50 protein-coding genes and 1 pseudogene (1 of these 51 running past the window's edge) are annotated in these 55,684 nt (G+C 72.5%); 21 read left to right on the top strand and 30 right to left on the bottom strand.

From position 1 onward, the window contains the following. Positions 1-77 precede the first annotated feature (77 nt). Both ACWD35_RS31015 and ACWD35_RS31010 read left to right on the top strand, forming a co-directional pair. Positions 78-851, top strand: a complete 774-nt coding sequence (locus tag ACWD35_RS31015; protein ID WP_451354687.1) for an MBL fold metallo-hydrolase — start codon at positions 78-80, stop codon at positions 849-851. Then, on the top strand, positions 848-1,492 hold the full coding sequence (locus ACWD35_RS31010; protein WP_451354649.1) for a DedA family protein: 645 nt from the start codon (positions 848-850) through the stop codon (positions 1,490-1,492). Before ACWD35_RS31015 ends, ACWD35_RS31010 begins: the two co-directional genes overlap by 4 nt. Positions 1,493-1,522: 30 nt before the next feature. Here the strand turns inward: ACWD35_RS31010 and ACWD35_RS31005 are convergent. The 4 genes and pseudogenes from ACWD35_RS31005 to ACWD35_RS30990 all read right to left on the bottom strand — a co-directional run bounded on the left by ACWD35_RS31005 (position 1,523) and on the right by ACWD35_RS30990 (position 5,262). Beyond that, positions 1,523-2,613 (bottom strand): annotated as a pseudogene (locus tag ACWD35_RS31005) (MBL fold metallo-hydrolase). Continuing rightward, positions 2,610-3,866 (bottom strand): aminotransferase class I/II-fold pyridoxal phosphate-dependent enzyme, encoded by a 1,257-nt coding sequence (locus ACWD35_RS31000; RefSeq protein ID WP_451354648.1) that lies wholly within the window; start codon positions 3,864-3,866, stop codon positions 2,610-2,612. Before ACWD35_RS31000 ends, ACWD35_RS31005 begins: the two are co-directional and overlap by 4 nt. Positions 3,867-4,027: 161 nt before the next feature. Continuing rightward, positions 4,028-4,639: a hypothetical protein gene (locus ACWD35_RS30995; protein WP_451354647.1), complete on the bottom strand. Its 612-nt coding sequence runs from the start codon at positions 4,637-4,639 to the stop codon at positions 4,028-4,030. A gap of 173 nt (positions 4,640-4,812) precedes the next feature. Further along, positions 4,813-5,262 (bottom strand): carboxymuconolactone decarboxylase family protein, encoded by a 450-nt coding sequence (locus tag ACWD35_RS30990; protein WP_451354646.1) that lies wholly within the window; start codon positions 5,260-5,262, stop codon positions 4,813-4,815. A gap of 83 nt (positions 5,263-5,345) precedes the next feature. Here ACWD35_RS30990 and ACWD35_RS30985 point away from each other — a divergent pair, with 83 nt between their 5' ends. Further along, positions 5,346-6,230, top strand: coding sequence for a sigma-70 family RNA polymerase sigma factor (locus ACWD35_RS30985; protein ID WP_451354645.1), 885 nt, complete (start codon positions 5,346-5,348; stop codon positions 6,228-6,230). An 8-nt stretch (positions 6,231-6,238) separates the two neighbouring features. Here ACWD35_RS30985 and ACWD35_RS30980 read toward each other — a convergent pair whose 3' ends face one another. The 3 genes from ACWD35_RS30980 to ACWD35_RS30970 all read right to left on the bottom strand — a co-directional run bounded on the left by ACWD35_RS30980 (position 6,239) and on the right by ACWD35_RS30970 (position 9,076). Further along, on the bottom strand, positions 6,239-6,496 hold the full coding sequence (locus tag ACWD35_RS30980) for a DUF6158 family protein (protein WP_451354644.1): 258 nt from the start codon (positions 6,494-6,496) through the stop codon (positions 6,239-6,241). A 207-nt stretch (positions 6,497-6,703) separates the two neighbouring features. Beyond that, positions 6,704-8,323, bottom strand: coding sequence for an ABC-F family ATP-binding cassette domain-containing protein (locus tag ACWD35_RS30975; protein ID WP_451354643.1), 1,620 nt, complete (start codon positions 8,321-8,323; stop codon positions 6,704-6,706). A 90-nt stretch (positions 8,324-8,413) separates the two neighbouring features. Then, a complete protein-coding gene (locus tag ACWD35_RS30970; RefSeq protein ID WP_451354642.1) occupies positions 8,414-9,076 on the bottom strand; it encodes a histidine phosphatase family protein in 663 nt (220 codons plus the stop codon). A 200-nt stretch (positions 9,077-9,276) separates the two neighbouring features. On the opposite strand from ACWD35_RS30970, the gene ACWD35_RS30965 reads away from it, so the two are divergent. Beyond that, the gene (locus tag ACWD35_RS30965; RefSeq protein WP_451354641.1) at positions 9,277-10,098 is read left to right on the top strand and encodes a class I SAM-dependent methyltransferase; all 822 of its coding nucleotides are present in this window, start codon (positions 9,277-9,279) and stop codon (positions 10,096-10,098) included. Here the strand turns inward: ACWD35_RS30965 and ACWD35_RS30960 are convergent, their stop codons facing one another. Both ACWD35_RS30960 and ACWD35_RS30955 read right to left on the bottom strand, forming a co-directional pair. Next, positions 10,099-10,797: a GvpL/GvpF family gas vesicle protein gene (locus ACWD35_RS30960; protein WP_451354640.1), complete on the bottom strand. Its 699-nt coding sequence runs from the start codon at positions 10,795-10,797 to the stop codon at positions 10,099-10,101. Positions 10,798-10,884: 87 nt separating this feature from the next. Further along, positions 10,885-12,753, bottom strand: coding sequence for a transketolase (locus ACWD35_RS30955; protein WP_451354639.1), 1,869 nt, complete (start codon positions 12,751-12,753; stop codon positions 10,885-10,887). A 229-nt stretch (positions 12,754-12,982) separates the two neighbouring features. Between ACWD35_RS30955 and ACWD35_RS30950 the strand changes: the two genes are divergently transcribed. Next, complete coding sequence (locus ACWD35_RS30950) at positions 12,983-13,330, top strand: VOC family protein (RefSeq protein WP_451354638.1); 348 nt, start codon at positions 12,983-12,985, stop codon at positions 13,328-13,330. A 50-nt stretch (positions 13,331-13,380) separates the two neighbouring features. On the opposite strand, the gene ACWD35_RS30945 is transcribed toward ACWD35_RS30950, so the two are convergent. From ACWD35_RS30945 to ACWD35_RS30895, 11 genes are all read right to left on the bottom strand, one after another. Beyond that, complete coding sequence (locus ACWD35_RS30945) at positions 13,381-15,429, bottom strand: DUF5107 domain-containing protein (protein ID WP_451354637.1); 2,049 nt, start codon at positions 15,427-15,429, stop codon at positions 13,381-13,383. Between the two features lie 133 nt (positions 15,430-15,562). Then, positions 15,563-16,108 carry a GNAT family N-acetyltransferase gene (locus ACWD35_RS30940; RefSeq protein ID WP_451354636.1) on the bottom strand — a complete coding sequence of 182 codons (546 nt, stop codon included), beginning with the start codon at positions 16,106-16,108 and terminating at the stop codon, positions 15,563-15,565. Between the two features lie 27 nt (positions 16,109-16,135). After that, a complete protein-coding gene (locus tag ACWD35_RS30935; protein ID WP_451354635.1) occupies positions 16,136-16,381 on the bottom strand; it encodes a LapA family protein in 246 nt (81 codons plus the stop codon). Between the two features lie 198 nt (positions 16,382-16,579). Further along, positions 16,580-17,503: a S66 peptidase family protein gene (locus ACWD35_RS30930; RefSeq protein WP_451354634.1), complete on the bottom strand. Its 924-nt coding sequence runs from the start codon at positions 17,501-17,503 to the stop codon at positions 16,580-16,582. Next, positions 17,500-19,524, bottom strand: a complete 2,025-nt coding sequence (locus ACWD35_RS30925; protein ID WP_451354633.1) for a prolyl oligopeptidase family serine peptidase — start codon at positions 19,522-19,524, stop codon at positions 17,500-17,502. Before ACWD35_RS30925 ends, ACWD35_RS30930 begins: the two co-directional genes overlap by 4 nt. 14 nt (positions 19,525-19,538) lie before the next feature. Continuing rightward, positions 19,539-20,843 (bottom strand): M20/M25/M40 family metallo-hydrolase, encoded by a 1,305-nt coding sequence (locus ACWD35_RS30920; protein WP_451354632.1) that lies wholly within the window; start codon positions 20,841-20,843, stop codon positions 19,539-19,541. Then, entirely contained in the window at positions 20,836-21,669 is an 834-nt protein-coding gene (locus ACWD35_RS30915) for a M55 family metallopeptidase (RefSeq protein ID WP_451354631.1), read from the bottom strand. The genes ACWD35_RS30920 and ACWD35_RS30915 overlap by 8 nt, the downstream gene beginning before the upstream one ends. A gap of 68 nt (positions 21,670-21,737) precedes the next feature. Next, positions 21,738-22,460 (bottom strand): class I SAM-dependent methyltransferase, encoded by a 723-nt coding sequence (locus tag ACWD35_RS30910; protein ID WP_451354630.1) that lies wholly within the window; start codon positions 22,458-22,460, stop codon positions 21,738-21,740. 83 nt (positions 22,461-22,543) lie between these two features. Beyond that, entirely contained in the window at positions 22,544-25,009 is a 2,466-nt protein-coding gene (locus ACWD35_RS30905) for a SpoIIE family protein phosphatase (RefSeq protein WP_451354629.1), read from the bottom strand. A gap of 162 nt (positions 25,010-25,171) precedes the next feature. Continuing rightward, positions 25,172-27,586 (bottom strand): MFS transporter, encoded by a 2,415-nt coding sequence (locus ACWD35_RS30900; protein ID WP_451354628.1) that lies wholly within the window; start codon positions 27,584-27,586, stop codon positions 25,172-25,174. 154 nt (positions 27,587-27,740) lie between these two features. Next, positions 27,741-28,184: an SRPBCC family protein gene (locus ACWD35_RS30895; protein ID WP_451354627.1), complete on the bottom strand. Its 444-nt coding sequence runs from the start codon at positions 28,182-28,184 to the stop codon at positions 27,741-27,743. Between the two features lie 403 nt (positions 28,185-28,587). On the opposite strand from ACWD35_RS30895, the gene ACWD35_RS30890 reads away from it, so the two are divergent. From ACWD35_RS30890 to ACWD35_RS30880, 3 genes are all read left to right on the top strand, one after another. Next, a complete protein-coding gene (locus ACWD35_RS30890) occupies positions 28,588-30,150 on the top strand; it encodes an alpha/beta hydrolase (RefSeq protein WP_451354626.1) in 1,563 nt (520 codons plus the stop codon). A gap of 115 nt (positions 30,151-30,265) precedes the next feature. Beyond that, positions 30,266-30,664, top strand: coding sequence for a RidA family protein (locus tag ACWD35_RS30885; protein ID WP_451354625.1), 399 nt, complete (start codon positions 30,266-30,268; stop codon positions 30,662-30,664). Beyond that, positions 30,661-31,218, top strand: a complete 558-nt coding sequence (locus tag ACWD35_RS30880) for an N-acetyltransferase family protein (protein ID WP_451354624.1) — start codon at positions 30,661-30,663, stop codon at positions 31,216-31,218. Before ACWD35_RS30885 ends, ACWD35_RS30880 begins: the two co-directional genes overlap by 4 nt. An 11-nt stretch (positions 31,219-31,229) precedes the next feature. On the opposite strand, the gene ACWD35_RS30875 is transcribed toward ACWD35_RS30880, so the two are convergent. Further along, complete coding sequence (locus ACWD35_RS30875) at positions 31,230-31,811, bottom strand: adenylosuccinate lyase (protein WP_451354623.1); 582 nt, start codon at positions 31,809-31,811, stop codon at positions 31,230-31,232. Between the two features lie 408 nt (positions 31,812-32,219). Between ACWD35_RS30875 and ACWD35_RS30870 the strand changes: the two genes are divergently transcribed. The 9 genes from ACWD35_RS30870 (at position 32,220) to pssA (ending at position 43,198) form a co-directional block, all read left to right on the top strand. Further along, positions 32,220-34,025 (top strand): 3-hydroxyacyl-CoA dehydrogenase family protein, encoded by a 1,806-nt coding sequence (locus ACWD35_RS30870; RefSeq protein WP_451354622.1) that lies wholly within the window; start codon positions 32,220-32,222, stop codon positions 34,023-34,025. A gap of 160 nt (positions 34,026-34,185) precedes the next feature. Next, positions 34,186-35,007: a TetR family transcriptional regulator gene (locus ACWD35_RS30865; protein ID WP_451354621.1), complete on the top strand. Its 822-nt coding sequence runs from the start codon at positions 34,186-34,188 to the stop codon at positions 35,005-35,007. Between the two features lie 443 nt (positions 35,008-35,450). After that, complete coding sequence (gene ccrA, locus ACWD35_RS30860; RefSeq protein ID WP_451354686.1) at positions 35,451-36,788, top strand: crotonyl-CoA carboxylase/reductase; 1,338 nt, start codon at positions 35,451-35,453, stop codon at positions 36,786-36,788. 18 nt (positions 36,789-36,806) lie between these two features. Next, positions 36,807-38,834 carry a protein meaA gene (locus tag ACWD35_RS30855; protein ID WP_451354620.1) on the top strand — a complete coding sequence of 676 codons (2,028 nt, stop codon included), beginning with the start codon at positions 36,807-36,809 and terminating at the stop codon, positions 38,832-38,834. Continuing rightward, on the top strand, positions 38,831-39,793 hold the full coding sequence (locus tag ACWD35_RS30850; protein ID WP_451354619.1) for an HpcH/HpaI aldolase/citrate lyase family protein: 963 nt from the start codon (positions 38,831-38,833) through the stop codon (positions 39,791-39,793). Before ACWD35_RS30855 ends, ACWD35_RS30850 begins: the two co-directional genes overlap by 4 nt. A 15-nt stretch (positions 39,794-39,808) precedes the next feature. After that, positions 39,809-40,321, top strand: coding sequence for a MaoC family dehydratase (locus ACWD35_RS30845; RefSeq protein WP_019757884.1), 513 nt, complete (start codon positions 39,809-39,811; stop codon positions 40,319-40,321). Positions 40,322-40,324: 3 nt separating this feature from the next. Continuing rightward, positions 40,325-41,530, top strand: a complete 1,206-nt coding sequence (locus tag ACWD35_RS30840) for an acyl-CoA dehydrogenase family protein (RefSeq protein ID WP_451354618.1) — start codon at positions 40,325-40,327, stop codon at positions 41,528-41,530. Positions 41,531-41,700: 170 nt separating this feature from the next. Further along, on the top strand, positions 41,701-42,357 hold the full coding sequence (locus ACWD35_RS30835) for a phosphatidylserine decarboxylase (RefSeq protein ID WP_451354617.1): 657 nt from the start codon (positions 41,701-41,703) through the stop codon (positions 42,355-42,357). Then, the gene (pssA, locus tag ACWD35_RS30830; protein ID WP_451354616.1) at positions 42,344-43,198 is read left to right on the top strand and encodes a CDP-diacylglycerol--serine O-phosphatidyltransferase; all 855 of its coding nucleotides are present in this window, start codon (positions 42,344-42,346) and stop codon (positions 43,196-43,198) included. The genes ACWD35_RS30835 and pssA overlap by 14 nt, the downstream gene beginning before the upstream one ends. A gap of 174 nt (positions 43,199-43,372) precedes the next feature. Here pssA and ACWD35_RS30825 read toward each other — a convergent pair whose 3' ends face one another. Beyond that, positions 43,373-44,509 (bottom strand): glycerate kinase, encoded by a 1,137-nt coding sequence (locus ACWD35_RS30825; protein ID WP_451354615.1) that lies wholly within the window; start codon positions 44,507-44,509, stop codon positions 43,373-43,375. Positions 44,510-44,673: 164 nt separating this feature from the next. On the opposite strand from ACWD35_RS30825, the gene ACWD35_RS30820 reads away from it, so the two are divergent. Together ACWD35_RS30820 and ACWD35_RS30815 are read left to right on the top strand one after the other, a co-directional pair. Beyond that, a complete protein-coding gene (locus ACWD35_RS30820) occupies positions 44,674-45,777 on the top strand; it encodes an ADP-ribosylglycohydrolase family protein (RefSeq protein WP_451354614.1) in 1,104 nt (367 codons plus the stop codon). Positions 45,778-45,805: 28 nt separating this feature from the next. Next, on the top strand, positions 45,806-46,300 hold the full coding sequence (locus ACWD35_RS30815; protein WP_451354613.1) for an NUDIX domain-containing protein: 495 nt from the start codon (positions 45,806-45,808) through the stop codon (positions 46,298-46,300). A gap of 20 nt (positions 46,301-46,320) precedes the next feature. On the opposite strand, the gene gap is transcribed toward ACWD35_RS30815, so the two are convergent. Beyond that, entirely contained in the window at positions 46,321-47,325 is a 1,005-nt protein-coding gene (gene gap, locus ACWD35_RS30810; RefSeq protein ID WP_451354612.1) for a type I glyceraldehyde-3-phosphate dehydrogenase, read from the bottom strand. A 99-nt stretch (positions 47,326-47,424) separates the two neighbouring features. Between gap and ACWD35_RS30805 the strand changes: the two genes are divergently transcribed. Next, positions 47,425-47,886 carry a MarR family winged helix-turn-helix transcriptional regulator gene (locus tag ACWD35_RS30805; RefSeq protein ID WP_451354611.1) on the top strand — a complete coding sequence of 154 codons (462 nt, stop codon included), beginning with the start codon at positions 47,425-47,427 and terminating at the stop codon, positions 47,884-47,886. Between the two features lie 22 nt (positions 47,887-47,908). Here the strand turns inward: ACWD35_RS30805 and ACWD35_RS30800 are convergent, their stop codons facing one another. Together ACWD35_RS30800 and ACWD35_RS30795 are read right to left on the bottom strand one after the other, a co-directional pair. Then, complete coding sequence (locus ACWD35_RS30800) at positions 47,909-48,109, bottom strand: DUF2191 domain-containing protein (protein ID WP_451354610.1); 201 nt, start codon at positions 48,107-48,109, stop codon at positions 47,909-47,911. Positions 48,110-48,169: 60 nt separating this feature from the next. Next, positions 48,170-49,144, bottom strand: coding sequence for a phage baseplate protein (locus ACWD35_RS30795; protein WP_451354609.1), 975 nt, complete (start codon positions 49,142-49,144; stop codon positions 48,170-48,172). Positions 49,145-49,308: 164 nt separating this feature from the next. Between ACWD35_RS30795 and ACWD35_RS30790 the strand changes: the two genes are divergently transcribed. Beyond that, the gene (locus tag ACWD35_RS30790) at positions 49,309-50,043 is read left to right on the top strand and encodes an SIR2 family NAD-dependent protein deacylase (protein WP_451354608.1); all 735 of its coding nucleotides are present in this window, start codon (positions 49,309-49,311) and stop codon (positions 50,041-50,043) included. A 7-nt stretch (positions 50,044-50,050) separates the two neighbouring features. Here ACWD35_RS30790 and ACWD35_RS30785 read toward each other — a convergent pair whose 3' ends face one another. From ACWD35_RS30785 to ACWD35_RS30765, 5 genes are all read right to left on the bottom strand, one after another. Beyond that, the gene (locus tag ACWD35_RS30785; protein ID WP_451354607.1) at positions 50,051-50,569 is read right to left on the bottom strand and encodes a methylated-DNA--[protein]-cysteine S-methyltransferase; all 519 of its coding nucleotides are present in this window, start codon (positions 50,567-50,569) and stop codon (positions 50,051-50,053) included. Positions 50,570-50,580: 11 nt separating this feature from the next. Further along, positions 50,581-52,065, bottom strand: a complete 1,485-nt coding sequence (locus ACWD35_RS30780) for an AlkA N-terminal domain-containing protein (RefSeq protein WP_451354606.1) — start codon at positions 52,063-52,065, stop codon at positions 50,581-50,583. Positions 52,066-52,152: 87 nt separating this feature from the next. Beyond that, complete coding sequence (locus ACWD35_RS30775) at positions 52,153-53,700, bottom strand: hypothetical protein (RefSeq protein WP_451354605.1); 1,548 nt, start codon at positions 53,698-53,700, stop codon at positions 52,153-52,155. 43 nt (positions 53,701-53,743) lie between these two features. Beyond that, positions 53,744-55,336 (bottom strand): protein kinase domain-containing protein, encoded by a 1,593-nt coding sequence (locus ACWD35_RS30770; RefSeq protein ID WP_451354604.1) that lies wholly within the window; start codon positions 55,334-55,336, stop codon positions 53,744-53,746. Then, positions 55,333-55,684 carry the 3' portion of an FHA domain-containing protein gene (locus tag ACWD35_RS30765; protein WP_451354603.1) on the bottom strand. Its footprint extends 1,409 nt past the window's final position, so the window shows 352 of its 1,761 coding nt (coding positions 1,410-1,761); its start codon lies off the right edge, out of view — the gene reads right to left on this strand; its stop codon occupies positions 55,333-55,335. The genes ACWD35_RS30770 and ACWD35_RS30765 overlap by 4 nt, the downstream gene beginning before the upstream one ends.

The following is a 55,684-nucleotide window of genomic DNA, read 5'->3' as shown; positions in this document are numbered from 1 at the left end:
CCCTCACCTCTGGGTTTCGCCGCCGACCCTACTCCTGCCCGTAGGCTTCGGGGAGTCGCGTGAAGGAGGCGAAGAGAGTGCCGGTGGAGATCACCTGGTGGGGTCACGCCACCTGCACGGTGGAGGATGCGGACACACGGGTGCTGACCGATCCTCTGTTCGCCCGCCGGCTCGCGCATCTGCGCCGCCGCCGGGGCGCCGTGCCGCCCGCCGAGGCGCACCGTGCGGACGTGGTGCTCGTCTCCCATCTGCACGCCGACCACCTGCATCTGCCGTCGCTGGCCGCGCTCGCGCCGGGCGCGCACCTGCTCGTGCCCCGGGGCGCGCCCCGGGCGGTGCCGGGTCTGCGCAGGCTGCGGGGGCTGCGGATCAGCGAGGTGGTGCCGGGGGACGAGGTGCGGGTCGGGGGCGTGCTGGTGCGGGCGGTGTCCGCGCGGCACGACGGGCGGCGGCTGCCGGTCGGCCCGCACCGCTCCCCCGCGCTCGGCTACGTCGTCGAGGGCGAGGCACGGACCTACTTCGCCGGGGACACGGGCCTGTTCGACACCATGGCCGAGGAGGTCGGGCCGGTGGACGTGGCGCTGCTGCCGGTGGGCGGCTGGGGGCCGTATCTCGGTGCGGGGCACCTGGACGCGGGGCGGGCGGCGCGGGCGCTGGCTCTGCTGGCGCCGCGCGCGGCGGTGCCGGTGCACTACGGGACGTACTGGCCGATCGGCATGGACGCGGTGCGCCCGCACGAATTCCATGCGCCGGGCGACGAGTTCGTGCGCCTGGCGGCCGTCGCGGCGCCCCAGGTGGAGGTGCACCGGCTCGGGCACGGGGAGCGGGTGCGGCTGGGGGTCGTACGGTGATACGGCTGTCCTCGGCCGCGACGCTGGCCGCGGCGTCCACGTCGACGGTGCCGCCGGAGTCGACGCAGCAGGCGCTCGGGTATCCGTCGCTGTTCCTGCTGGTGCTGATCGGTGCGCTGGTGCCGGTGGTGCCGACGGGGGCGCTGGTGAGTTCGGCGGCGGTGGTGGCGTTCCATCAGACGGCGCCGTTCGCACTGGTGCTGGTGTTTGTGACGGCGTCGCTGGCGGCGTTCCTCGGGGACGCGGCGCTGTACTGGCTGGGGCGGCGCGGGATGCGGTCGCGCGGCGGCTCGCGGTGGCTGGAGGCGATACGTTCCCGGGCGCCGCAGGACCGGCTGGAGCGGGCGCAGGGGAAGCTGGCCGAGCACGGGGTGGCGGTGCTGGTGGTGTCGCGGCTGGTGCCGGCGGGCCGCATCCCGGTGATGCTCGCCTGCCTGCTGGCCGACTGGCCGCTCGACCGGTTCAGCCGGGGGAACCTGCCGGCGTGTCTGGCGTGGGCGGTGACGTACCAGTTGATCGGGATCCTCGGCGGTTCGCTGTTCCCGAAGCCGTGGGAGGGTGTGGTGGTGGCGGTCGCGCTGACGGTGGTGATCGGTGTGGCGCCGGGCGTGGTGCGACGCGTGCGCGGGGAAGCGGGTTAGCGCCGCACCGCTCCCCCTTTCACGCCGGCCTCACTCCAGCACTCTCGATCCGCCCACCGGCAGGTCCCACAGGTCCTCCCGTTCCAGGCCCGCCTTCTCCCAGGCGGCTCGTGCGCGGGTGAGGGGTTCGAGGACGGGTTCCGCCGAGAGGACGAAGGTGCCCCAGTGCATCGGTGCCATGCGACGGGCGCCGAGGTCGAGGGTGGCCTGGACCGCCTCCTCGGGGTCGCAGTGGACGTCGCCGAGCCACCAGCGCGGGTCGTAGGCACCTATGGGCATCATGGCGAGGTCGATGCCGGGGTAGCGGCGGCCGATGCGGTCGAACCAGTGGCCGTAGCCGGTGTCGCCGGCGAAGTAGAGGCGCAGGCCGTCGGATGCGGTGAGGACCCAGCCGCCCCACAGGCTGTGGCAGGTGTCGGTGAGGGTGCGCTTGGACCAGTGGTGGGCGGGCACGAAGTCGAAGCGGACGCCCGCGAGTTCGGCGCCCTCCCACCAGTCCAGCTCGGTGACGCGGGTGAACCGGCGGCGCCGGAACCAGCGGGCGAGTCCGGCTGGCGCGAACACCGGTGTGTCGCACGGGAGTCGGCGCACGGTGGGGGCGTCCAGGTGGTCGTAGTGGTTGTGGCTGATGACGACCGCGTCGACGGGCGGCAGGGTGTCCCGGGGGATGCCGATGGGGGTGATGCGGGCGGGGGTGCCGAGGATGCGGTGGGACCAGACGGGGTCGGTGAGGACGGTCAGTCCGCCGATCGGCACCACCCAACTGGCGTGACCCGCCCAGGAGACGGCGAGGGTGCGGGCGCCGGCGCGGGGCAACGGGGCCGGTGCGCCGGTCAGTCGGGGGATGTCGGTGAGGCCGTCGGCGCCGGGGCGTATGGCGCCTTCGCGGGCGAAGCGGGCGAGGGCCTTCAGACCCGGAGCGGGGCGGTGAGCCGGTCGTGGAACGTGCGCGGCCACACACGGGGTTCGCCCAGCGGGCGGGGCTCGGCCGGCGGCGGGAACGGGGGCGCGAGAGGGCTGGGGGTCGGGGTCGCGATGGGGGTCGGGGGCGCGGGGGCGTCGGCTTCCGTGGTCGTCCTGGGCGTGGCGGGCGGACCGGACTGCTGCGTCTGCTGCGTCATCGAGGGGGCTCCCGTCGCCGAGCGCCGTCGCGGAGATCGTCGAAGACCGACCTCAAAGAGGTCAACGCGCGTTGCAGGTGTGGCAGTTCCAACGGTGCGGGCGACGTGAGGCATTCCGTGCGTTCCGCGTCCGTGCCGCCGAGCAGGGGCCCCGTGGCGAGCCGTACGCGCAGCGCCTGGAGGTCGTCGCCGAAGCGGTGGCCGCCGGGCGCGGGCATGCCCAGCCGGGGGCTGAGGTAGTCCTCCAGTTCCTGTGCGTCGCCGACGCCGTGCTCGCCGAGTGCCTCGCGCAGCGGGCCGAGGTCGGCGTACAGGTGGCGGCCGGCCTGCGGCGGCCGGGCGAGCGCCCCGGCGGCGACGACCACGCCGTGCGCGGCGGCGGCCACGCGCGCGTGCAGGCGTACGGCGGCCTCGCGGCGGTCGGTGACGGGCGGGGGTTCGTCGAGCGCGTATCCGGCGGTGACGGCGAGCGGTCCGGCGATCCGCGCGCCGAGCGCGGTGAGCACGTCGAGCACGCGCGCGTGGAGCTGCCGGCCCAGCTCGCCGGCGGGGAAGCGCGCGATGGCCGCGGGCCAGCCGGGGGGCAGCAGGCCGCCGGCCAGGTCGCTGACGACCGTGACCCGGTCGGGCAGCATCTCGGCGGGGCTGAGCAGCACGGTCTGGTGGGGGTCGTGCACGGTGTCGCGCCAGGTCTCGTCGCTGACCAGGTGCAGGCCCTCGGCCGCGGCGGCCTCGACGGTCTCGTGCAGGAGTTCGGGCGGGGCGACGGTGGCGGTGGGATCGTCGGCGACGGACAGCACCAGCAGACGCGGGTCGCCGCCCTCCGCGCGGACCCGCCGGGCGGTCTCCAGGAGGGCGTACGGGTCGGGGACGCCGCCGCTCTCGGCAGGCGTGGGCACGTGGAAGACGGGCCGGCCGAGCAGCCGCGCGTACGGCGCCCACCAGGCGGCGCAGGGGCGGGGGACGAGGACGTCACCGCCGTCCCCGGCGATCGCGGCGGTCAGGGCGAGCAACAGGGCGGGCGCGCCGGGGCCGGCGACGACCCGGTCGGGGACGCAGGGCAGTCCGCGCCGCGTCCAGTAGCCGCAGGCCGCCTCCAGCAGCGCGGGGGCACCGCCCACGGGCTGTGCGTCGGAGCGGGTCGCGGCGGCGGCGAGGTGGGCGGCGAGTTCGGGCAGCACGGGCAGGCCGTCGTCGGGCAGGGGCGGCCCGTAGCGGACGGGGCCGTGGCCCTCGGGGTCCGTCCGCCGCATGTCCGCCTCCGCGCAGTCGGTGGTGCCGTGTGCTGTTCCCGCTCGGGGCGTGTCCGGTGTGTTGTATGCAGTCGGCTGTTGGTTGTCGACTGTCGTATGTCGACCGTCGGCTGTCGGCTGTCGGCTGTCGGCTGTCGGCTGTCGGCTGTCGGCGCCCAGCGTCAGCAGTCTGCGGAACGTCTGCTGCCGTACAGCCGGTGGACGGCGCCCGCGCAGGCGGCGGCGATGAGTGCGCCGCCGGCCACCAGGGCCGGTACCGAGTCGTTGACGGAGCCTCCTCCCCCGGCCTCCACTCCATGTTGCGCGCCGGGCGGGGGCTGGAGTCCGTCGCCACCGTTGCCCCCATCGCCGCCGGTGCCGCCGGTGCCCCCGATGCCGCCGTTACCCCCGATGCCACCGTCGCCGCCGCACTGCTGTGGTGCGGCGCACGGAGTGCCGTCCTCGGTGCGGGGGGCGGTGTTGGTGTCGCCGGACGGCTTCTCGGGTGTGCCGGGGGCCTCCGGGCAGGCGCCGTCGGCCGTGCCGTCACTGCCGGGGATCCGGCTCAGCCGCACGGTGTTCCCGGTGCCGCCCGTGAGGCCCTGCGAGGGGGCGTCGAGGGGGTCCGGTATGGCCCCGGTGACGTCCCCGCAGGACGTGGACGTGGACGCGTCCCCGGACGTGATGACGGGGCCGGGGGCGGGGGCAGGGGCGGCCTGCGCGGCGGGGCCGGCCAGGGTGAGCGCGGCACCGGCGACGACGGCGGCGGACAGGGCGCGGGCGGTGCTGCGCATGGGGCGGGCTCCTCGGCGGAACGGCGGCGGTGGGGCGGCGGGCGAGGGGTCGTGCCCTCGTTGCCATCACAGCCCGTCGGGCGCCGGAGCGCGCGCGGCCGGGCCCCATTCGCGGGACGCGAGCGGCCTGACGGGTGACCCCGCCCCGGGCCCGCCCACCGGATCCCACCCGCTCACCAGGTCTTGCCGGCCTGCTCCCGGGTCGTGCGGTTGATGCGGTTGTAGAAGTTGGTCAGGGCGATGTTCAGGATGATCGCGGACAGCTGCTTCTCGTCGAAGTGGGCGGCGGCCTGGTTCCAGATCTCGTCGGTCACGCCGGGCGCGCCGTCCTGGATGCGGGTGGCGGCCTCGGTGAGCGCGAGCGCTGCCCGCTCCGGCTCGGTGAAGAAGGGCGTCTCACGCCAGGTGACCACGTTGTGCAGCCGCTGCTCGGTTTCCCCGTGCTTCTTCGCCGACTCGACCCCGCCGAACACGCAGGGGCTGCAACCGTTGATCTGGCTGGCCCGCAGGTGGACCAGTTCGAGCACGAGCGGGTCGACACCGCTGCCGTGGATCGCCTTGTCGAGGTGCTGGATTCCGGTGATCACGTCGAGGTTCGCCGGGCTCTTGATCCGTGCTTCCATCGGTCTTGCTCCTTCATCGGTTACCCGAGCCTGTCCGGGCCCGTCATCCCCCATGACGGAGCGGATCCGAGGAAGGTAACCCCATGATCGACAGCAGCCCGACGGACCCGGTGGCCGAGGCGTTCGAGGCCCAGCGCGATCGCCTGCGGGCGGTCGCCCACCGCATGCTCGGATCGCACGCGGATGCCGAGGACGTGGTGCAGGAGGCCTGGCTGCGGCTGTCCCGCCAGGACACGGCAGGCATCCACAACCTGGCCGGCTGGCTGACCACGGTGGTCGGCCGGATCAGCCTCGACGTGCTGCGTTCGCGCCAGGCCCGCCCCGAGGCGTCCTACGGCGACCGGCTGCCCGAGTTCGTCGTGACGCTCGACGACGCGTCCGCGCCCGCGCCGGAGGAGGACGTGGCGCTCGCCGACTCGGTCGGGCTCGCGCTCCTTGTCGTCCTCGAGTCGCTGGGGCCGAGCGAGCGGCTGGCGTTCGTGCTGCACGACCTGTTCGCGGTGCCGTTCGCCGAGATCGGCCAGATCCTCGGCAAGTCCACCGCCGCCACCAAGATGCTCGCGAGCCGGGCCCGCAGGAAGGTGCAGGCGACCGAGCGGCCGGCCGCCGCCGGGCCGGAGCAGCGGGAGGTGGTCCGGGCGTTCCTGGCGGCGGCTCGCGGCGGCGACTTCGAGGGGTTGCTGCGGGTGCTGGATCCGGGGGTACGGCTGACCGTCGACACCCCGGGCGGTGTGGTCGTCACTCTCGGCGCCACCGAGGTCGCCGCGGGCGCGCGGCTGTCCGCCGCCGCAGCCGCGCGGGGGCGTTCGGTGCTCGTCAACGGGCTTCCCGGGCTGGTGTCTTGGCGTGTGGACGGCACGCTGCTCTCGGTCATGGCGTTCACCGTGGCCGACGGGCGGATCACCGGCATCGCGATCGAGACCGACCCGGCCAGGCTCGCCTCGATGGACCTGCCGGAGCCGGAGTAGGGGCCGCCTCAGCTGCCGGACAGGTCCGGAGTCGCCGACTCGCCGCAGCTGCGTTCGCGGGCGCCCTCGCGGGTGCGGCCCGCGCTGACCGTGCGGCGCGGGTTGCGGCGCAGGTACTCGCCCTCCAGCTGCGCCATGCGCTCGTTGTGGGTCCGCAGGGCGTCGTTCGAGCCGTACAGGAGGGTGTCGTGACGCGTGCGGTGGATGGTCTCCAGCTCCTTCATGAGCTGCTGGTCGTCCAGCTTGCTGGGGTCGACTCCGGTCATGGTGGTGCCCCGCTCGTCGTGTCGGTCGTCCGGTCCGGGTGCCCGCCCGGCGTGCACAGCCCCCGAGCGGTTCCCGGGAGGGAGCCGTGCAGCTCGCGTTCCTGCATCCACTCCACTGTACGAACATCCGGGGCCCCGGGCCTGCGCAGCCACCCCTCGCCCGAAACCCCTGGCCACAGCGGGCCGACGCCCGTGACCCCGGCAGGTCTATCGAGCCCGCTCGACCCTGCGTTCGTCCCAGACCGGTTCGGGGGTCTCGCGGACGCGGCCGTCGCTGCCGAAGACCAGGAAGCGGTCGAAGGAGCGGGCGAACCAGCGGTCGTGGGTGACTGCGAGGACCGTGCCCTCGAAGGCTTCCAGGCCTTCCTGGAGGGCCTCGGCGGACTCCAGGTCGAGGTTGTCGGTGGGCTCGTCCAGCAGCAGGGCGGTGGCACCGGCCAGTTCCAGCAGCAGGATCTGGAAGCGGGCCTGCTGGCCGCCGGAGAGCCGGTCGAAGGACTGTTCCGCCTGTGCGGTCAGTTCGTAGCGGCGCAGCCGGGACATGGCCGCACCGCGGTCCTGGGAGTGCTCCTTCCACAGGATGTCGAGGAGGGTGCGCCCCTGGAGTTCGGGGTGGGCGTGGGTCTGCGCGAAGTGGCCGGGCACGACCCGGGCGCCGAGCTTCCACTCGCCGGTGTGCGCCACGTCCTCCCCTGCGAGCAGCCGCAGGAAGTGCGACTTGCCGGAGCCGTTGGAGCCGAGGACGGCGACCCGTTCGCCGTAGAAGACCTCCAGGTCGAAGGGCTGCATCAGGCCGGTCAGCTCAAGTCCCTTGCAGGTGACGGCCCTTACGCCGGTACGGCCGCCCTTCAGGCGCATGGTGATGTCCTGTTCGCGCGGCGGCTCGGGCGGCGGGCCGGCCTCCTCGAACTTGCGCAGACGCGTCTGGGCGGCGGCGTACCGGGAGGCCATCTCGTGGCTGACGGCGGCGGCCTGACGGAGGTTCAGGACGAGCTTCTTCAGCTGGGCGTGCTTCTCGTCCCAGCGGCGGCGCAACTCCTCGAAGCGGGCGAAACGTTCGCGGCGGGCCTCGTGGTAGGTGGCGAAGCCGCCGCCGTGCACCCAGGCGTCGGCGCCGGCCGGTCCCGGTTCGACGGAGACGATCTTCTCGGCGGAGCGGGAGAGGAGTTCGCGGTCGTGGGAGACGAACAGGACCGTCTTGCGGGTCTCCCTGAGCTGCTCCTCCAGCCATCGCTTGCCGGGCACGTCGAGGTAGTTGTCGGGCTCGTCCAGCAGCAGGACCTCGTCGGTGCCGCGCAGCAGGGCCTCCAGGACGAGGCGCTTCTGCTCGCCGCCGGAGAGGGTGCGCACCTGCCGCCACTGGGCGCGCTCGTACGGCATGCCGAGCGCGGCCGTCGTGCACATGTCCCAGAGGGTCTCGGCCTCGTAGCCGCGTACTTCGGCCCAGTCGGCGAGGGCCTGCGCGTAGCGGAGCTGGGCGGCCTCGTCGTCGACGGTCATGATGGCGTGCTCGGCGGCGTCGACGGTCCGGGCGGCCTCGCGGATGCCGGGCGGGGCGACGGAGACGAGCAGGTCGCGGACGGTCGTCTCGTCGCGTACGGAGCCGACGAACTGGCGCATCACGCCGAGGCCGCCGCTGACGGTGACGGTGCCGCCGTGCGGTTTCAGCTCGCCGGAGATCAGCCGGAGCAGGGTCGTCTTGCCGGCGCCGTTGGGGCCGACCAGGGCGACGGCCGCGCCTTCGCCGACCCTGAAGGACACGTCGCCGAGCAGGGCCCTCCCGTCGGGCAGGTGGTACTCCAGGTGCGCGGCTTCGAGATGTCCCATGAGGAGGCATTCTGCGGTCCGGGCGCGGGCCGCGGCAAACCCATATGCGCTGCGCCACACACAGGTCCGTCCGGCGGTGCCCCGGGGCCGCTATTCCATGGCGTCGGCGTCCAGGGGCTCGCCCGCCGGGCCGCCCTCCCCCGCGGGCTCCACGGTGGCGCCGGCCCAGGACAGGGCCTTCCAGCCGTCGGACGGGGAGCCCTCCAGGATCACGACGCCGGTGTTCTCGAGGGAGTGGGCGGCGGCGAAGGCCACGTCCACGTTGCCGGCGCGGGCGGCGGTCCACATGCGGATGGCGGCGCCGTGGCTGACCATGGCGACGGTCCGGGCGCCGCTCGCCGCGGCCTCGGCGACCACGGCGTCGTACCGGGCCAGGGCCTCCTCGCCGCTCTCCCCGCCGGGGATGCGCAGCGTGGTGTCGCCGGCGGCCCAGGCGAACACCGTGCGCAGGTAGGTCCGGCCCAGCGGGGAGTCGCCGGGCAGCATCTCCAGGTCGCCGGCGGACAGCTCGCGGATGCCGGCGCGGACGATCATGTCCAGGCCGCGGGCGGCGGCGAGTGGGGCGGCGGTGAGCTGGGTGCGCAGCAGGGTGGAGACGTAGAGGGCCTCGATGTCCTCGTCGGCGAGGGCCTCGGGCAGCGCGGCGGCCTGTGCCTGGCCGAGGGGGGTGAGTCCGGGGCCGGGTACGGCGGTGTCCAGCAGCTGGTCCACGTTGGAGGGGGTCTGAGCGTGGCGGACGAGGAGCAGACGCATCCGGAGGTCTCCTTGAGCGGCGGGCACTTCAGCGTAACCGGACGCCTTGGCCGCGATGCCGGCCTGACGTTGCATCAGTCCATATGTCAAAACACGGGTCTCATCATTCGGCATGCACGGGTACCGTGATCGGTACGCCGGGACGGGCTCGCAGGACCCCGTGGCCGGTACGACGAGAAGGACGACAAGGGGGCACAGTCATGCCGGAAGCGCGGGAGAGCGCCGTCTACACGCACGGGCACCACGAGTCGGTGCTGCGTTCGCACACCTGGCGGACCGCCGCCAACTCCGCGGCCTATCTGCTCGGTTCGCTCAAGCCCCACATGAAGATCCTGGACATCGGCTGCGGTCCGGGCACCATCACGGCGGACCTGGCGGAACTGGTCCCGGACGGCCATGTCACCGGTGTCGACCGGGCGCCGGGCATCCTGGAGCAGGCCCGGTCCACCGCCGCCGCCCGCGGTCTGGCCAACGTCGGCTTCGCGGTCGCCGACGTCCATGCCCTGGACTACCCGGACGACACGTTCTGCGTGGTCCACGCCCACCAGGTGCTCCAGCACGTGGGGGACCCGGTGCGGGCGCTGCGCGAGATGCACCGGGTGACGAAGCCGGGCGGGTTCATCGCCGTACGTGACGCGGACTACGCGGCGATGACCTGGTATCCGGAGCTGCCGGGCCTGGACGACTGGCTGGACCTGTACGAGCGGGTCGCCCGCGCGAACGGCGGCGAGCCGGACGCCGGGCGCCGGCTGAAGTCCTGGGCGCTGGCGGCGGGGCTCACGGACATCACCGCCACCTCCGGCACATGGACGTTCGCCGCGCCGGAGGAGCGGGCCTGGTGGAGCGGGATGTGGGCGGACCGCACCCTGGCCTCGGCCTACGCCGAGCAGGCCACGCAGGGTGGCCACGCGACCACCGGGGAGCTGGAGGCCGTGGCGGAGGCATGGCGGGAGTGGGGCCGGCGTGAGGACGGCTGGTTCACGGTCCTGAACGGGGAGATTCTGTGCCGTAAGGAGGCCTGATCAGGCACTTTCGCCCGTGAACGAGTACGGCGCCCGGGGGCCGGCCAGTTCCACCCGCATTCCGGTGCGCTCGCCCTTCGTACGGTCGACCAGTTCCACGAATTCCTCGGAGTCCGCGCGCGGCACGAGGTAGGAGGCGTTCAGCACGTTCCGGCCCGGCGCTCCGGGAAGCGCGGGGCTGTGCGGGGCGTACAAGCGGAAGGCCTCGGCGTGCCGGGAGAGGCTCCCGTGCACGTCGCGCGCGACCCGCTCGGCGTCGTCCTCCCGGGATACAGGGGGTTCCGCGGATTCCCGGGATTCCAGGTACACCTGTACGCCCCACTCCACCCGGCCGTGCAGCCGCTCCAGGATGCGCAGGAAGTCGGTCTCGCGGGCCTCCAGCATGGTGCGTACGGCGCTGTCGTCGCGCAGGACGGTGGCGAGCCGGAGCGGCAGCGGGGTGGTGACCGTGGCGAGCGCGTCGATCACGCGCTCGTGGGCGCGGCCGGTCTGCGTCCGCCAGTCCGGGTCCGCCAGGTGGGCGCGCAGCCGCGCCTCGGAGAAGTCCGTCTCCGGGACGATGCTGACCACCGCGACCAGGTCGCGATGTCTGAGCAGGGCGGGCGGGGCGCCGCCCACTCCGCACAGCTGGCACTGGAGTGCCGCTTCGAACGGGCGGCACACGGCGTACACGTAGCGCAGTCCGGTCCGTGGGGTCATCGGGCCTCCCTCCGGGCCGGGCTCCCACCCGTCGACGCCCTGCCAGGTTCTTCCCTCCCTACAGGGTGATGCCACGGGCGGCGTACGTCAGGTCGAGCCGGCCGCCGCCGTGTCCGCGACCGGCTCCTGGACCAGCTGCCGGGCGGCGGCGGCGATCGCGATGACGTCGATGCCGGCCGCGTGCAGCTGTTCGTCGGGGGCTGCCGAGCCGGGCATGGTACGGACCGCGAGCCGGGCCAGGCGGGGCATGGGCCGGCCGTCCGCGAGCGCCTCCGCGACGGCGTCGGCGAGGCCGCCCTCCGGGTGGTGGTCCTCGACGGTGAGGAGGCAGCCGGTCTCGGCGGCAGCCCGGCGCAGGGTGTCCGCGTCGACGGGCTTGACCGAGTACAGGTCGATCACCCGTACCGCGATGCCGTCCTCGGCGAGCCGGTCGGCGGCGGCCAGCGCCTCGTGCACGGTCACTCCGGCGGCGACGACGGTCAGCCGGTCCTCGGCGCTGGAGCGCAGCGTCTTGCTGCCGCCCACCTCGAACTCCTCCTCGGGGCCGTAGAGGACGGGGGTCTTGCCGCGCGAGGTGCGCAGATAGCGGATGCCGTCGCAGCCGGCCATGGCGGCGACCAGCCTGGCGGTCTGGTTGGCGTCGCACGGGTAGAGGACGGTCGAGCCGTGGACGGCGCGGAACATGGCGAGGTCCTCCAAGCCCATCTGCGAGGGCCCGTCCTGGCCGATGGCGACGCCCGCGTGGGAGCCGACCAGGTTGATGCCGGAACCGCTGATGGAGGCCATGCGGACGAAATCGTGGGCGCGGGTGAGGAACGCGGCGAACGTGGCGGCGTACGGCAGCCAGCCGCGGGTGGCCATGCCGACGGCGGTGGCGACGAGCTGCTGTTCGGCGATGTAGCACTCGAAGAAGCGCTCGGGGTGTTCCTTGGCGAAGATCTCGGTGCGGGTGGAGTCGCCGACCTCCCCGTCCAGGACGACGACGTCGCCGCGTGCGGTGCCGAGCGCTGCGAGGGCCTTGCCGAAGGCGTCCCGGGTGGCGACCTCCTCGCCCCGTTCGTAGCGCGGGAGTTGGAGGACGTCGATGGTGGTGTCGTGCAGCACGGCGGCGGCAGGCGGTTCGCTGACGCTGACGCGCAGGTTGCGGGGGCCGCCGAGTTCGGCGATGGCCTCCTCGGGTTCGGGCAGCGGCTTGCCGTGCAGGCCCTCGCGGTCCTGGACGGCGGCGACGCCCTTGCCCTTGAGGGTGCGGGCGAGGATCACGGCGGGCTGCCCGGTGACGGACCGCGCCTGGCCGAGGGCCTGGTCGACGGCGTCGACGTCGTGCCCGTCGACCTCGATGGTGTGCCAGCCGAACGCCTGGAAGCGGCGGGCGTAGGCGTCCAGGTCGTGGCCGTGCCGGGTGGGGCCGCGCTGACCGAGCCGGTTGACGTCGACGATCGCGGTCAGGTTGTCCAGGTGCTCGTAGGCGGCGTGTTCGGCGGCCTCCCACATCGAACCCTCGGCCAGTTCGCTGTCCCCGCACAGCACCCACACGCGGGCGTGGCTGCGGTCCAGGCGTTGTCCGGCCAGGGCGATGCCGACGGCGACGGGCAGGCCCTGGCCGAGCGAGCCGGTGGCCGTCTCGACCCAGGGCAGCCGGCGGGGCGTGGGGTGGCCTTCGAGGCGGCTGCCCAGCTTGCGGAAGGTGAGCAGTTCGCCGTCCTCGATGGCGCCGGCCGCCTTGTAGGCGGCGTACAGCAGCGGTGTGGCGTGGCCCTTGGAGAGGACGAAGCGGTCGTTGGCGGGGTGCTCGGGGCGTTGGAAGTCGTAGCGCAGATGGTGGGCGAGCAGGACGGCCATCAGGTCGGCGGCGGACATCGAGGACGTCGGGTGCCCGGAGCCGGCCGCGGCGGCGGCGCGCACGCTGTCCACGCGCAACTGCTGGCCGAGTTCGATGAGTTCGGCGGTGTTCATGGGTCTCCTTCGGCGGCGGGACGTGGATCTTGCTGTGCGGCTCCTCCGAGGTCTTCCGCGTATCCGGGTGCGGAGCACCCAAACGCCCGCCGGGTCACCCGGATGCCACTGCCCCAGGGCAGGGCGCGGTTCCGCGGCAGGGCACAGCGCACCGAGGCCGCCGGGCGGTGCGCCGGACGGGGCGACGGGGGCATGCGCCGGACCGGGTGCCCCAACTAGGCTCGTGTGTATGGAGATTCTGGGCGCCTCGCTGCGCATCTGCGTCGAAGACCTCGAAGCCGCGATCCCGTTCTACGAGCGTCTGGCGGGCGGCAGAGCGCTCCGCTTCGAGCGTGGTGGTGTCCAGGTCGCCGCGGTGGGCTCCTTCCTGTTGATGAGCGGCCCGGAGGCGGAGCTGGAGATCCTGCGGAAGGTGGCCGCGACGATCGCGGTGAAGGACGTGGACGAGGCCCACCGGGTGCTCACGGAGCTCGGCGCACGGATCATCGCGGGTCCGGTGCCGACGCCGGTGGGCCGGAATCTGATCGCCGTGCATCCGGACGGGTCGGTGTTCGAGTACGTGGACCACCAGGACTGACGGGGGCCGACCGGCGCGCCGGCCCCCGCTCGGGGCGCCACGGCCCGCGCTCAGGGCGTGTCGGGTCGCATCCGGAAATCGTGGTGGGCGGGCAGGGGCTCGTCGGTGAGGCGGGCCCAGAGCCGGCCGATCACGTCCGCGCCCTCCCTCAGGTCCGCGAGCTCGAAGCCCGCGTCGAAGACGGCCCGGGCGTCGGTGGGCCGGCCCTCCGCGAGCAGCAGTTCGGCCTCCAGCAGCCGGAACCGGCCGCGGCTGCGCACGGCGGGCAGGAGCCGTTCCCATACGGCCCGCGCGGTGGCCGTGCGCCGCGCCGCGAGGAGGGCTTCGAGGGTTTCGCGGCCGAGCGCGGCCAGGGCGGCCGTCCAGGTCTCGCCGTCGTCGCGCCGCTCGCGGCACAGGTCGTCGAAGGCCTCGGCGTACCGTTCCGCGGCCCGCTCGTGGTGGCCGCATTCCTGGTCGGCGACGGCGAGGCAGCGCAGCAACGGCCAGAGGGAGGGCGCCAGTTGGAGAGCGCGCTCCCAGCTGCGGACGGCCTGGGCGCGGTCGCCGGCGTGCCATTGGGCGATGCCGAGGTGGTATTCGCTGTGCGGGGTGGCGGGTGCGGTCTCCAGCATGTCCCGCCAGTGCGGGGCGACCAGGGTCGCAGCCGGGGGCAGTACCCGGCGGGGCTCCGGCAGGGAGCCGGTGCGCAGCAGCTGCAGCCAGGGGGCCTGGGCCTCGCCGAGGGTGGTCTCGGGGAACGGGGTGCCGGGCAACTTCCAGCCCGCGCGCAGCACTTCGAGCGCGCCCCAGCCGGAGCCGGTGGCCAGGATCTCGCCGGGTTCGGTGTCGGCGTGCGGCTGCCACGCCCGGTACGCCGCCTCGACGCGGGCGCGGGGCAGGAGGGACTCCAGGCGTTCCTCCGCCGCCCGGACGAGCTGGGGCCAGGGCCGCCGGCCGTCGTCGCCGGGTGCGTCGAGGGGAGTGTCGAGGGGGCCGTACGCCTCCAGCCAGGAGACCTCGCTCTCCGCGTCGAGGCGGACGTGTTCCAGCTGGGTGCGGGCGAGTCCTGCCTGGATCTCGCAGTAGCCGCCGGTGCCGGGCTCGGTCAGCCACTCCTGCCAGCGCCGTCCGCCGGGTCCGCTGCCCCACACGAACAGCTTCCGGCCGTGCAGTGCGTCGGTGGAGGTCTGTACGAGCCCGTGCCCGTCGGCGTCGACGGCGGCGATCCAGGGGCGGCGGCCGTCGGGCAGTTCGTAGAAGTAGTCGGCTGCGTAAGGGCTGTTGAGGGGGTGGGTGCGGTCGATGCCGTCGTGGGCGGGGACAGGGACGCGGCGCAGGCGGCGTTGGTAGCCGATGGGGGTACCTCCCACGCCCTTGAGGCAGTGGGGGAACCAGGCCTCGTCGGCGGGGGCGAGGATCCGCCGGTCCTCGGGTACGGCGGTGTTGGACCACCAGTAGGCGGGCACCGGGCGCTCGTGCGGGTTGCGGACGCGGACGCCGACGTAGAGGAAGTCGGAGCCGTCCGGGAGCCACAGGTCGACCTGGAAGGGCAGGTCGCGCAGCCGTTCCCACTCCCACAGGCGCAGCATGGCTCCCCCACTGCCTGAACGGCGTGGGCGGTGCCCCCATCCGTCGGGGGCGGGGACGCGGGCGGCGTGCAGGGGGGCGCAGGACAGGGTGGTGTGGCCGGTGGCGCCGATGTTCCATTCGATGCCGCCGGAGTACCAGGCGCCGTTGAGGGCGAAGTTGGCGGGCTGGAACACCGGGTTGCGGTAGAGGAGTTCGCGTCCGGTGGGCAGGTGGACGAGGGAGGCGACACGGCCGCCGAGGCCGGGCAGGACGGTGGCACGCAGCCGGTCGTTCTCGATCACCAGGGCGTCGAGGGGGCGTGGGGTGCGGGTTCTTCCGTATCCGTCGCGGAGGGGCACCGGCAGCAGGCTGCGCAGCGGCTCGTAGTCGAGCTGGCGGGCCATGGACCGGGGCATCGCGTCACGGTCGCGGTCGTCGATGCGGTGAACCTCGTCGAGCAGCCGGAGCGGGGGCAGCGGGTTGTCCGGTCCCAACTCGGCGGCGGGCAGCGTCAGTACCTCGCGTCGGATCCTCGTCACGGTGACCATGGAACCCGCCGGGGCGCGGGTCGGCCAGGGGAGCTGCCGGTCAGGATTACGCAAAAGCCGCGGAAGCCGGGCTCCGGCCGGGTGCGTTCAGGCGCGCAGCCCGGCGGTGTTCAGGCGCGCATCGCGTAGGTTTTCAGGCGCGCATCTCGGCCGTGATCGCCCAGCGTTCGTGGTCCCGCCACGCCCCGCCGATGTAGATCATGGCGGGCGAGAAGCCTTCCCGGCGGAAGCCGGCGCCGCGGGCGAGGGCGAGGGAAGCGGTGTTGCCGGGCTGGGCGTTGATCTCCAGCCGGTGCAGTCCGAGGGGTCCGAACGCGTACCCGATGACCAGGTCGAGGGCCTCGCGCATCAGGCCCCGGCCGGCCGCGTGGGCGAAGGCGCCGTAGCCGAGGGCGCCGCACTGGAAGCCGCCCCGGACGATGTTGTTGATGTTGATGAAGCCGGCGATGGCCCCGCCGTCCTTCTCGCACACCAGGAATCCGGCCCTGGCAGGGTTGTCGATCAGCCCGTCGGCGTAGGTGGCGTAGGCCTCCTCGGTCTCCGGCGGGAACAGCCAGGGGTGGTGCAGGTCCTGGCTCTCGCGGGCCCTGGCGGTGAACTCGGCACTGTCCTCGCGGGCGAAGGGGCGGATGCCCACGCGGGGGCCCTCGGCGAGGTAGCCGGATGCGGCGTGCGTCATCCGATCATCGTACGCGCCACCGGCGGGTCACCGGCCGCGCCGCTTCACGGCGTACGCCCCGCACACGGCGCCGATGAGGCCGGTGGCGAGCAGGACCGTCCACAGCGGCATGGTGATCTCGGGGCCGATCAGCCGGATGCGGGTGGGGCCGGTGTTCTGGAACACGAGGACCAGGCCGAGGAGGGCGAGGGCCGGCACGGGTATGCGGGCCCGGCTCGGCGGCCCGGCCGTGCTGTCGTCGGCTGCGGCGCCCTCCTTGGTCTTGGGGCTCATGCGATCAGGGTGAGGCAGAGGGCGCCGTTCCGCACCGCGGCGGCGCCCTCCGGGTGACCGGCTCGATGCTGGGGCAATGCGGATACCGGTAGGTAGGTACCGGCCGGGGGCCATGCTGTGACACGTGTCAGTCCACGGTCAACGAGGCTGCGTGGTTTCTTGACGAAGATTCAGCAGGCCGCATCGGCCGCCTGGACCTCAGCGCAGCGCAGGCTCGTCGAGTATCAACGTGCCCGCATCCGCGTCGAGTTCGGCCATGACACCGAAGGGAATGGTCAACGCGCCCTCGCAGTGCCCGAACCCGAACTCCTCGACGACCGGGACGCCGAGCGTGCCGAGACGGTCGACGAGCATGGGCCGCACCTGTTCGTAAGGGCCGCACTCCGCCCAGGAGCCGAGCAGCACCCCGTGCACCCCCTCGAGCCAGCCGGAGCGCAGGAGTTGGGTGAGGTAGCGGTCCAGCCGGTACGTCACCTCGCCCACGTCCTCCAGGCACAGCAGCCCGCCGCGCGCCGAGGGCCGGGCACCGGGGACACCGCGTTCGGCGGCGAGCAGACACAGGTCGCCGCCGACAGTGACACCGCGGGCCCGTCCCGGGACGAGGGCGCTGCCGCCGGAGGCGATGGTGCGGACGGTTTCCGGGGCGAAGAGCGTGGCCTTCAGGTGCCCCTGCGCCCGCTCGTTCTTGATGAAGTCGATGCCCGCTGCCATCGGCCCGTACAGGGTGGCGAGTCCCAGGCGGGTGGCGAAGGCCTCGTGCAGCACGGTGAGGTCGCTGAAGCCGACGAACACCTTCGGGCCGGCCGCGCGCATCGCCTCCCAGTCGAGCAGGTCGATCATCCGCTGGACGCCGTAGCCTCCGCGGGCGCACAGGACCGCGTCCACCGCCCGGTCGCACCAGGCCTGCTGGAAGTCGGCGGCGCGGTCGGCGTCCGTGCCCGCGAGGTAGGGGAAGTCCCCGTGCCGGTCCAGCACATGGGGTGCGACCACCGGGTCGAGGTCCCAGCCGCGCAGCACGTCGAGCCCCGCCTGCAGCCGTTCCTCGGGGACCGTCCCGCTGGTGGCCACCACGGCCACGCGCGCCCCGGGAGCCAGCCGGGCCGGCCGCGCCAGTTCTCTCATCTGCGCAACTCCACCTCAGGAACACCGGACACATCGAGATCGAACACCTGAGCGTACAGGGACAGTTCGGCCTCCAGCGCGCGCACCAGGGTCGACGCGCGCCGGAATCCGTGCCCTTCCCCCTCGAAGGTCAGGTAGGCGTGCGGCACGCCCCGGCCCTCGATCCGGGCGAGGAACCGTTCGCACTGGGCGGGCGGGCAGATGACGTCGTCCAGGCCCTGGAGCAGCAGGAAGGGCGCGGTGAGCCGGTCGGCGTGCTCGGTGGGCGAGCGCTCGGCGTACCGGGCGGGCTGCCCCACTGCCTCAAAGGCGTGGGAGGTACCCCCATGGGCGAGGGGCCCGATCAGTGACTCCAGGTAATGCGACTCGAAGTCGTGGGTCTCCCCCGGCCCCCAGGTCGCGAGGTCGAGGACGGGGTAGGCGATGGTGCCGCAGGCGTAGACGTCGGTGGTGGTCAGGGAGGCGGCGGTGGTCCAGCCGCCCGCACTGCCGCCGCGGATCGCGAGCCGTGCGCGGTCGGCGGTGCCCTCGTCGGCGAGGGCGCGGGCGACGGCGGCGCAGTCCTCGACGTCGACCACGCCCCACTGCTCGCACAGCCGCTCGCGGTAGGCGCGCCCGTAGCCGGTGGAGCCGCCGTAGTTGACCTCGGCGACACCGATACCGCGCGAGGTGAAGTACGCGATGGCGAGGTCCAGTACGAGCGCTGCCCGGCCGGTGGGGCCGCCGTGCGCCCAGACGACGTACGGCGGCAGTTCGCCGTCGGGGGCGGCGCGGTCGGGGTTGTGCGGCGGGTAGACGTGGGCGTGCACCTCGCGGCCGGCCGGGCCGGTGAAGGTGCGGATCTGCGGTTCGGGGTAGTAGGCCGGGTCGACGGGATCCCGGTGGCGGGCGCCGATGGTGCGGGCCCGGCCGCTCGCGGTGTCGAGTTCCACGACTTCGTAGGCGGTGCGCGGGCTTGCGGCGACGGCGACGACCCGGCCGGAGCCGCCGGCCGCGCCGGTCCCGTTCTCGCTCGGGGCGCGGTGGGCGGCGAGGGTGGGTGCGAACTCGGTCCAGGGGCCGGCGGCGTCGACCAGCTCGCCGGATTCTGTATCCAGTATTCCGAGTGCAGTCGACCCGCGACCGTGTACGACCGCGATCAGACCGTTGTCCAGCGGTGCGAACCACGACAGGCCGAGTTTCCACAGCGGCCCGCCGAACTCCTCCTCGCGGGGGCACAGGGGTGTGCCGTCGCGGTACAGGTTCCACCAGCCGCTGCGGTCGCTCGTATACAGGATCCTGCCGTCCGTCGACCAGTCGACCTGCGCGATGGCCTCATCCGGTCCACCGGCGACTGTATGCGGTATGCCGAGCGTCCCGTCGTCCCCGACCTCCGCGACCAGCAGTTCCGTGCCGTCCCACGGCATCCGCGGATGGTCCCAGGCCAGCCAGGCGGCGCGCCGGCCGTCGGGCGAGAGGCGGGCGCCGGTGAGGAACCGGTGCCGGTCGTCGGTGAGTTCGCGTACGGCACTGCGGTCGTCGGCGGCCGAGCCGTCGAGCGGTACGGCCGCCAGGACCCGTCGCACGTGGCCGGGGCCCTCGCCGGTGAACTCCTCCAGCACGCACCACACCTCGCCGCGCGCAAGGTCGATCCGCGGCTCCGCCCAGCGCAGTCCGCCGCCCAGCGCCGACACGGAGGTCAGGGGCCGCGGCTCGCCGCCCGCCTCGTAGCGGTACAGCCGCTGGTCGGCGTAGTCCGTGAACACCACCAGGGGTCCGGTGTCCCGCATCACCCCGGTCCAGGGCCGGCCGCCGTACTCGATCACCCGGTTGCGCACGTTCCACGGCGCGGGCAGGACCGGCTCCTCGCTGCCGTCCACGCGCCGCCGTACCAGCGCGCGCCGGCCGCCCTCGGCGGGGCGGGGCTCGGTCCACCAGACCTCGTCGCCGACGAAGGCCGGCCATTCGGGCTGCCCGTCGTGCGCGGCGGCGAGCGCCGCGTCGATGGGCGAGGGCCACGAACCGTATGCCGACGTCCGCACCTTCTCCCCCTCCCCTAGACGGTCCGCAGGAAGCGGTCGAGGACGCGGACGCCGAAGTGCAGCGCCTCGACGGGTACGCGCTCGTCCACGCCGTGGAACAGCGCCTGGTAGTCGAGGTCCTCGGGCAGTTTCAGCGGGGCGAAGCCGTAGCCGGTGATGCCGAGCCGGGAGAAGTGCTTGGCGTCCGTGCCGCCCGACATGCAGTACGGCACGACGTGCCCCTCGGGCGCGAACTCCTCGACGGCGGCCCGCATCGCGGCGTAGACGGGCGAGTCCAGGGGGGCCTGGAGGGCGACCTCGCGGTGGGCGAACTCCCAGTCCACGTCCGGTCCGGTGAGCCGGTCCAGGGTGGTGGTGAACTCCTCCTCACCGCCCGGCACATAGCGCCCGTCCACGAAGGCGACCGCTTCGCCCGGGATGACGTTGACCTTGTAGCCGGCGTCCAGCATGGTCGGGTTGGCGCTGTTGCGGACGGTCGACTCGACCAGCCGGGCGGCCGGGCCGAGGTTCTTCAGCAGCCGGCCCACGTCGGTGAAGTCGGCGTCGACGCGGTACAGGGCGGCGAGTTCGGTGAGCGCTGCCTCCACGGTCGGGGTGAGCCTGAACGGCCACTCGTACTCGCCGATGCGGGTGATCGCGGCGGCCAGCCGGGTCACCGCGTTCTCCCGGTTGACCTTGGAGCCGTGCCCGGCCCGGCCGCGCGCGGTGAGCTTGAGCCAGGCGGTGCCCCGCTCCCCGGCGGCGATGGGGTAGAGCTCCCGGCCGGAGCCGTCGTGGAAGGTGAAGGCGCCGGACTCGCCGATGGCCTCGGTGCAGCCCTCGAACAGTTCGGGATGCCGGCCGGCGAGGAATCCGGCGCCGTCCTCGGCGCTCGCCTCCTCGTCGGCGGTGAACGCGATGACCAGGTCGCGGCGGGGCCTGAGCTCCTGGCGGGCCCAGGACCGGACGACGGCGAGGATCATCGCGTCCATGTTCTTCATGTCGACGGCGCCCCGCCCCCACACCACACCGTCCCGGACCTCGCCCGAGAAGGGATGCACGCTCCAGTCGGCGGCCTCAGCGGGCACCACGTCGAGGTGGCCGTGGACCAGCAGCGCGTCGGCGGACGGGTCGCTGCCGCCGATCCGGGCGACGACGTTCGTGCGGCCAGGCGTCCGCTCCAGCAGCAGCGGCTCCAGCCCGGCCTCGGCGAGCCGCTCGGCGGCGTACTCGGCGGCGGGCCGCTCCCGGCAGTCCCCGCCGCCCCGGTTGGTGGTGTCGATCCGGATCAGGCCGGAGGTGAACTCCACGACCTCCTCCAGAGCCTGACGGTCAGCCATACTGCTCCTCCACCGCGGCCGAGACGATCGTGGTGACCGCCTTGAACGTCCGGATTCCCTCGTACATGGTGGCACTGGTGTACGCCACCTTGCGCTCCCCGATCCGCGCGACGCCGGGCACGACGGTCGCGGCCGACGCCAGGTGCTCGGCGTCGAACTCGACGGCGATCGTGAACGGCCCGGCCTGCATGGGTGTGTGACGGACCGCCAGCTGTGCGGCCTCCTTGGCGGCGGCTCGGATTTCGGCGGCGGTGCGGGCCGGGGTGCGGCAGACGGCCGCGTAGCGCGACACATGGTCCTTGACTGCGACCTTCAGCGCCTCGGGCGCGTAGCCGAGCGCGTCCTCGCAGGCCACGTCGTCGCCGGTGACGAGGACGACCGGGACGCCGTACTCGGCGACGACGTGCGCGTTCAGCAGCCCCTCGCTCGCGCGGACGTCGTTCAGCCACACACCGGTGATCTGGTTGGCGAGGTAGGTGTGGGCGAGGACGCCCTCCATGCCGGCGCCCGCGTGGAAGCCGACGAACGCGATGCCGTCCACGTCGCCGTGCTGGACGCCCTCCACCATGGACAGCTCCTTGTGCCGCCCGGTGAGCATCTCCACGCGCTCGTCGAGCCGTTCCAGGAGCAGGTTCCGCATGGTCCAGTGGGCCTCGTTGACGAGGACCTGGTCGGCGCCGCCGTCGAAGAAGCCCCGGGCGGCGGCGTTCACGTCGGAGGTGAACATCGACCGGCACCGCTCCCACTGGGGCGTCCCCGGCAGCACGTCGGCCGGCCAGGTGACACCCGTGGCACCCTCCATGTCCGCACTGATGAGGATCTTCATGCTCCGTCACGTTACGCGCCATCGGGGAGCTGGGCTACGACCGGAACATGCCGTCGGCCTGCCGGGTTTCACTCGCGCGCGAGGACGAACCAGCGGGCCGGAAGGTCGATGCGGGTGCCGTCGGCCATGTACTCGGTCTGCGGAAGTGCCGTGTCCCCGGTGGCGAGGATCTTCAGCCCGGCCTCGGCGAGCAGCTGCGGGACCTCCTCGTCCGGGGCGTCGGCGGGCTTGAGGCCGTGGTGGAGGACGCGGCGCAGCTTGGGCGGGGGCCCGTCGGGGCCGGACGCGGCGCGCTGGAGCACCTCGCGGGAGCCGGAGGTGAGTTCGACGACGAACGCCCGCCCCTCGGTGCCGATGACGTCGGCGACGGCGGCGGCGACCAGGGGGCGTGCGGCGGGTTCACTCTGGTGGATGACGGCACGCATGTACACGTTGCTGTCGCCGAGGCGCTCGCGCAGCGCCCGTACGGCTTCCGTGTCGGTCAGGTCGAGCTGCCGGAACTCGACGGCGGTGCCGTCCGCGGTGGCCCGGCGGGCGTGCTCGACGGCCGCGTGCGTGAGGTCGACGCCGACGGCGCGGGCGAACCGGGTGGCCAGGTAGCGGGTCTGGGTGCCGTTGCCGCAGCCGAGGTCGACGATGGTGCGCGTGGTGTCCGCGTACGGCAGCAGCAGCTCACTGTGCGGCACGGCGGACAGCGAGGGGTCGGAGTCCCAGATCGCCTCGCCGGGGGCGTCGGAGATCTCACTCCAGTAACTCTCCCAGGCATTGCGGTAGTTGTCCGAGACGTTCATGCGATCTCCCCACATCGGCTCCGTGATCGGGATATCGCGGCTGTCGGTGGTTCGGCAAGGGGGGCGGGGTAAGAGAGCACGGGTCATCTGACGGTCTGTTCGAACCAGACCGTCTTACGGTGTCCGCTCGCACTGGCACCCCATTCGCGGGCCAGCCGGCTGACCACGCGCAGGCCGCGCCCCGACTCGTCGTAGGGGCCGGCGCCGAGCATGGCGGGCAGGGCGGGTTCGGCGTCGGTGACCTCGAACAGCAGGGCGTCGGTGCGGACCACGCGCAGGTCGACCGGTTCGCCGCCCGCGTGCCGGACGGCGTTGGTGACGACCTCGCTGACCAGCAGCTCGGCGGTCTCCACGGTCTGCGGCAGGCTCCACTGGAGCAGTCGGTCGCGGACCAGGCGGCGGGCGTGTGCGACCTCGCGCGGGTCGGCCTCCAGCTGCCATTCGGCGACGTGGTCGTCGGGGATGCCGTTGAGCCTGGCCATGAGCAGGGCGACGTCGTCCTTACGGCCGCCGCGCGTGTTGAGGGCGCGGATGATCGTGTCGCAGGCGTCGTCCATGGAGGCGGCGGGGTGTGCGGCGGACTCGCAGAGCGCGGCGAGGCCCTCGCCGATGTCGGAGCCGCGCACCTCGACCAGGCCGTCGGTGCACAGCACCAGCCGGTCGCCGGGCGCGACGCGGACGCGGGTGACCTCGAAGGGGACGCCGCCGACGCCGATGGGGGCGCCGGTGGGCAGGTCGAGGAGTTCGCTGCGCCCGTCCTCGGCGCGGACGAGGACGGGCGGGATGTGTCCGGCGTTGGCGAGGAGGAGTTCGCCGCGGATCGGGTCGTAGACCGCGTACAGGCAGGTGGCGAGGTAGTTCTCGCCGAGCCGGCGGGCCAGGTCGTCCAGGTTGCGCAGCAGTTGGGCGGGTGGGGTCTCCATGGCGGCCATGGTCTGGACGGCGGTGCGCAACTGGCCCATCATCGCGGCGGAGTTGAGGCCGTGGCCCATGACGTCACCGACGACGAGGGCGGTGCGGGAGCCGGGCAGTTTGATGGTGTCGAACCAGTCTCCGCCGATCCTGCCGAGCCGGGTGCCGGGCAGATAGCGGGTGGCGATGTCGCAGCCGGCCATGCGCGGGCTGACCTGCGGCAGCATGCTGTCCTGGAGGATGTCGGCGACGTTCTCCTGGTAGGTGTACATGCGGGCGTTGTCGAGGACGAGCCCCGCGCGGGCGGCGAGTTCGGCGCCGGTGGTGCGGTCCATGTCGTCGAAGGGCGCGCGGTCCGGGCGGCGCAGCAGCACCATGAAGCCGAGGACGACGTTGCGGGCCTTGAGCGGGACGATCAGCAGGGAGCGGCCGTTGATGAGCGGCCTGAGGTCGCGCTTCTCGAACTCGCCGGAGATGCGGTCGCCCAGTTCGTCGCTGATCCTCGGGATGAGGACGGGTTCGCCGGTGACCATGCACTGGTAGAACGGGGTGTGTTCGGGGAAGGCGAAGGCCTCGCCGACGGGCACGGTGTCGTCCCAGCGGCCGGGTTCGTCGTTGTGCTCGACCCAGACGCGGTGCATGACGGTGCTGGCGTCCGGCGGGCCGTCCGGGAAGCCCTCGCCGGCGAGGACGGCGGCGCGCAGGTGGGTGCCGGCGAAGTCCGCGAAGCGGGGGACGGCGGCGCTGGTGACCTCGCGGATGGTCTCGCCGAGGTCGAGCGAGGTGCCGATGCCGGAGCTGACCTCGTTGAGGAACTCCAGCCGTTCGCGGACGGCCGCGTACTCCAGGTCCTGTTCGGCACCGGCAGGGATCACCACGGCGGCGGCCGGGTCGCGGGGTGCGACGGCTTCGGTTCGGTCGCGTCCGGCGCGGCGGGGCACGCCCCAGTACGGGGTGACGGGCACCCGGTCGAACTGGCTGAACTCCAGGACGGGGTAACCGAGTTCGAGGACCTGGGAGGCGATGCGGCCACTGAGTCCCGGGCCCATGTTGGGGAGGATCTCGGGCAGCCGCCGTTCGAGTTCGTCGGCGGCGGGCAGTTCGGTGTGGCGGGCGAAGCCGGGCGAGATGCGTTCGGCGGTCTCGCCGTCGTGGCCGCGCTCGTCGCGCAGCCGGGTGGCGTCGGCGGCGAGCACCAGGAGCCGGGCGGGTCCGGGGCCGACGAGCGGGTAGGCCCACCAGAGCACGTCGAGGCGGGCGGCCTCGCCCGCGGGGCCCGGGTCCGCGTCCGGGTGCGGCTGCTCGTCCGGGTGCGGGAAGAGGCGGGCGCGGCCCGCGGTCGGGTAGGCGGTGTGGCCGCCGAGCGAGGCCTCCAGGTCGGGCCCGAGCCCGTCGTAGGCGGCGTAGGCGTGCTGCGGAGTGTCGTCGGGGAGTGCACCGGAGACGGGCAGCAGGTCCGCGGCGGGGCGCCCTACGGCGTCCTGGCGGCTCACGCCGAACAGCCGCCCGGCGCCGCTGCTCCAGTGGGAGACCTGGCCGTCGCGGTCGACGACGACCACGGCCAGCGGAATCCGTCCGGCCTCGGCCTCGCCGGCGCCGCGGCCGGGAAGGGTGTCCCGCTCGCTGCCACCGTCCATGGCCAGGCCCTCTCTCCCCACAGCTGTTCGCAAACGATCTGTGCCGCCCGCCACTACGGTACGGCGGCGGACGGTGGCGATGTGGGGCAATCCTGGAATTGGCGTCATGTGATCACACCGGCACGCGGCCCGGTACCGGACGGGTGCCCCCGGGCGGGACGGTCAGTCCTCGTGCCCCAGTTGGAGGTCCCGTTCGGTGCGTCCGCCGCCCGCGACCTGGAGGACGGTGGCGACCGGCGGGTAGCCGGCGGCGATGACGGTGTACTCGCCGGAGGAGAGGTCCACGAACCGGAATGTTCCGTCGGCTGCGGTGGTGAGGGTGTCCACGACGTTCCCGGCGGCGTCGAGCAGGGTCACGCGCGCGTCCTCCACGGGGCGTCCGCCGCCGGCGCGGACGGTGCCCTTGAGCACGGCGCCGCCCGCGAGTTCGACGTCCTGGCGGGTCTCCCGGGAGGCCTGGACGCTGACGGGGAGGGCGGCGGGCCGGAAGGCGGGAGCGCTGGCGGCGAGGGTGTACTCGCCGGCGACCAGTTCGGAGATGACGTAGCCGCCCTCACGGCCGCTGCGGGTGGCGGCGACGACCTCGCCGTGGACGTTGGTGAGGGTGACGGTGGCGTCCCGTACGGGCGTGCCGTCGGCGGTGAGCACGGTGCCGGCGAGGCGTCCGGCGCCGCCGAGGACGACGTCGAGTTCGACGGGCCGTTCGCCGACGGTGACGGCGACGGCCTGCGGCTGGTGGCCGCCGGCAGCGGCGATCAGGACGTACGAGCCGGAGCCGGGGGTGGCGAGGGCGTACCGTCCGTCGTCGCCGCTCGCGCCCCGGCCGATCTGCTGTCCGGCGACGTCGATGAGGGTGAGCGCCGCGCGGGGCACCACGGTCCCGTCGGGGTGCTGCACCGTGCCGCAGACGGGGATTCCGCCGGCGTACGGCGAACGGGCCTGCGGGACGGAGGCGTTCACCGGCAGCTGCGTGGTCTCCGGGTCGGTGGCGGGGGCGTTGTGGGACACCAGCGGTTTCTCCTTGAGGAAGAAGGCGATGAGCAGGCCGAGGACGAGCACCGGGACGAAGTAGAGGAAGATCCGGGGCATCGCGTCGGCGTAGGCGCGGATGTAGGCCTCGCGCAGCGCCGGGGGCAGGGCGTGGACGAGCTGCGGCGTGAGGGAGTCTGCGTCGGGCAGCCCGCTGCCCGCGCGCGCGGGCAGTTGCCGGTGCAGGGCGTCGGTGAGGCGGCCCGAGAAGAGGGTGCCGAAGACTGCGGCGCCGACGCTGCCGCCGATCTGGCGGAAGTAGTTGTTGGCGCTGGTGGCGGTGCCGAGGTCGGCGGGGCGTACGGAGTTCTGCACGGCGAGGACCAGGACGGGCATCACCATGCCGATGCCGGCGCCGAGGACGGCCATCCAGATGCTGTACTGGAGGCGGGACGTGTCGGCTTCGAGCCGGGACAGCAGCCACATGCCGGCGGTGGCGACGGCGCAGCCGAGCACCGGGAAGATCTTGTAGCGGCCGGTGCGGCTGATGAGCTGTCCGCACAGGACCGAGGCGCCGACGATGCCGGCCATCATGGGCAGCATCAGCAGTCCGGAGCCGGTGGCGCTGGCCCCGTCGACCATCTGCAGGAAGGTCGGCAGATAGCTGGCGGCGCCGAACAGGGCGACGCCGATCACCAGGCCGACCAGACCGGTGATGTTGAAGACGGAGTCCCTGAACAGCCTGAGCGGGATGAGGGGTTCGGCGGCGAAGCGCTCGACGACGAGGAAGAGGACGGTGGCGGCGAGGGCGCCCGCGCCGAGCCCGAGGATCTGCTTGGAGCCCCAGGCGTAGTCGGTGCCGCCCCAACTGGTCAGCAGCACCAGGCAGGTGGACGCGGCGGCCAGCAGCAGCGCGCCGAGCACGTCGAGGCGGGCGCGGGCCCGCTTCTTGGGCAGTTTGAGGACGACGGTGACGACGGCCAGGGTGACCAGGCCCAAGGGCACGTTGACGTAGAAGCACCAGCGCCAGGAGAGGTGGTCGGTGAAGTAGCCGCCGAGCAGAGGGCCTGCGACGGAGGCGAGGCCGAAGGCGGCGCCGATCAGGCCCATGTACCGGCCGCGCTCCCGGGGCGGCACGATGTCGGCGATGATGGCCTGCACGCCGATCATGAGGCCGCCCGCGCCGACGCCCTGGAGGGCGCGGAAGGCGATCATCTGGTCCATGCTCTGGGCCCGGCCGGCGAGCGCGGAGCCGATGACGAAGACCAGGATCGCGAACTGGAAGACGCCTTTGCGGCCGACGAGGTCGCCGAGTTTGCCGTAGACGGGCAGGCCGATGGTGGAGGTGAGCAGGTAGGCGGTGATCGCCCAGGACATTTTGTCCAGGCCGTGCAGCTCGCCGACGATCTTCGGCAGCGCGGTGGCGACGATCATCTGGTCCAGTGCCGCGAGGAGCAGCGCGAGCATGAGCCCGAAGAAGACCAGCCGCACCCGGCGCGGGCCGAGTCCGGCGGCCGGGGCGGGGGTTGGCGGCGGTGGTACGACGGTCTCCTGCGCCGTTGCCGGTGTCACGACCGGCGTGACCTCCACCAGAGTCGTCCCGCCCACGTACCGCTCCCCTCGTCGCGCCTGTTGCACAATTCCCGCGTAAGACGACAACTGCGAACAAGTGCGGCGAGTTACGGCATGGCCCGGGGCGGGCGGGAGATCCACTCGAACCGGTGAAGGGGACCAACGCCCCCTCACCGGGCGGCTCTTGGGCCTACTTCTCGACCTCGGCAGCGAGCTTGGCGAGGACGGCGTCGTAGATCCGGGCGAGGCCCTTGGGCGCGAAGGTCCTCTCGAAGAAGCCGCCGATGCCGCCGGCGCCCTTCCAGGTGGTGGTGACGGTGACCCGGGACCTGCCCTCGCCGGCCGGGGTGACGCGCCAGGTGGTGACCATGGAGGAGTTGCGGTCCTTCTCGACCAGCTCGCCGTCGGTGGGCTCGGTGACCTCCAGGAGGCAGTCGCGCACCCGCTTGCTGGTGGCCTGGAGCTTCCAGTGGACGAGGGTGCCCTCGCCGTCGCCGCCCTCGCGCACCTCGTACTCGCTGAACTGCTCGGGCAGCACCCTGCCGCGCGTGCCGGTGTAATCGGCGAGGGCGTCGAACACCTTCTCCGCGTCCGCCGCGACGACCCGCTCTGTAGTGGCCTCGACCTGCGCCATTCGTTCCTCCAGGACCTGATTGCTCGGGGTTGTACAAAGCCAACCACCCCGGCACCCGGCCGCCCAAATCGGGGTCGCACAAAGGTCGCACGAAGGTCGCACCGGGTTCGCACGCGGGTCGTACGCCGGTCGCACGATAAGGGGAAGAGATGTTCCGTTCTGTGCGGCAGTGCCACCGAGGAGGCGTCCTGCGCCGGGGAGAACCTCACCGTGGAGTCCGGCGGCAGCACGCGGGATGAGCCGCACACTCCGAGAGCGTTCGAGGGCATCCCCTGGACCCCATTGCGTCAAGCAATCGGGTCAAGTATTGCCGTATCGGGTTCTTCAGGGTCCCGATCCCGGGACGATGCGGCCAGAACCGTGGCCCTCGCGGTTCGCACCACCCTCCGTCCCGGGAGAACGTATGAGAACACGCGCAGCCCTGCTGTGCGCTGCCGCCGCGGTGCTGGCGGGCTCGGTCGCGGCCGTCCCGGCGGGGGCGACGGCCACCGCCCCGGCACCGAAGCTCGGCTGGAAGAAGTGCGGCACCATCGACTACCCGACCCTCCAGTGCGCGTCCCTGTCGGTGCCGCTGGACCACGCGCACCCGGACGGCCGGCGGATCACCCTCGCCGTGTCGCGCGTCCCGCACACCGCGAAGAACTCCCTGGGTCCGCTGCTGGTCAACCCCGGCGGCCCCGGCGGCAGCGGGCTCACGCTCGCCGGGTTCGTCGCCTCGACCCTGCCCAAGAAGGTGGCAACCCGCTACGACGTCATCGGCTTCGACCCGCGCGGGGTCGGCAAGAGCTCGCCCGCCCTCAACTGCTCCGCGGGCCATTTCAAGCCCGTCCGCCCCGACACCGTGCCCCTCACGCCCGCGCTGGAGCAGGCCAACCTGAAGCGCGCCCAGTCCTTCGCCGCCGCCTGCGGCAAGAAGTACGCGGACGTGCTGCCGTTCATGGACACCGTCAGCGCGGTCCGGGACATGGACGCCGTCCGCCAGGCCCTCGGCGCCCCGCGCATCAGCTACTTCGGCTACTCCTACGGCACCTACCTCGGCGCGGTCTACGCGAAGCTGTACCCCGGGCGCGTGCACCGCCTGGTGCTGGACTCGGTCGTGGACCCGACCGGCGTCTGGTACGGCGACAACGTCGGCCAGGACTACGCCTTCAACGACCGCCACCGTGCGCTGATGGCGTGGATCGCCAAGTACGACACGACGTTCCGGCTCGGCAAGGACCCCGAGAAGATCGAGGCCAAGTGGTACGCGATGCGGGCGGCCCTGGCCAAGCGGCCGGCCGGCGGCGAGGTCGGCGCCTCCGAGCTGGAGGACACCTTCATCCCGGGCGGCTACTTCAACGGCTACTGGCCCTACCTCGCAGACGCGTTCGCGGCCTACGTCAACGACAAGGACCCCCAGCCGCTGGTGGAGGTGTACGAGAACTTCGGCGCCGTGAACGGCTCCGGCGACAACGGCTACAGCGTGTACGCGGCGGTGCAGTGCCGGGACACCGCCTGGCGCCGGGACTGGAACCGGTGGCGCACGGACACTTGGCGGGTGTACGCGAAGGCGCCCTTCATGGCCTGGAACAACGCCTGGTACAACGCGCCGTGCGCGTTCTGGCCGACCGGCGCGCTGAAGCGCGTGAACATCGCCAACGGCAAGCTGCCGCCGGCCCTGCTGTTCCAGGCGACCGACGACGCGGCCACCCCGTTCCTGGGCGGGGTGACGACCCATCGGCTGCTGGCCCGCTCCAGCCTGGTGGTCGAGGACGGCGGCGGCAACCACGGCATCACGCTGAGCGGCAACGCCTGCCTCGACGGGTACCTGTCGGCCTACCTGTCCGACGGGAAGCTCCCGCACGGCAACGGCGAGGCCGACGCCGTCTGCCCGAAGTCGCCCGACCCGAGGCCGATCGCGAAGAAGGCGGCGTCGACGACGTCGCGCGGCTCGGCCCTGCACGGCCTGCTCGGCTTCCGCGGCTGAGCGACGCATGCCGGGCCGCACTCCAGGCCGCCTGACGGGCCGTCCGCCTGGCCGTGTGCCAGGCTTCTGACGGCCTGCCGGGGGCGTTGTCAGTGCCATGGTCCACCATGGATCCATGACCGAACCGACACGGATCCCCGCCCCCGACGGCGTCGCCCCCGCGGCCCAGTACAGCCATGTGGTCACCGCGACCGGCCGTTTCGTCGCCGTCTCCGGCCAGCTCGCCCTGGACGAGCACGGCAAGCTGGTCGGGGAGGGTGATCCGGCGGCCCAGGCCCACCAGGTCTTCGAGAACCTGCGGCGCTGCCTGGCCGCGGCGGGCGCCGGCTTCGCCGACGTCGTCAAACTGACCTACTTCGTCACGGACATGGCGTGCATGCCGGCGATCCGCGCGGCCCGCGCCGCGCACATACCCGACGACCGCCTCCCGGCCGCCTCCGCCGTGCAGGTGGCCGGGCTGGTGGCGCCGGAGTTCCTCATGGAGGTCGAGGCGATCGCCGTGGTGGCCGCATGACCTCCTCGGCGGTCCGGGTCCGGGCCATGACCCTGGCCGACTGCGACCGGGTCTCCGAGATCCGCATCCGTGGCTGGCAGAGCGCCTACCGGGGGATGGTGCCGCAGTCGTACCTGGACGCGCTCAGCGTGGAGCAGGACGCCGAGCGGCGGCGCGCACGGTTCCAGGAGAACGACGGCAGCGTGGTGAACCTGGTGGCCGTGGGGGCACCTCCCAGGCCTTTAGGGCACTGGGGGAGGGGCGGCGAGGTCCTCGGCTGGGCGGCGTACGGGCCGCACCGGGACGGTGAAGCGCTCACCGGCGACGCCGAGTTGTACGCGATCTACGTGGACCCGGCGCACCTCGGCGGCGGGATCGGGCGGGCGCTGCTCACCGAGTCGGTCGCGGGGTGCTCGGCGTACCCGCGCATGCTGCTGTGGGTCCTGAAGGAGAACGCGCCCGCGCGACGCTTCTACGAGCACGCCGGATTCAGCCCGGACGGGGCCGAGGAGTCCTTCGAGACGGACGGGGTGCCCGTGCACGAGGTGCGGTACGCCAGGGCGCTGGGCGGCTGACCCGGCCGGGGTCAGCCGCGCCTCTGCTCCGGGATCCGGGCCAGCGCGTGCACCGCGGCCTCGGCGAGCGCCGGGTGGGCGAGGGCCTCGTTCAGGACGCGCCGGGCGCGTTCGTCGCCGAGCGCGCCGAGGCCGTCCACGCAGGCGAGGGCCACCCGGCGGTACGGGTCGTGCGGGTGCAGCCGCCGTTCCAGGGTGGTGATCAGCGCGGGCACGGACTCCGGGGCGCGCAGGGCGACCAGGAGCCGTACGGGGTGCAGGGCGTAGGCCACGCGCAGTTCGTTGGTGGCGAGGGCGGCGGCGGCTCGGGCCGTGCGCGGATCGCCGAGGCGGGCCAGGGCGTGGGCGGCGGCGGCGCAGCGGGGCGGGTCGCGGTGGTTGAGCAGCAGCACCAGCGCCTCGAAGGCGCGCCGGTCACCGGCGACGCCGAGCCGGAACGCGGCCAACTCCCTGGCCCACAGCGGCTGTCCGGGCGCGGTGAGCAGGTCCGCGAGGGTGTCGTGGTCCTCGGTCGCCAGCAGGCGGTCGAACGCCGCCGTGCCGCGCGACTCCTGCCGTAAGCGCTCCGTGAGCGCTCGCAACTCTTCGTCCACGGTCTCAGCGTAGGCGGGGCGCGCCGCTTGAGGGAGCTACGTCACAGACTCGAGTGGAACTCAGGTCTGGCGCGCTCGTTACCGGCGGGTTAAGCTCATACGAGCGAGTAACCCTCTCGCATTTCCGCTGACGACGGTTTGGTGACGCAGCCGTCGTCGGGGGCACTTCCCACGCCCTTGAGGCAGTGGGGGGTCAGTCGGTTCGGTACATCAGTACCGCAGTACGACCCGGCTCCGGGACAGGGCCGGTCGGTTCGAGCCGCTCCCGGGCGTGTGCACGCCCGTGGTGCCGGTACCGGGCGTGTGCGCTTGCAGCCCGGCAACACCCGCACTTCTTCACGCCCGTGGTGCTCCTTCGGTGCACCCGGTGCGCTCCTCGTCGTCACCCTCATTCCCTGGAGTCCCGCGATGGCCACTCCCCTGTCCGACACCCCCCTGTCCCCGCTCAAGACCGTTGCCGTCGTCGGCCTCGGCACCATGGGCACCGGCATCACCGAGGTCCTCGCGAAGGCCGGCCGCGATGTGATCGGCATCGACATCAGCGAGGCCCAGGCCGCGAAGTCGCTCGCCGCGCTGGAGGCCTCCACCGCCCGCGCCGTGGAGCGTGGCCGGCTGACCGAGCAGGAGCGCGCCGACGCCCTGGCCCGGGTGCGCACTTCCACCGATCTGCAGGCGGCGGCCGACGCCGACCTCGTCATCGAGGTGGCCCCGGAGTCGTACGAGATCAAGCAGCAGATCTTCCGTGAACTGGATGGCATCGTCCGCCGCGACACGATCCTCGCGACCGGCACCAACGCCCTGTCCGTGACCCGCCTGGCGGCCGACGCGGCCCACCCGGAGCGCGTGCTCGGCCTGCACTTCTTCAACCCGGCGCCGGCCATGAAGCTGGTCGAGGTCGTCTCCTCGGTGCTGACCGCGCCGCAGGCCGTCGCGGCGGTCACGGGTCTGGCGATCGAGCTGGGCAAGGAGCCGGTCGCGGTCGGCGACCGCCCCGGGTTCGTCGCGGACGGGCTGCTGTTCGGCTACCTCAACCAGGCCGCCGCGATGTACGAGGCCCGGTACGCCTCCCGCGAGGACATCGACGCGGCGATGCGGCTCGGCTGCGGCCTGCCGATGGGCCCCCTCGCACTGCTGGACCTGATCGGCATCGACACCGCGCGCAGGGTCCTGGAGGCCATGTACTCCGAGTCCGGTGACCGGCTGCACGCCCCCGCGCCGATCCTGGGGCAGCTCAGCGAGGCCGGGCTGACCGGCCGCAAGGCGGGCCGTGGTTTCTACACGTACGAGGCGCCGGGCAGTGCCACGGTCGTGCCGGACGCCCTGACCCCGGCCGCCGGCGGCACCGAGTCCGCCGGCCGTGCCGTCCGCTCCGTCGGCGTCGCCGGCTCGGGCACCATGGCCTCGGGCATCGCCGAGGTGTTCGCCAAGGCCGGGTACGAGGTCGTCCTCGCCGCCCGCAGCCAGGAGAAGGCCGAGGCCGCCAAGGCCCGTATCGGCAAGTCGCTTTCGCGCTCTGTCGACAAGGGCCGGATGACCGCCGAGGCCGCCGCCCAGACCCTGGGCCTGATCACCCCGGCGGGCTCCTACGACGCGTTCGCCGACGTCGACCTCGCGGTCGAGGCGGTCGCCGAGGACCTGGCGGTCAAGCAGCAGCTGTTCGCGGCGCTGGACAAGGTGTGCAAGCCGGGCGCGGTCCTGGCCACCACGACCTCCTCGCTGCCCGTGGTCGCCTGCGCCCGTGCCACCTCGCGTCCGCAGGACGTGATCGGCATGCACTTCTTCAACCCGGCCCCGGCCATGAAGCTGGTCGAGGTGGTCCGCACCGTCCTGACGGCGGACGACGTGCACGCGACGGTCCGCGAGGTCTGCCAGAAGATCCGCAAGCACGCGGTGGACTGCGGCGACCGGGCCGGTTTCATCGTGAACGCGCTGCTGTTCCCGTACCTCAACAACGCGATCAAGATGGTCCAGGAGCACTACGCCACACTGGACGACATCGACGCGGCGATGCGGCTCGGCGGCGGCTACCCGATGGGCCCGTTCGAGCTGCTGGACGTGGTCGGCCTGGATGTCTCGCTGGCCATCGAGCAGGTGCTGCACCGCGAGTTCCGCGACCCGGGCCTGGCGCCGGCCCCGCTGCTGGAGCACCTGGTGGCCGCGGGCTGCCTCGGCCGCAAGACCGGCCGCGGCTTCCGCGAGTATGCCCGCCGCTGACGGCGTCGGCGACTGGTTCCGGTCGGAGGCGGACTGGGGCGGGCTGCTCGAACCCGGCGCGTTTCCCCCGCCCGCGCGGCCGGGCACTCCCCCGCCCCGCGAGGGCGGGGGAAACCCCGGACCTGCGCATCGAGCTGCGCACATGCAGTACGTTCGGGTCATGTCCCAGCCCGCCAAGTCCGCACGTACACCAGCCACGCCCGACGCACCGGAAAGTGCCGCAGGCAGTCGCGCCGCCGCCCAGCGGCTGAAAATGCGCCGAGAGCTGGCGGCGGCAGCCATGGAGCTGTTCGCGACCAAGGGGTACGAGGCTACGACCGTCGACGAGATCGCAGCCGCCGCCGGGGTCGCCCGCCGCACCTTCTTCCGCCACTTCCGCTCCAAGGAAGAGGCGATCTTCCCGGACCACGACGACACCCTGATCCGTGCCGAGGCGGTCCTGAACGCCGCCCCGGCGCACGAGCACCCGCTCGACACCGTGTGCCGCGGCATCAAGGAAGTCATGAAGATGTACGCGGCCCGGCCGGAGATCTCGGTCGCCCGCTACAAGCTCACGCGCGAGGTGCCCACCCTGCGCGAGGCCGAGATCGCCTCGGTCGCCCGCTACGAGCGCCTGTTCACCCGCTATCTGCTCGGCCACTTCGACGAGCACGCACATGCCGACGACGCCAACGACGACCCGCTGCTGGCCGAGGTCGCCGCCTCCGCGGTGGTCACGGCGCACAACCACGTCCTCAGGCGCTGGCTGCGCGCGGGCGGCCAGGGCGATGTCGAGGCTCAGCTCGACCACGCCTTCGCCATCGTCCGCAAGACCTTCGGCACCGGGATCGGGGCCGGCCGCGGCCCGGCCGCGGGACCCGCCGCCACCACGTCCCCGGCGACGGTCTCCGCGCAGGGCGAGGTCCTGGTGACGGTCGCCCGCACCGACGCCCCGCTGGACGAGGTCATGCGCACCATCGAGGAGGCTCTGAAGGACCGCTGAGCGGCTCGCGGACCTCGCGAGCGCTGTGACGACGGCCACCCGACCGGGTGGCCGTTTTGGCATGTCAGAGGCCCTTTTCAGGCACATTTAAGAGGCCGTTCGATCGATCATCGCTCATCTGTCAAGTAAAGATTTCACCTGAGCCCAATTCCTGGCACTCAGTGCCTTGCGACCTGACACGCGGTGTCATACGTTGGTGTTGTCCGGGCGGCCGGCACGCAGAGACCGATCGTGTGCCGGCTGTCCCAGCAAGCCCAAGGCCTGCCCGTCCGGACGCCTGCGTCACAGGCAACCTCCGCGCCACAAAGCGCTGCCGAAGCTCCACCCGCCGAACCGACGGCATCTCTTTCACAAAACCCTCAGCAGCAGCATTTCCATCAGCACCGACGAATCCCCAGCGCCCCTCCCTCAGGGCGCTCACCGCCGGAGGCAACACCGTGACCGTGAAGGACATCCTGGACGCGATCCAGTCGAAGGACGCCACGTCCGCCGACTTCGCCGCCCTGCCGCTCCCCGAGTCGTACCGCGCGATCACCGTGCACAAGGACGAGACGGAGATGTTCGCGGGCCTCGAGACCCGCGACAAGGACCCGCGCAAGTCGATCCACCTGGACGAGGTGCCGGTGCCCGAGCTGGGCCCGGGCGAGGCCCTGGTGGCCGTCATGGCCTCCTCGGTCAACTACAACTCCGTGTGGACCTCGATCTTCGAGCCGCTGCCGACCTTCGGGTTCCTGGAGCGCTACGGCAAGCTCTCCGAGCTGACCAAGCGCCACGACCTGCCGTACCACATCATCGGCTCCGACCTCGCGGGCGTCGTCCTGCGCACCGGCCCCGGCGTCAACGCCTGGAACCCCGGTGACGAGGTCGTCGCGCACTGCCTGTCCGTCGAGCTGGAGTCCTCGGACGGCCACAACGACACGATGCTCGACCCCGAGCAGCGCATCTGGGGCTTCGAGACCAACTTCGGCGGCCTCGCCGAGATCGCGCTCGTCAAGTCCAACCAGCTGATGCCGAAGCCCAAGCACCTCAGCTGGGAGGAGGCCGCGGCCCCGGGCCTGGTCAACTCCACCGCCTACCGCCAGCTGGTCTCCCGCAACGGCGCCGGCATGAAGCAGGGCGACAACGTCCTGATCTGGGGCGCGAGCGGCGGACTCGGCTCGTACGCCACGCAGTTCGCGCTCGCGGGCGGCGCCAACCCGATCTGTGTCGTCTCCAGCGACCAGAAGGCGGACATCTGCCGGTCCATGGGCGCCGAGGCGATCATCGACCGCAACGCCGAGGGCTACAAGTTCTGGAAGGACGAGCACACCCAGGACCCGAAGGAGTGGAAGCGCTTCGGCAAGCGCATCCGTGAGCTCACCGGCGGCGAGGACGTCGACATCGTCTTCGAGCACCCGGGCCGCGAGACCTTCGGCGCCTCGGTCTACGTCACCCGCAAGGGCGGCACCATCGTCACCTGCGCCTCGACGTCGGGCTACAACCACGAGTACGACAACCGCTACCTGTGGATGTCCCTGAAGCGGATCATCGGCTCGCACTTCGCCAACTACCGCGAGGCCTGGGAGGCCAACCGGCTCATCGCGAAGGGCAAGATCCATCCGACCCTGTCGAAGGTCTACTCCCTTCAGGAGACCGGCCAGGCCGCCTACGACGTGCACCGCAACCTCCACCAGGGCAAGGTCGGCGTGCTGTGCCTGGCCCCCGAGGAGGGCCTGGGCGTGCGCGACGAGGAGATGCGCGCCAAGCACATCGACGCCATCAACCGTTTCCGTAACATCTGAGGACACCCGAGGTCATAGATGACTGAGCGTCAGAAGGACCGGCCGTGGCTCATGCGCACGTACGCCGGTCACTCCACGGCCGAGGCGTCCAACGAGCTGTACCGGCGCAATCTCGCCAAGGGCCAGACCGGCCTGTCGGTCGCGTTCGACCTGCCGACGCAGACCGGCTACGACTCCGACCACATCCTCGCCCGCGGCGAGGTCGGCCGGGTCGGCGTGCCGGTGGCGCACCTCGGTGACATGCGCCGGCTGTTCCAGGACATCCCCCTGGAGCAGATGAACACCTCGATGACGATCAACGCCACCGCCATGTGGCTGCTGGCGCTCTACCAGGTCGTCGCCGAGGAGCAGGGCGCGGACATCACCAAGCTCCAGGGCACGACCCAGAACGACATCGTCAAGGAGTACCTGTCCCGCGGGACGCACGTCTTCCCGCCGGGGCCCTCGCTCCGCCTGACGACGGACATGATCGCGTACACGGTCTCCCACATCCCGAAGTGGAACCCGATCAACATCTGCAGCTACCACCTGCAGGAGGCCGGGGCCACGCCGGTGCAGGAGATCGCGTACGCGATGTCCACCGCGATCGCCGTCCTCGACGCCGTGCGCGACAGCGGCCAGGTGCCCGAGGAGCGCATGGGCGACGTGGTGGCCCGTATCTCCTTCTTCGTGAACGCGGGCGTCCGCTTCGTCGAGGAGATGTGCAAGATGCGGGCGTTCGGCCGCATCTGGGACAAGGTCACCCGTGAGCGGTACGGCATCGAGGACCCGAAGCAGCGCCGGTTCCGCTACGGCGTCCAGGTCAACTCGCTCGGCCTGACCGAGGCGCAGCCGGAGAACAACGTCCAGCGGATCGTGCTGGAGATGCTGGCGGTGACCCTCTCCAAGGACGCCCGCGCACGTGCCGTCCAGCTGCCCGCCTGGAACGAGGCCCTCGGCCTGCCGCGGCCCTGGGACCAGCAGTGGTCGCTGCGCATCCAGCAGGTCCTCGCGCACGAGAGCGACCTGCTGGAGTACGAGGACATCTTCGACGGCTCGCACGTCATCGAGAAGAAGGTGTCGGCGCTCGTCGAGGAGTCCCTCGCGGAGATCGACCGGATCCAGGAGATGGGCGGCGCGATGGCCGCCGTCGAGTCCGGCTACCTCAAGGCGCAGCTCGTCTCCTCGCACGCCGAGCGGCGGGCGAGGATCGAGTCCGGCCAGGAGAAGATCATCGGCGTCAACATATTCGAGACGACCGAGCCGAACCCGCTCACGGCCGACCTGGACACCGCGATCCAGACGGTCGACCCCGCGGTCGAGGCCCGCGTCATCGGCGCGCTGCAGAACTGGCGCGACACGCGGTACCAGCCGCCCTTCAACCACCCGCGCCCCTGCAAGGCGCTGGAGCGGCTGAAGGAGGCCGCCAAGGGCACCGGCAACCTGATGGAGGCCACGCTGGAGTGCGCCCGCGCCGGGGTCACCACCGGCGAGTGGGCGGGCGCCCTGCGCGAGGTGTTCGGCGAGTACCGGGCGCCCACCGGGGTCTCCTCGGCGCCCGTGGCCGTCCCCGCCGAGGCGGGCTCGCCGCTGGCCGAGGTCCGCGCCAAGGTGGACGCCACCGCCCGCGACCTGGGCGCCGGCAAGCTGCGCTTCCTGGTCGGCAAGCCGGGCCTGGACGGGCACTCCAACGGCGCCGAGCAGATCGCGGTCCGCGCGCGGGACGCCGGCTTCGAGGTGGTCTACCAGGGCATCCGGCTCACCCCGGAGCAGATCGTGGACGCGGCCCTGGCCGAGGACGTCCACGCGGTGGGCCTGTCGATCCTGTCCGGCTCGCACGCCCAGCTCGTTCCGGACGTGCTGGAACGCCTCCGTGTGGCCGGTGCCACAGATATACCGGTGATCGCCGGTGGCATCATCCCGAATGGTGACGCCGAAGAGCTGCGAGCCGCCGGAGTGGCCGCGGTCTTCACACCGAAGGACTTCGACATCACCGGAATCATCGGCCGCATCGTCGACGAGATCCGGAAAGCGAACAAGCTCGACCCCCTGGAGGTCCCCGCATGACGACCGTCAACCGCCTTCGCCCGCGGCGCTCCTGCCTGGCTGTACCGGGCTCGAACCCGCGCTTCCTCGAGAAAGCGCAGGGCCTCCCGGCGGACCAGGTCTTCCTCGACCTGGAGGACGCGTGCGCCCCGCTCGCCAAGCCCGAGGCGCGGCACACCATCGTCAAGTTCCTCAACGAGGGCGACTGGACGGGCAAGACGCGCGTGGTGCGCGTCAACGACTGGACGACCGAGTGGACGTACCGCGATGTCGTCACCGTCGTCGAGGGCGCCGGCCAGAACCTCGACTGCATCATGCTGCCGAAGGTGCAGACCGCCGAGCAGATCGTCGCCCTGGACCTGCTGCTGACGCAGATCGAGAAGACCATGGGCTTCGAGGTCGGCAAGATCGGCATCGAGGCGCAGATCGAGAACGCGCAGGGCCTGAACAACGTCAACGCGATCGCGCAGGCCTCCCCGCGCGTCGAGACGATCATCTTCGGCCCGGCCGACTTCATGGCCTCCATCAACATGAAGTCGCTGGTCGTGGGTGAGCAGCCGCCCGGCTACCCGGCGGACGCCTACCACTACATCCTGATGAAGATCCTGATGGCCGCCCGCGCCAACAACCTCCAGGCGATCGACGGCCCCTACCTGCAGATCCGCAACCAGGAGGGCTACCGCGCGGTCGCGCAGCGCGCCGCGGCCCTCGGCTTCGACGGCAAGTGGGTGCTCCACCCGGACCAGGTCGCCGCCGCGAACGAGATCTTCTCGCCCTCGCAGGAGGACTTCGACCACGCCGAGCTGATCCTGGACGCGTACGACTACTACACGTCCGAGGCGGGCGGCAAGAAGGGCTCCGCGATGCTCGGCGACGAGATGATCGACGAGGCCAGCCGCAAGATGGCCCTGGTCATCTCCGGCAAGGGCCGCGCCGCCGGCATGCAGCGCACCAGCAAGTTCGAGATCCCCGCCAGCTAAGGAGCCCTGAGCGCGATGCAGTTCGGACGCACCTACGAGGAGTTCGAGGTCGGGGCGACGTACAAGCACTGGCCGGGCAAGACGGTCACGGAGTACGACGACCACCTGTTCTGTCTCCTCACCATGAACCACCACCCGCTCCACATGGACACCAACTATGCGGAGAAGACGACGGACTTCGGGAAGAACGTCGTCGTCGGGAACTACATCTACTCGCTGCTCCTCGGCATGTCCGTGCCGGACATCTCCGGCAAGGCGATCGCCAACCTGGAGATCGAGTCGCTCAAGCACGTGGCGCCGACCTTCCACGGCGACACGATCTACGGCGAGACGACCGTGCTCGACAAGTGGCCGTCGAAGTCGAAGAACGACCGCGGCATCGTCTACGTCGAGACCAAGGGCTACAAGCAGGACGGCACGCTGGTCTGCGTGTTCCGCCGCAAGGTCATGGTGCCCACCGAGACGTACATCAAGGAGCGCGGCGGCGAGCAGCCCGGCCGCCCGGAACTGAAGCAGCAGGAGAAGTAGGCCATGGCCCGTCTCGCCCAGACCGCCGGTCTGACCGACGTCCAGCAGGAGATCCTCTCCACCGTCCGGGACTTTGTCGACAAGGAGATCATTCCTGTCGCGACGGAGCTGGAACACCGTGACGAGTACCCGCAGCAGATCGTGGACGGCCTGAAGGAACTCGGCCTGTTCGGTCTGATGATCCCCGAGGAGTACGGGGGCCTGGGCGAGTCGCTGCTCACCTACGCGCTGTGCGTGGAGGAGATCGCCCGCGGCTGGATGTCGGTGTCCGGCATCATCAACACCCACTTCATCGTCGCGTACATGCTCAAGCAGCACGGGACGCAGGAGCAGAAGGACCACTTCCTTCCGAGGATGGCGGCCGGTGACATCCGGGGCGCCTTCTCGATGTCGGAGCCGGCGCTGGGCTCCGATGTGTCGGCGATCACGTCGAAGGCGGTCAAGGACGGCGACGAGTACGTCCTGACCGGCCAGAAGATGTGGCTGACGAACGGCGGTACGTCGTCCCTGGTGGCCGTTCTGGTCCGAAGTGACGAAGGACACCCCGAGGGCACGGCCCCGCACAAGTCGATGACGACCTTCCTGGTCGAGAAGGAGCCCGGCTTCGGCGAGGTCCGCCCCGGCCTCACCATCCCGGGCAAGATCGACAAGATGGGCTACAAGGGTGTCGACACCACCGAGCTGATCATGGACGGCCTGCGCATTCCGGCCGACCGGGTGCTCGGCGGCGTCACCGGCCGGGGTTTTTACCAAATGATGGACGGCGTCGAGGTCGGCCGCGTCAACGTGGCGGCGCGTGGCTGCGGTGTCGCTCAGCGTGCCTTCGAACTGGGCGTACAGTATGCCCAGCAGCGGCACACCTTCGGCAAGCCGATCGCCCAGCACCAGGCCATTCAGTTCAAGCTGGCGGAAATGGCCACCAAGGTCGAGGCCGCGCATGCCATGATGGTCAACGCAGCACGCAAAAAGGACTCCGGGGAACGAAACGACCTTGAGGCTGGGATGGCGAAGTACCTCGCCTCCGAGTACTGCAAGGAGGTCGTGGAGGATGCCTTCCGGATCCACGGCGGCTACGGCTTCTCCAAGGAGTACGAGATCGAGCGCCTCTACCGCGAGGCTCCGATGCTGCTCATCGGTGAAGGTACCGCCGAGATCCAGAAAATGATCATCGGGCGCAGGTTGCTCGAAGAGTATCGGTTCCAGGGCTGATTGTCCGGAAACGGGGTGTTTTCTTCGAGAAGAAGATCACACCCCGTAGGCACTCTTCAGCCGCCGACTCGGCTTCCTGGCTTGCCCAGTTGTAGCCCGCGACCGGTACGATCCCGGGAAAGCCGCCGTCCCCCATCGAAGCGCGGCATCGTCCGCTACGAAGGTCATCCATGCCCCACAGCCAAACCTCTGCACCTCGCGACAGCCTGGCCGGCGTACGCCTCGCGCGCGGAGCATCGCCGTGGCTTCTCCCGACCGTCGCCACCGCAGCCCTCAGCCTGGCCCGGGCCCGCCGCTCCGGCGCCGCCAAGGCCGTCGCCGTGCCCGCCACCGCGCTCGCCGCGGGCATGCTGTGGTTCTTCCGCGACCCCGAGCGCGAGATCGCCCAGGGCCGGGTCATCTCGCCCGCCGACGGTGTGGTGCAGAGCATCATGCCGTGGAAGGACGGCCGCACCCGCGTCGCGATCTTCATGAGCCCGCTCAATGTCCACGTCAACCGCGCGCCCCTCGCGGGCACGGTGACGTCGGTCGAGCACATCCCCGGCGGCTTTGTTCCGGCTTTCAACAAGGAGAGCGAGAACAACGAGCGCGTAGTCTGGCATTTCGATACCGAACTCGGCGACATCGAGATGATCCAGATCGCCGGCGCGGTGGCCCGTCGCATCGTGCCGTACGTGCCCCAGGGCACCAAGGTCGAGCAGGGTGACCGCATCGGTCTGATCCGCTTCGGCTCGCGTGTCGACATCTACCTGCCCGAGGGCGTGGAGGTCGCGGTCGAGGTCGGGCAGAAGACCGTGGCTGGGGTGACTCGCATTGACCGTGACTGATCCGGAGACACAGGCGGGCTGGGTGCCCGAGGCCGACGAGGTCGACGAAGAGGAGGAGATGCCCCTCTCTCTCCGCCTCTCGATAGCGGACACCCTCACGCTCGGCAACGCCACGTGCGGCTTCATGGCGGTGTACTTCACCACCACCGGCATCCTGATCCCGCACCTCACGGGCGACCAGGAGACGGGCATGGCCCGGCACAGCGCGGCCACCGCGGTCATCCTGATGCTCTGCGCGGCCGTGTTCGACCTGTTCGACGGCCTGGTGGCCCGCAAGCTGCGCTCGTCGCCGATGGGCGCGGAGCTGGACAATCTCTCGGACCTGATCAGCTTCGGCCTGGCGCCGGCGTACTTCGTTCTCGTCTACGGCATGGTCGCGGACGACGCGCACCAGAAAATGGCGGCGCTCGGGGCAATCGTGGTGCTCTTGGCCGTCGTCCTGCGCCTGGCGCGCTTCTCGTGCGTGACACCGCCGAACGGCATGTTCCAGGGCATGCCCTCGCCGTTCGGCGCGCTGACCGTCGTCTCGATCGTGCTGCTGGAGCTGCCCTTCGTGGCGACGCTGCTGGCGATCGTGGGCACGGCCTGGCTGATGGTGAGCCGGGTCGAGTACCCGAAGCCGAGGGGGCGCCTCGCCGGGGCGATGCTCGCCTGGATCGTCCTGTCCATGGGCCTCCTGGCCGCCTGGGCCTTGGACGCCCCGAGCGGCCAGCTGCTCCTCCAGACCGGCTGCGCGCTGCAGCTGGTCATGGGCGCGGTGATCCCGCTGTTCGCCACGGCCCGCCGGGTGAACAACTTCCGCGACAACCGCCGGGAGGCGCGGGCGGCCCAGCTGCCCTAGCCTCAGCACCGGCACCGACGGGTGTGGCCCGAGCCTCCATGGCTCGGGCCACACCCGTTTTGCGTATCAGCTGCCTCCGGTTCCTGCCGAGCCGCGGACGGCACGCACGAGGGCGTGCCGCGCCACCGGAGCAGCAGGGGCGCCCGGTCCGCCGAGCGCCCTCCGCCCTCCCCCTCAGCCCAGGCGGTCCTCGGCGATCCTGGCGGCGACCCGCTCCAGGATCGGCCCGGCGTCCGCGATGCACTTCGCCACGTCCGGCTCGACCTCCGTCAGCGGGTACGCCCGCCGGATCCCGGCCCGCTCCAGCGCCGCGGGCTCCAGCGCCAGCCGCCCGCACACCGCGACGACCTCCTTGCCCGCGGCCCGGGAGGCGGCGGCGACCCCCGCGGGGGCCTTGCCGTGCAGGGTCTGCTCGTCCAGGGAGCCCTCGCCGGTGATCACCAGGTCGGCCCGGTCCAGCGCCGGCGCGAAGCCCAGGACGTCCAGCATGACCTCGATGCCGGGGCGGAAGCGGGCGCCCAGCAGGAGGGCGCCGTAGCCGATGCCGCCCGCCGCGCCCGCGCCCGGCGCCGCCGCGTACTCGGCGGCACGCGGCCCCACGGACGCCTCCAGGACCTCGGCGAAGTGCGCGAGGGCCGCGTCCAGGGTGTCCACGTCGTCCGGCGAGGCCCCCTTCTGCGGGCCGTAGATCGCGGGCGCGCCCTTGGGGCCGGTCAGCGGGTTGTCGACGTCGCTGGCGAGGATCAGCTCGACGGAGGACAGGCGGGGGTCCAGGCCCGACAGGTCGGCGCTCGCCACACCGGCGAGACCGCCGCCGCCCGGCGGCACCGGCTCGCCCTTGTCGTCCAGGAAGCGCGCGCCCAGCGCGGCCAGCATCCCGGCGCCGCCGTCGGTCGTGGCGCTGCCGCCCACGCCGAACACGATCGTCCGCGCGCCCGCGTCCAGCGCGGCCCGCAGCAGCTCCCCGGAGCCGTATGTCGAGGCCGTGAGCGGCGCGAAGACACCGGCCGGCAGCCGCTGCAGGCCGCTCGCCTCCGCCATCTCCACGACCGCCGTGTCGCCGCGCAGCGCGAACGCGGCCGTGACCTCCTGCCCGAGCGGCCCGGTGACCCGGAGCTCGCGGCGTTCGAACCCGGCCGCGACGGCCGCGTCGACCGTGCCGTCGCCGCCGTCGGCGACCGGCAGGGCCTCGACCTCGACGCCCGGCACGACCCGGCGCAGCCCGGCCGTCACCCGCTCCGCGACCTGTACGGCCGTCAGCGAGCCCTTGAACTTGTCCGCGGCGATGAGCACCCGACGGGTCTCGTTCACTGCAGCGTCCGCCACCTTGCTTTCCCCTTGCTCTCCGGGCCCCGCGCACGTCAGGGCCAGTCGCGCCGCTGCGACCATAGCCGGAGGACGCCCCCGCCGTCATGCACCGACCGCAGGCTGGTCAGCCCCTGCGCGCCGGCCGGGAAAACGGGTAGACCCCAGCCATGAGCACCCAGCACGCCGCGCCGGTTCTCGCCGGGCGGCATCTCACCGGGCCGGAGCTCGCCGACCGCGTCCACGGCGGATGGCTCGGCCGGATCGCCGGCAACATGCTCGGCAAGCCGGTCGAGCAGGGCGAGGTGTGGACCCGCGAGCGCATCGACCGCTATCTGCGGCAGGCCGCCGCCCTGCCCCTCACCGACTACCTGCCGGAGCCCGGCGACCCGGCCGACCGAGCCGTGCTGCGCCCCGAGTGGCGCGAGTGCGTGCGCGGCAGGATCCACGGCAGCTGCCGGGACGACGACGTCGACTACGCGATCCTCGGCCTGGACCTGCTGGAGACCCACGGCTTCGGCTTCAGCACCGAGCAGGTCGGCGCCCTGTGGCTGCTGCGGCTGCCGTACCTGCAGACCTTCACCGCGGAACGGGCGGCGTACCGCAACCTCGCGAACGGGCTGAAGCCGCCGCTGACGGCGACGTACGACAACCCGTACCAGGAGTGGATCGGCGCCCTGATCCGCGCCGACGTGCACGGCTGGACCCGCCCCGGCGACCCGCTGGGCGCGGCCGGGCAGGCCCGCCGGGACGCGGTGCTCTCCCACACCGGCAACGGCGTCTACGGCGCGATGTGGGCCGCCGCGCTGATCGCGGCGGCGTTCACCGCCCCGACCGTGCGCGACGCGCTTCAGAGCGCGCTCGGGGTGATCCCGGCGAGCAGCCGCCTGGCGCGGACCGTGCGCCGGGTGATGACGCTGCACCAGACCCGCCTGCCCTGGGAGGAGACCCTGGCCACGGTGTCCGCGGAGACCGCCGGGCTCGGCTGGATCCACACCGTGCCGAACGCGGCCGTCCTCACCGCGGGGCTGCTGTACGGCGACGACGACTTCACCCGCACCCTCGCCCTGACCGTGCGCGGCGGCCTGGACACCGACTCCAACGGGGCGACGGCGGGCTCGGTGGCCGGGGTGCGCACCGGCGCGGCGGCCGTCCCGGCCCAGTGGCGGGACCCGCTGGAGGACACGGTCCGCAGCGCGGTGTTCGGTTTCGACGGGGTACGGATCAGCGCGCTGGCCGAACGCACGGTGCGCCTGGTGACGGACGCGCCGTAGCGCCGCGCCGTCTGGTTACCCTTCCTCAATGACCACGACCCAGGACTTCGCCTCGTACATCGCCGGCCTCCCCCGCGTCCTCGCCGGTGCCGCCGCCCTCTTCCGGGACGCCGAGGGACGCGTGCTGCTCGTCGAGCCCAACTACCGTGAGGGCTGGGCACTTCCGGGCGGCACGATCGAGTCGGACGACGGCGAGACGCCCCGCCAGGGGGCGCGCCGCGAGACGCTGGAGGAGATCGGCCTCGACCGGGAACCGGGCCGGCTGCTGGCCGTGGACTGGGTCCTCGGCGCGGGCCGGCCGCCGCTGGTGGCGTACGTGTACGACGGTGGTGTCCTCGCCGACGCCGACCTCAAGGCCATCCGCCTGCAGGAGGAGGAGCTGCTGTCCTGGCGCCTGGTCCCCCGCGAGGAGATCACCGACCACCTCCTCGGCGCCCTCGGCAGCCGTGTCCTCGCCGCGCTGGACGTCCTGACGGAGGGCTCGGGCACGGCGGAGCTGGAGAACGGCCACCGGGTGGCCTGAGCGGCCGGCCCGGCCGGTGTTCAGAGAGTGGCGCCGATCAGCAGGGCGAGGTCGACCAGGCGGTTGGAGTAGCCCCACTCGTTGTCGTACCAGCCGACGACCTTGACCTGGCCGTCGGTGACACGGGTGAGCTCGGCGTCGAAGACGCAGGAGGCGGGGTCGCCGACGATGTCGGTGCTGACGAGCGGGGCCTCGGTGTAGGACAGCAGGCCCTTGTAGGCGCCGGCGGCGGCCTCGGCGTACGCCTCCTTGACCTCCTCGACGCTGGTGCGCCGGCTCGGGGTGACGGTCAGGTCGGTGACGGAGCCGGTGGGCACGGGCACGCGGAGCGCGAACGCGTCCAGCCTGCCCGCCAGTTCGGGCAGCACCAGGCCGATGGCCTTGGCGGCGCCGCTGGAGGTCGGCACGATGTTGAGGCCCGCGGCGCGCGCCCGGCGCAGGTCCTTGTGGGGCGCGTCCTGGAGGTTCTGGTCCTGGGTGTAGGCGTGGACGGTGGTCATCATGCCCGCCTCGATGCCCACGCTCTCGTGCAGCACCTTGGCCAGCACGGCAAGGCAGTTGGTGGTGCAGGAGGCGTTGGAGACGATGGCGTGGCGCTCGGGGTCGTAGGCGTCCTCGTTCACGCCGAGCACCACCGTGATGTCCTCGCCGCTGGCCGGGGCCGCGATCACGACCTTCTTCGCGCCGCCGTCGAGGTGCGCGCGGGCACGGGCGGCGTCGGTGAAGACGCCGGTGGACTCGATCACGATGTCCACGCCGAGGTCGCCCCAGGGCAGCGCGCCCGGGTCGCGCTCGGCGAGCACCCTGACCGTACGGCTGCCCACGCGGATGGCGTCCGGCTCCGCGGCGACCTCCTCCGGGAACCGGCCGAGGATCGAGTCGTGGGCGAGCAGATGGGCCATCGTGGGAACGTCGCCGAGGTCGTTGACGGCGACGATCTCCAGCTCTGAGCCGCGGGCGGCGACCGCGCGGAACACGTTGCGGCCGATGCGTCCAAAACCGTTGATGCCGATGCGCACAGTCATGGTTGTGTCCCTTTCGGAGGTGGGACGACGCGCCGTTGCGCCGAGGCACGATGCCGTATTGCATCACGAGCTTATATAAGCATGCGATACATTTCCAGGGTGAACGAACCTCAGAAGACCGGCCGGGACGCTGACTTGAATGTCGACGAACTCACCGCGGCCATCGAGAACTTCAACCGCTTCTACATCCGGCTGCCCACCGTGCAGCAGCTGGCGTTCACGACGCTGTCGGTGCTGGACACGCTGGCCTTCCGCGGTCCGCTGCGGACGACGGAACTGGCGAGGACGGAGCAGATCAGCCAGCCCGGGATCACCCAGCTGGTCACCCGCCTGGAGCGCGACGGGCTCGTGGAACGCCGGCGCGACCCGACGGACGGGCGCGCCGTCCTGGTCCACATCACGGAGGAGGGCAGGCGGATCGGCCGGTCCCGGCACGACGACCGGGCACGCCAACTCCGCCCGCTGCTCGACGAGTTGACCCCCGAGGAACGTGAGGCGCTGGCCGCGGCCGTCCCCGTCCTGTCCCGCCTCGCGGAACTCGGCCTGGGGACGCGCCCCTGACGCCGCCGACCCCCGGTGCCGCTCAGCCCTCCGGATCCCGCGGCTTGGCATCCACCTCCCGAAGGGCCTCCTCCCGGGCGGCGATTCGCGCCTCCGTGCGGTGCCCGCGCTCGATGTAGTCGCGCACGACGAGTTCGACCGCGTCCTGCGGGTTGTTCACCCCCGCAAGCACCATGACCTCAACGACGAGCTGGGCATCGAGCGAGACACTCACCTTGGCCATACGGGGAAGCTAGCACCGCCGGGGCCGACACTGCCTGACCCTGACGCTCCGTCAGCTCTTTTAGACCAGATCCTTCTTGTAGAAGATGCTGGAGCGGCGGTCGCCCTCGTCGCCGGTGGCGAAGCCGAGGAAGAGGCGGGACTCGCCCGTGTCGGTGCGGTAGACGGCGAGGCCCTCGGGTTCCCGCCAGTGCAGCGTGGAGCCGGCCTTGGTGAAGATCGGGCCCTGGGCGATCTTGCCGGTGTTCACGTTGATGCTGGTCAGGTAGGTGTTTCCGGGGACCGGGTTGGAGGCCGAGTAGTGGTCGCCCGTCTGGAAGTACATGTACGAGCCGTAGAGCGTGTAGCCCTGGGCCGTGCCGGGGATCGACGGCGGGGTGAACTTGGCGACCGGCCTGCTGAAGTCGCCGCGGTCGGTGTCGGAGAGGTTGTAGACGGCGATGTGCTTGGCGCCGTCCTTGTGGTAGCGGACGATCATGCGCTTGTACACCGGGTCGATGGAGCAGGTGTACTCCGAGGCGCCGGATATCGGCTGCCACCGGCCGAAGGTCCGGGACGACGCGTCGAGGGTGGTGCCCGCGCGGTACTTGATCACGGCGAGCTTGGTGCCGTAGCCGTTCCCGTTGGCCTCGCACTCGATCCACAGGTAACTGTCGCTGCCGCTCGAGCGGACACCGAAGGCGACGCCGTGGCCGAACCCGTTGAGGTGCATGTACGAGACGTAGTTGCCGTGCAGGTCGAGGTGGCTGATGCACAGGTCACCGGCCGACTCCGGGCTGCCGGTCCGCTTGGCGGCGACGAACAGGCGCTTGTTGACGGAGTCGAAGGCGAAGCTCTGCTGGACGCGGTTGCTGTGCAGCTGCTTGCTGCGGAACAGGTCGTAGGAGGGCTTGGACAGGTCGAAACGCTTGGTCGCGGCCACCGACGCGGACGCGCTCTGGGCGCCGAATCCGAGACCGAGCGCGGCGAGACCCGCGCCCGCGCCGGTGCGCAGAAGCCCTCGACGGGTGGGGAACGTACGCGAGTTGAGCTCCACGTGGCCTCCTGGGAAAGGGTAAGGGAATTCCCAAGACCCTATGCGCGGAGCTCGGGCCGAGGTGTCAGCAGGCCTGGTGGCAGCTGGTTTGTGGCACGTTTGCGACAGACGGACGCACCCGAATTCCGCTCGCCTCCTGCAAACCGGCGTCCTACCCTCGGGCCATGAACAAGCCCCTCGTCGCCATCCTCAGTGGCGCCGGTGTCTCCACCGATTCCGGAATCCCCGACTACCGCGGGCCCAACGGGCTGTGGCGGCGGGATCCGGAGGCCGAGAAGCTCGTGACGTACGAGTACTACATGAGCGATCCGGAGATCCGGCGGCGCTCGTGGCAGATGCGGCGGAAGAACCGGACGCTCAAGGCCGAGCCGAACGCCGCGCACCGGGCCGTGGCCGAGCTGGAGCGGTCCGGTGTGCCCGTGCGGGTGATCACGCAGAACGTGGACGGGCTGCACCAGCTCGCCGGGATGCCCGCCCGCAAGGTGCTCGAACTGCACGGCACCGCCCGCAGTGTCGTGTGCACGAAGTGTCATGCGCGCGGCCCCATGGAGGACGCGCTCGCCCGGGTCGAGGCCGGCGAGGACGACCCGCCGTGCCTGAAGTGCGGCGGCATCCTCAAGTCGGCGACGGTGATGTTCGGCGAGCGCCTCGACCCGGTCGTGCTCGGCGAGGCCGTGGCCATCACCAAGGCCTGCCAGGTGTTCATCGCCGTCGGGACAAGCCTCCAGGTGCAGCCCGCCGCGGGACTCGCCGGGCTCGCCGCCGATCACGGCGCCCGGTTGGTCATCGTCAACGCCGAGCCGACACCGTACGACGACCGCGCCGACGAGGTCATCCGTGAGCCCATCGGCGTCGCCCTGCCCGAACTGCTGCTCCGGTTGAGCAGCGGGAGCGAGTAGGACGGGCCTAGAACAGCGCGGCTCCCCGCTCGAAGTCGAGCAGGCGGCGTTTGCGGTCCAGGCCGCCGCCGTAGCCGGTGAGGCTGCCGGACGCGCCGATGACGCGGTGGCAGGGCACGATGATGCCGATCGGGTTCTTGCCGTTGGCGAGGCCGACCGCGCGGGACGCGCCTGGGTTGCCGAGGGCGTCGGCGAGTTCACCGTAGGAGCGGGTCTCGCCGTACGGGATGCGGATCAGCTGGTCCCAGACGCTGCGCTGGAACGGGGTGCCGTGCAGGCGGAGTTCGAGGGAGAAGTCCTTCAACTCACCTGCGAAGTAGGCCGTCAGTTGTTCCTCGGCCTCGGCGAAGAGGGTGTCGCCTCTCCCCCACGCTCGGCTTCGCTCGCGCGGGGGGACCCCCATGCCGAAGGTCTCCTCCGAGGGGCGGTGGCGCTGGTCCGCCATGTAGAGGCCGCACAGGATGCCGTCGTCGGCGACGAGGGTGAGCGGGCCGTAGGGGCTCTCGATGACGGTGTACTGCTTCATCTCCAAACTCCTTACACCGGAAGAAAGTTGATCGGGTGGCTGTCGGTCGCCCACAGGTACTGGACGGCGTAGGCCCGCCAGGGCCGCCAGGCTGCCGCGCGGGTGGTGAGTGCCGCCGGGGTGGACGGCAGGCCCAGCTCCTGTGCGGCGCGCCGGATGCCCAGGTCGGTGGGGAGGAAGGCGTCGGGGTCGCCGAGGGCGCGCATCGCGATGACGTCGACCGTCCAGGGGCCGAAGCCGGGCAGGGCGAGCAGCCGGGCGCGAGTCTGGGGCCAGTCGGACTCGACTCCCAAGTGGAGGGTGCCGTCGGCCAGTTGGCCGACCAGGGTGGTGATGGTGGTACGCCGGGTGCGGGGCATGGCGAGGGTCTCGGGATCGACGGCGGCCAGCGCCTCGGGGGACGGGAAGAGGTGGGTGAGGCCACCCTCGGGGTCGTCCAGCGGTGTGCCGTGCGCGGTGACCAGGCGGGCCGCATGGGTGCGGGCGGCAGCCGTGGAGACCTGCTGCCCGAGCACCGCGCGGACGGCGAACTCGGCCTCGTCGACCGTGCGCGGCACCCGGCGGCCCGGGGCCTTGTCGACCAGGGGCGCGAGGAACGGGTCCGCGCGCAGCTGGTCGTCGACGGCGACCGGGTCCGCGTCCAGGTCGAGCAGCCGGCGGCAGCGGCTGATGGCCACGGTGAGGTCGCGCAGGTCGCTCAGGGTCAGGCGGCAGGCGATGTGGTCGGGGCGAGGGGCGAGCGCGGCGATGCCGTGCCCGTACGGCAGCCGCAGCGTGCGGCGGTAGGCGCCGTCCCGCCACTCCTCCACGCCGGGTACGGCAGTGGCGGCGAGGTGGCCGAAGAGGTTGTCGGGGTTGAGCGGGGCGCGGAACGGGAGCCGTAGGGAGAGGGTGCCCGGGGTGGTCGTCGCCGCGGTGTTCCTCGGCACCCTGGCGCGCAGTTCGCCCGGGGCGAGGGCGAAGACCTCGCGCACGGTGTCGTTGAAGGTGCGGATGGAGGAGAAACCGGCTGCGAAGGCGATCTCCGACATGGGCAGCGGGGTCGTCTCGATGAGCAGCCGCGCGGTCTGGGCGCGCTGCGCGCGGGCCAGTGCGAGGGGTCCGGCCCCCAGCTCGGCGAGGAGCTGCCGCTCCACCTGCCGGGTGCTGTAGCCGAGCCGGGCGGCGAGTCCGGGCACGCCCTCGCGGTCCACGACGCCGTCGGCGATCAGCCGCATGGCCCGGGCCACCAGGTCGGCGCGCCGGTTCCACTCCGGGGAACCCGGGCTGGTGTCCGGCCGGCAGCGCTTGCAGGCCCGGAAACCGGCCTGCTGGCAGGCTGCGGCGCTCGGGTAGAACGTCATGTTCTCGGGCTTGGGCGGGACCACCGGGCAGCTGGGCCGGCAGTAGATGCGGGTGGTCAGGACGGCCGTGAAGAACCAGCCGTCGAACCGTGCGTCCTTGGACTGCACGGCGCGTACACAGTGCTCCCGGTCGAGGTGCATCCCTGTCTGCATGCGTCCAGGATCGAGCACCGCGGCACCCGTCCGCTGGCGGGAATCCGACACGTACGTGGCCGTGGCCAGGGCCGCGGCGGTTTTGGTTCAGGAGCAGGCGTAGCTGAAGGTCGCCGCCGCCTCCAGCGGGCGTGGCCGGTGCGCGATCCGCAGGCGCGCGTTGCCGCGGAAGCGGCCGGGGCCGCGGACCGTCCAGCGCAGGTGCACGCGGAGCGTGCGCTCGCCGCGGCGAGCGGTGCTGACCAGCTCCCCCGAGTCGTGCCCGTCACTGCGGAGCCAGCGGTAGGTGACGGGGCCGCCCGTGCCGTCGGTGGTCACGACACCGACGAGATCGGCCGTCTGACCGCAGCGCAACTCCTCGGCGGGGGCATGGACCCGCACGGCGAGGACGGCCGGGGCCGGCGTGGGGCGCAGGAACAGCCAGAGCAGGACGGCCACGATCGCTGCGAGAGCCACGAGGCCGGCCCAGGCACGGCGTCTGCGCCGGGGGCGGCGCGCGGGGGCCGGGGGCACGGCGGACGCCGGGCCGGACGGGACGTGCGCGGCGTCGAGGGGCACGCCGGGTCCGAACCGGAGAACGATCTCACCGCCGTCCTCTGCGAAGGGGTCCGCCGCAGCACCGCCCCGGTTACGCCGGCCGAGCGTGGTGGCCTGCTCGTCCGGGACGGCGTCGTGCCCGGCGGGCGCCGAGGGACGGCGGGCACGGCCGAGCACCGTGGCCTGCCCGTCCGGCAGAGCCGGGCCGACGGGACGATCGGTGACGGGGGGCGGGGCGGCCGGGACGGCGGCGGGAGCGCCCGCCGCCGCGTCGCTGGGCGGCGCGGTCGAGCCGGCGGCGCCGTCGGCCGGCGATCGCGGCTGATGCGGAAGCGTGGCGAGCGGAGCGAAGTCCGGGCTCGTCCTGGTTGCCGCCGTGCGCAGTGCTGTGCGGCGGAGGAAGTCCGACGGGAGGCAGGCACGGCCGGACACCAAGGCGGTGCGGGCCGCCGCGAGGCCCTCGGTTTCGGCGGTGGTGGCGCAGCGGGTGAAGAGGTCGGCCGCTGGGGTGCCCGCGGTGGCCCAGGCGGCGCCGAGGGTCCGGGCCAGAGCGGCCCAGGCCTGGGTGTCGGCGGCCTCGGTGTCGGCCGTGGTGAGGTCCGCGGCCGGTGTGTCGCCCAGCGCCGTGGCCAGTGCCGCCTCGGCCAGCAGGGCGACGCCGTCCGGTGCGAGGACCACGGTGCGGGGGCCGAGCGAGCCGTGGGCGAGGCCTGCCGCGTGCAGGGCGAGCAGGGTCTGCGTGGTCTCGTTGAGCACGCTCGCCGCGCTGCCCGCGTCCGGGCGGGGGCCGTCGGCCGAGAGCACGTCCGCGAGGACGGGCGCCGGCGGCCGGGCCGTGATCAGCCAGACCTCGCCCGCCTCGGCGACGAGGTCGACCGTGCCGAGCAGTCCGGGCAGCCGGAGCTTCGCGGTGGCGAGCACCGCCGTGGCCAGGCGCTCGCGCGTGCCCTCGGGCGTGAGCAGGGCGTGGTCGACGCGCAGCGCGCCGCGCACCGGTTCGCCGGGCTGTGCCGGGAGCAGGGCGTGCCAGGTGCCGTGGCGCGCGTCCCGGGTCCAGGCGGACAGGGGCAGGCCGGCCACCGTGGTGGCTGTCGTCATCTCGATCCGATCTCGTCGTGGCTGAGGGGCGGCGGGGCGGCGCTCAGCACGGCGGTGCGTCCAGGGACGCGGTCTGGGGGCCGTTCGCGGACGGCGGGTCGCTGGTGAGGGTGACGTCCCAGGTGCCCCGGCACGGGTGGTTGGAGAAGTCGGCCTCGAAGGTCACGGTGTACCGCGTACTGCCGGACAGCGGCTGCGTCTGCGAGCCGTAGGGCTCGGCGGGCGTGTCGACGTAGTAGTTCGCCGTGACGGTCAGCGGCCCGGTGCCCGTGGTCTCGACCGTCACCGCCGCGACCACCGTGCCCGGCCGCTGCCCGCGCTGCCAGGAGCCGACGGTGATCGTGACCGTACCGGCGGTGGCCTCGCTGGGCGAGGCGCTGATCGGCGTCACCGTCGGCGCGGTCGTGCCCGTGGACGGGGTGGGCGACAGGGACGACGGCGAGGGCGACGCCGAGGACGGGGACGACGACGGGCTGTCCGAGGGTGTGCCGGAGGGCGACGCGTCGGCCGTCGGCGAGGCGGACGCCGACGAGGATGAGGGCGAAGTGCCGGGCAGCGTCGGCGAGTTGACGGGAGACGGGGTCGTCACCGCCACGGTCGTCGCCGTCTCGTGCGGGCGGTCCTTCGCGTACGTCGCCGCCCCGCCCGCGACGATCACGAGCGCCGTCGCCCCGGTCGCCGCCTTCCAGCCGCCGCGCTTGAGGCGGCCCAGCAGGGTCAGGGCGCGGGCCGAGCCGTCGAGGGTCGCGGTCGCGGTCAGCGGGAACAACAGGGCCAGCAGCGCGGCCAGTTCGGCGAGCCGCCGTCGGCCCCGCTCCTCCCAGCCCGCGCCGTAGCCCTCGGTGGCGCACCGTTCGAGGTCGGCCAGGAAGGCCTCGACGCCGGGCCGGTCGGCCGGGTCTTTCGCCAGACCGGCGCGCAGCAGTGCGCGCACCGGCTCGGGTACGTCGTCCAGCGGGACGGGGGCGCGCAGGTGCTGGAGGCTCAGTGCGGTGATGTCGGCGGCGGCGAACGGCCGCCGTCCGGTGAGGCATTCGAAGAACACCACCGACGCCGCGTACACGTCGGCGGCCGGTCCGGCGGCCTCGCCCTGCCACTGCTCGGGCGCCATATAGGCGGGCGTGCCCGCGGCCTCGGTCTCCCGGCCGCTGCGCACGGCGATGCCGAAGTCGGCGAGCGCGCTGCTGCCGTCGGCGCGGACCAGCACGTTCTCCGGCTTGTAGTCGCGGTGCACGACTCCGGCGGCGTGTGCCGCGCCGAGCCCCAGCAGGGAACCCTTGAGCAGGGCGAGCGCCGCCTCGGGTCCGGTCGTGCCGTGCCGGTGCAGCAGCCGGCGGAGACTGACCCCGTCGACCGCCTCCATGACGATGGCGGCACCGGCGCGCGCCTCGACGTACTCGTAGAGCCGGACCACGCAAGGGTGCCGCAGCTCGCCGAGCAGCCGGCCCTCGGCACGGAAGCGGGCGAGGAACTCCCGGTCGCCGTACAGGCGTTGGCTGAGGTACTTGATCGCGACGGGGGCGCCGGTCGCGGTGTGCCGGGCCAGTACGACCCGGCCGCCCGCTCCCTCGCCGAGGGTGCGCAGCGGCTCGTAGCCGGGCACGGCCCAGCCGGTCCCGTCCGGTGGCTGTGTCATGCCGTTCCCTCCACCGGAGCGCCGGAGACCGTGCCGGGGAGCGCTGCTCCGCGCGCCTGGCGGCGGCGCCGGATCAGGCGGGTCAGCGCGCGTACGGGCGCGGACCACACCGGGAAGGTCACGAGCGCGACCACGGCGGTCTCGATCACGGTGGTCCACGGTGCGGCCAGCCTGCCGTCCAGCAGGTCGCCGATCCGGGAGCGCCAGGCCAGCACGGCCAGGGCGAGGAAGCCGTAGGTGCCGGCGACGACGGCCAGGCCGTAGGCGGCCATGCCCGCCTGGCGCGGGCCCGGCCGGTTGCCCGCGCGCAGGTCCCGCCACAGGCCGGTACGGAAGTACGCGCTCGCC

This window comes from Streptomyces sp. NPDC002671 (genome assembly GCF_053592475.1).
Note: the sequence above shows the minus strand (reverse complement) of the source record. Positions and strands in the feature narration are given on the sequence as shown.

Bases quoted from the DNA above. Each gene is read 5' to 3' on its own strand.
- ACWD35_RS30895 (WP_451354627.1), bottom strand. From the start codon at position 28,184: ATGGCGCAGGTCGAGGCCACTACAGAGCGGGTCGTCGCGGCGGACGCG.
- ACWD35_RS30820 (WP_451354614.1), top strand. From the start codon at position 44,674: ATGAGCACCCAGCACGCCGCGCCGGTTCTCGCCGGGCGGCATCTCACC.
- ACWD35_RS30955 (WP_451354639.1), bottom strand. From the start codon at position 12,753: ATGAACACCGCCGAACTCATCGAACTCGGCCAGCAGTTGCGCGTGGAC.
- ACWD35_RS30835 (WP_451354617.1), top strand. From the start codon at position 41,701: ATGCCCCACAGCCAAACCTCTGCACCTCGCGACAGCCTGGCCGGCGTA.
- ACWD35_RS30930 (WP_451354634.1), bottom strand. From the start codon at position 17,503: ATGAGAGAACTGGCGCGGCCGGCCCGGCTGGCTCCCGGGGCGCGCGTG.
- ACWD35_RS30855 (WP_451354620.1), top strand. From the start codon at position 36,807: ATGACTGAGCGTCAGAAGGACCGGCCGTGGCTCATGCGCACGTACGCC.
- ACWD35_RS30940 (WP_451354636.1), bottom strand. From the start codon at position 16,108: ATGACGCACGCCGCATCCGGCTACCTCGCCGAGGGCCCCCGCGTGGGC.
- ACWD35_RS30990 (WP_451354646.1), bottom strand. From the start codon at position 5,262: ATGGAAGCACGGATCAAGAGCCCGGCGAACCTCGACGTGATCACCGGA.
- ACWD35_RS30995 (WP_451354647.1), bottom strand. From the start codon at position 4,639: ATGCGCAGCACCGCCCGCGCCCTGTCCGCCGCCGTCGTCGCCGGTGCC.
- ACWD35_RS30815 (WP_451354613.1), top strand. From the start codon at position 45,806: ATGACCACGACCCAGGACTTCGCCTCGTACATCGCCGGCCTCCCCCGC.
- ACWD35_RS30845 (WP_019757884.1), top strand. From the start codon at position 39,809: ATGCAGTTCGGACGCACCTACGAGGAGTTCGAGGTCGGGGCGACGTAC.
- ACWD35_RS30800 (WP_451354610.1), bottom strand. From the start codon at position 48,109: ATGGCCAAGGTGAGTGTCTCGCTCGATGCCCAGCTCGTCGTTGAGGTC.
- ACWD35_RS30915 (WP_451354631.1), bottom strand. From the start codon at position 21,669: ATGAAGATCCTCATCAGTGCGGACATGGAGGGTGCCACGGGTGTCACC.
- ACWD35_RS30920 (WP_451354632.1), bottom strand. From the start codon at position 20,843: ATGGCTGACCGTCAGGCTCTGGAGGAGGTCGTGGAGTTCACCTCCGGC.
- ACWD35_RS30850 (WP_451354619.1), top strand. From the start codon at position 38,831: ATGACGACCGTCAACCGCCTTCGCCCGCGGCGCTCCTGCCTGGCTGTA.
- ACWD35_RS30780 (WP_451354606.1), bottom strand. From the start codon at position 52,065: ATGCAGACAGGGATGCACCTCGACCGGGAGCACTGTGTACGCGCCGTG.
- ACWD35_RS30890 (WP_451354626.1), top strand. From the start codon at position 28,588: ATGAGAACACGCGCAGCCCTGCTGTGCGCTGCCGCCGCGGTGCTGGCG.
- ACWD35_RS30975 (WP_451354643.1), bottom strand. From the start codon at position 8,323: ATGGGACATCTCGAAGCCGCGCACCTGGAGTACCACCTGCCCGACGGG.
- ACWD35_RS31000 (WP_451354648.1), bottom strand. From the start codon at position 3,866: ATGCGGCGGACGGACCCCGAGGGCCACGGCCCCGTCCGCTACGGGCCG.
- ACWD35_RS30935 (WP_451354635.1), bottom strand. From the start codon at position 16,381: ATGAGCCCCAAGACCAAGGAGGGCGCCGCAGCCGACGACAGCACGGCC.
- ACWD35_RS30770 (WP_451354604.1), bottom strand. From the start codon at position 55,336: ATGACACAGCCACCGGACGGGACCGGCTGGGCCGTGCCCGGCTACGAG.
- ACWD35_RS30865 (WP_451354621.1), top strand. From the start codon at position 34,186: ATGTCCCAGCCCGCCAAGTCCGCACGTACACCAGCCACGCCCGACGCA.
- ACWD35_RS30790 (WP_451354608.1), top strand. From the start codon at position 49,309: ATGAACAAGCCCCTCGTCGCCATCCTCAGTGGCGCCGGTGTCTCCACC.
- ACWD35_RS30910 (WP_451354630.1), bottom strand. From the start codon at position 22,460: ATGAACGTCTCGGACAACTACCGCAATGCCTGGGAGAGTTACTGGAGT.
- ACWD35_RS30885 (WP_451354625.1), top strand. From the start codon at position 30,266: ATGACCGAACCGACACGGATCCCCGCCCCCGACGGCGTCGCCCCCGCG.
- ACWD35_RS30945 (WP_451354637.1), bottom strand. From the start codon at position 15,429: ATGGTCACCGTGACGAGGATCCGACGCGAGGTACTGACGCTGCCCGCC.
- ACWD35_RS30880 (WP_451354624.1), top strand. From the start codon at position 30,661: ATGACCTCCTCGGCGGTCCGGGTCCGGGCCATGACCCTGGCCGACTGC.
- ACWD35_RS30980 (WP_451354644.1), bottom strand. From the start codon at position 6,496: ATGACCGGAGTCGACCCCAGCAAGCTGGACGACCAGCAGCTCATGAAG.
- ACWD35_RS30960 (WP_451354640.1), bottom strand. From the start codon at position 10,797: ATGACCCCACGGACCGGACTGCGCTACGTGTACGCCGTGTGCCGCCCG.
- ACWD35_RS30840 (WP_451354618.1), top strand. From the start codon at position 40,325: ATGGCCCGTCTCGCCCAGACCGCCGGTCTGACCGACGTCCAGCAGGAG.
- ACWD35_RS30970 (WP_451354642.1), bottom strand. From the start codon at position 9,076: ATGCGTCTGCTCCTCGTCCGCCACGCTCAGACCCCCTCCAACGTGGAC.
- ACWD35_RS30785 (WP_451354607.1), bottom strand. From the start codon at position 50,569: ATGAAGCAGTACACCGTCATCGAGAGCCCCTACGGCCCGCTCACCCTC.
- ACWD35_RS30965 (WP_451354641.1), top strand. From the start codon at position 9,277: ATGCCGGAAGCGCGGGAGAGCGCCGTCTACACGCACGGGCACCACGAG.
- ACWD35_RS30870 (WP_451354622.1), top strand. From the start codon at position 32,220: ATGGCCACTCCCCTGTCCGACACCCCCCTGTCCCCGCTCAAGACCGTT.
- ACWD35_RS30985 (WP_451354645.1), top strand. From the start codon at position 5,346: ATGATCGACAGCAGCCCGACGGACCCGGTGGCCGAGGCGTTCGAGGCC.
- ACWD35_RS30775 (WP_451354605.1), bottom strand. From the start codon at position 53,700: ATGACGACAGCCACCACGGTGGCCGGCCTGCCCCTGTCCGCCTGGACC.
- ACWD35_RS30905 (WP_451354629.1), bottom strand. From the start codon at position 25,009: ATGGACGGTGGCAGCGAGCGGGACACCCTTCCCGGCCGCGGCGCCGGC.
- gap (WP_451354612.1), bottom strand. From the start codon at position 47,325: ATGACTGTGCGCATCGGCATCAACGGTTTTGGACGCATCGGCCGCAAC.
- ACWD35_RS30950 (WP_451354638.1), top strand. From the start codon at position 12,983: ATGGAGATTCTGGGCGCCTCGCTGCGCATCTGCGTCGAAGACCTCGAA.